The organism is Micromonospora sp. NPDC048909, assembly GCF_040649635.1.
Lineage (GTDB): Bacteria > Actinomycetota > Actinomycetes > Mycobacteriales > Micromonosporaceae > Micromonospora.
Genome location: NZ_JBEZFU010000004.1, coordinates 453,127 through 509,927 on the forward strand (window position 1 = coordinate 453,127; position 56,801 = coordinate 509,927).

At 74.0% G+C, this 56,801-nt stretch carries 51 protein-coding genes (1 of these 51 running past the window's edge); 26 read left to right on the forward strand and 25 right to left on the reverse strand.

From position 1 onward, the window contains the following. Positions 1-30 precede the first annotated feature (30 nt). Positions 31-1,353 (forward strand): PQQ-binding-like beta-propeller repeat protein, encoded by a 1,323-nt coding sequence (locus AB0C04_RS14320; RefSeq protein WP_357053332.1) that lies wholly within the window; start codon positions 31-33, stop codon positions 1,351-1,353. Next, positions 1,350-2,645: a PQQ-binding-like beta-propeller repeat protein gene (locus AB0C04_RS14325; RefSeq protein ID WP_357053336.1), complete on the forward strand. Its 1,296-nt coding sequence runs from the start codon at positions 1,350-1,352 to the stop codon at positions 2,643-2,645. The genes AB0C04_RS14320 and AB0C04_RS14325 overlap by 4 nt, the downstream gene beginning before the upstream one ends. A gap of 51 nt (positions 2,646-2,696) precedes the next feature. Here the strand turns inward: AB0C04_RS14325 and AB0C04_RS14330 are convergent, their stop codons facing one another. Then, the gene (locus AB0C04_RS14330) at positions 2,697-3,965 is read right to left on the reverse strand and encodes a C39 family peptidase (RefSeq protein ID WP_357053339.1); all 1,269 of its coding nucleotides are present in this window, start codon (positions 3,963-3,965) and stop codon (positions 2,697-2,699) included. Between the two features lie 149 nt (positions 3,966-4,114). Here AB0C04_RS14330 and AB0C04_RS14335 point away from each other — a divergent pair, with 149 nt between their 5' ends. From AB0C04_RS14335 to AB0C04_RS14345, 3 genes are all read left to right on the forward strand, one after another. Further along, positions 4,115-4,783 carry a response regulator transcription factor gene (locus AB0C04_RS14335; protein WP_357053343.1) on the forward strand — a complete coding sequence of 223 codons (669 nt, stop codon included), beginning with the start codon at positions 4,115-4,117 and terminating at the stop codon, positions 4,781-4,783. A gap of 108 nt (positions 4,784-4,891) precedes the next feature. Continuing rightward, entirely contained in the window at positions 4,892-6,127 is a 1,236-nt protein-coding gene (locus AB0C04_RS14340) for a HAMP domain-containing sensor histidine kinase (protein WP_357053346.1), read from the forward strand. 206 nt (positions 6,128-6,333) lie between these two features. Continuing rightward, a complete protein-coding gene (locus AB0C04_RS14345; protein WP_357053349.1) occupies positions 6,334-6,762 on the forward strand; it encodes a VOC family protein in 429 nt (142 codons plus the stop codon). A 100-nt stretch (positions 6,763-6,862) separates the two neighbouring features. On the opposite strand, the gene AB0C04_RS14350 is transcribed toward AB0C04_RS14345, so the two are convergent. From AB0C04_RS14350 to AB0C04_RS14365, 4 genes are all read right to left on the reverse strand, one after another. Beyond that, positions 6,863-8,005, reverse strand: coding sequence for a hypothetical protein (locus tag AB0C04_RS14350; protein WP_357053352.1), 1,143 nt, complete (start codon positions 8,003-8,005; stop codon positions 6,863-6,865). A 180-nt stretch (positions 8,006-8,185) separates the two neighbouring features. Beyond that, complete coding sequence (locus AB0C04_RS14355) at positions 8,186-10,255, reverse strand: 3-hydroxyacyl-CoA dehydrogenase NAD-binding domain-containing protein (protein WP_357053355.1); 2,070 nt, start codon at positions 10,253-10,255, stop codon at positions 8,186-8,188. After that, positions 10,252-11,472, reverse strand: a complete 1,221-nt coding sequence (locus AB0C04_RS14360; protein WP_350875191.1) for an acetyl-CoA C-acyltransferase — start codon at positions 11,470-11,472, stop codon at positions 10,252-10,254. The genes AB0C04_RS14355 and AB0C04_RS14360 overlap by 4 nt, the downstream gene beginning before the upstream one ends. A 260-nt stretch (positions 11,473-11,732) precedes the next feature. Further along, a complete protein-coding gene (locus tag AB0C04_RS14365) occupies positions 11,733-13,079 on the reverse strand; it encodes a ribonuclease D (protein WP_357053359.1) in 1,347 nt (448 codons plus the stop codon). 197 nt (positions 13,080-13,276) lie between these two features. On the opposite strand from AB0C04_RS14365, the gene AB0C04_RS14370 reads away from it, so the two are divergent. Then, complete coding sequence (locus tag AB0C04_RS14370; RefSeq protein ID WP_357053362.1) at positions 13,277-14,761, forward strand: trypsin-like peptidase domain-containing protein; 1,485 nt, start codon at positions 13,277-13,279, stop codon at positions 14,759-14,761. Positions 14,762-14,915: 154 nt separating this feature from the next. Beyond that, positions 14,916-15,833, forward strand: a complete 918-nt coding sequence (locus AB0C04_RS14375) for a hypothetical protein (protein ID WP_357053365.1) — start codon at positions 14,916-14,918, stop codon at positions 15,831-15,833. Positions 15,834-15,848: 15 nt separating this feature from the next. Here the strand turns inward: AB0C04_RS14375 and AB0C04_RS14380 are convergent, their stop codons facing one another. Continuing rightward, positions 15,849-16,421 (reverse strand): DUF3000 domain-containing protein, encoded by a 573-nt coding sequence (locus tag AB0C04_RS14380; protein WP_357053368.1) that lies wholly within the window; start codon positions 16,419-16,421, stop codon positions 15,849-15,851. 170 nt (positions 16,422-16,591) lie between these two features. On the opposite strand from AB0C04_RS14380, the gene hemE reads away from it, so the two are divergent. Genes hemE through hemQ form a run of 3 tightly spaced genes read left to right on the forward strand, consistent with a single transcriptional unit; the run spans position 16,592 to position 19,802 of the window. Continuing rightward, a complete protein-coding gene (gene hemE, locus AB0C04_RS14385) occupies positions 16,592-17,689 on the forward strand; it encodes a uroporphyrinogen decarboxylase (protein WP_357053371.1) in 1,098 nt (365 codons plus the stop codon). 5 nt (positions 17,690-17,694) lie between these two features. Then, the gene (gene hemG / locus AB0C04_RS14390) at positions 17,695-19,104 is read left to right on the forward strand and encodes a protoporphyrinogen oxidase (protein ID WP_357053374.1); all 1,410 of its coding nucleotides are present in this window, start codon (positions 17,695-17,697) and stop codon (positions 19,102-19,104) included. Next, positions 19,101-19,802 (forward strand): hydrogen peroxide-dependent heme synthase, encoded by a 702-nt coding sequence (hemQ, locus tag AB0C04_RS14395; protein ID WP_357053377.1) that lies wholly within the window; start codon positions 19,101-19,103, stop codon positions 19,800-19,802. The genes hemG and hemQ overlap by 4 nt, the downstream gene beginning before the upstream one ends. Positions 19,803-20,056: 254 nt before the next feature. Here hemQ and AB0C04_RS14400 read toward each other — a convergent pair whose 3' ends face one another. The 5 genes from AB0C04_RS14400 to AB0C04_RS14420 form a co-directional block, all read right to left on the reverse strand. Then, entirely contained in the window at positions 20,057-20,554 is a 498-nt protein-coding gene (locus tag AB0C04_RS14400) for a GNAT family N-acetyltransferase (protein ID WP_357053380.1), read from the reverse strand. A 118-nt stretch (positions 20,555-20,672) separates the two neighbouring features. Further along, positions 20,673-21,671 (reverse strand): lytic polysaccharide monooxygenase, encoded by a 999-nt coding sequence (locus AB0C04_RS14405; protein ID WP_357053752.1) that lies wholly within the window; start codon positions 21,669-21,671, stop codon positions 20,673-20,675. 187 nt (positions 21,672-21,858) lie between these two features. Further along, a complete protein-coding gene (locus AB0C04_RS14410; protein ID WP_357053383.1) occupies positions 21,859-22,311 on the reverse strand; it encodes a GNAT family N-acetyltransferase in 453 nt (150 codons plus the stop codon). 37 nt (positions 22,312-22,348) lie between these two features. Beyond that, positions 22,349-23,374 (reverse strand): EamA family transporter, encoded by a 1,026-nt coding sequence (locus AB0C04_RS14415; RefSeq protein WP_357053386.1) that lies wholly within the window; start codon positions 23,372-23,374, stop codon positions 22,349-22,351. A 178-nt stretch (positions 23,375-23,552) separates the two neighbouring features. After that, positions 23,553-23,813, reverse strand: coding sequence for a Prokaryotic metallothionein (locus AB0C04_RS14420; protein WP_350875209.1), 261 nt, complete (start codon positions 23,811-23,813; stop codon positions 23,553-23,555). A gap of 160 nt (positions 23,814-23,973) precedes the next feature. Here AB0C04_RS14420 and AB0C04_RS14425 point away from each other — a divergent pair, with 160 nt between their 5' ends. From AB0C04_RS14425 to AB0C04_RS14435, 3 genes are all read left to right on the forward strand, one after another. Then, entirely contained in the window at positions 23,974-24,249 is a 276-nt protein-coding gene (locus AB0C04_RS14425; protein WP_357053389.1) for an isoamylase early set domain-containing protein, read from the forward strand. 105 nt (positions 24,250-24,354) lie between these two features. Next, positions 24,355-25,092 carry a lytic polysaccharide monooxygenase gene (locus AB0C04_RS14430; protein ID WP_357053392.1) on the forward strand — a complete coding sequence of 246 codons (738 nt, stop codon included), beginning with the start codon at positions 24,355-24,357 and terminating at the stop codon, positions 25,090-25,092. A gap of 71 nt (positions 25,093-25,163) precedes the next feature. Further along, entirely contained in the window at positions 25,164-25,745 is a 582-nt protein-coding gene (locus AB0C04_RS14435) for a DUF305 domain-containing protein (protein ID WP_357053395.1), read from the forward strand. Between the two features lie 130 nt (positions 25,746-25,875). On the opposite strand, the gene msrB is transcribed toward AB0C04_RS14435, so the two are convergent. Then, complete coding sequence (msrB, locus tag AB0C04_RS14440) at positions 25,876-26,280, reverse strand: peptide-methionine (R)-S-oxide reductase MsrB (protein ID WP_350875217.1); 405 nt, start codon at positions 26,278-26,280, stop codon at positions 25,876-25,878. A gap of 47 nt (positions 26,281-26,327) precedes the next feature. Here msrB and ligD point away from each other — a divergent pair, with 47 nt between their 5' ends. The 5 genes from ligD (at position 26,328) to AB0C04_RS14465 (ending at position 35,364) form a co-directional block, all read left to right on the forward strand. Then, on the forward strand, positions 26,328-27,356 hold the full coding sequence (gene ligD, locus AB0C04_RS14445; RefSeq protein WP_357053398.1) for a non-homologous end-joining DNA ligase: 1,029 nt from the start codon (positions 26,328-26,330) through the stop codon (positions 27,354-27,356). A 208-nt stretch (positions 27,357-27,564) separates the two neighbouring features. Next, positions 27,565-30,759, forward strand: coding sequence for an ABC transporter permease (locus AB0C04_RS14450; protein WP_357053401.1), 3,195 nt, complete (start codon positions 27,565-27,567; stop codon positions 30,757-30,759). Between the two features lie 40 nt (positions 30,760-30,799). Then, positions 30,800-33,505 (forward strand): FtsX-like permease family protein, encoded by a 2,706-nt coding sequence (locus tag AB0C04_RS14455; protein WP_357053404.1) that lies wholly within the window; start codon positions 30,800-30,802, stop codon positions 33,503-33,505. Position 33,506: 1 nt separating this feature from the next. Then, positions 33,507-34,502, forward strand: coding sequence for an ABC transporter ATP-binding protein (locus tag AB0C04_RS14460; protein ID WP_350875225.1), 996 nt, complete (start codon positions 33,507-33,509; stop codon positions 34,500-34,502). Between the two features lie 76 nt (positions 34,503-34,578). Further along, the gene (locus AB0C04_RS14465; protein ID WP_357053408.1) at positions 34,579-35,364 is read left to right on the forward strand and encodes an ABC transporter ATP-binding protein; all 786 of its coding nucleotides are present in this window, start codon (positions 34,579-34,581) and stop codon (positions 35,362-35,364) included. A 91-nt stretch (positions 35,365-35,455) separates the two neighbouring features. Here the strand turns inward: AB0C04_RS14465 and AB0C04_RS14470 are convergent, their stop codons facing one another. After that, a complete protein-coding gene (locus tag AB0C04_RS14470) occupies positions 35,456-35,908 on the reverse strand; it encodes a GNAT family N-acetyltransferase (protein ID WP_357053411.1) in 453 nt (150 codons plus the stop codon). Positions 35,909-35,980: 72 nt separating this feature from the next. Here AB0C04_RS14470 and AB0C04_RS14475 point away from each other — a divergent pair, with 72 nt between their 5' ends. Continuing rightward, complete coding sequence (locus AB0C04_RS14475; protein ID WP_357053414.1) at positions 35,981-36,484, forward strand: potassium channel family protein; 504 nt, start codon at positions 35,981-35,983, stop codon at positions 36,482-36,484. Here the strand turns inward: AB0C04_RS14475 and AB0C04_RS14480 are convergent. Both AB0C04_RS14480 and AB0C04_RS14485 read right to left on the reverse strand, forming a co-directional pair. After that, positions 36,411-37,973: an alpha/beta hydrolase gene (locus tag AB0C04_RS14480; protein WP_357053755.1), complete on the reverse strand. Its 1,563-nt coding sequence runs from the start codon at positions 37,971-37,973 to the stop codon at positions 36,411-36,413. The genes AB0C04_RS14475 and AB0C04_RS14480 overlap by 74 nt on opposite strands. Before the next feature lie 51 nt (positions 37,974-38,024). After that, positions 38,025-39,140 (reverse strand): ATP-dependent DNA ligase, encoded by a 1,116-nt coding sequence (locus AB0C04_RS14485; protein WP_357053417.1) that lies wholly within the window; start codon positions 39,138-39,140, stop codon positions 38,025-38,027. Between the two features lie 136 nt (positions 39,141-39,276). On the opposite strand from AB0C04_RS14485, the gene AB0C04_RS14490 reads away from it, so the two are divergent. Both AB0C04_RS14490 and AB0C04_RS14495 read left to right on the forward strand, forming a co-directional pair. Then, a complete protein-coding gene (locus AB0C04_RS14490) occupies positions 39,277-39,492 on the forward strand; it encodes a hypothetical protein (RefSeq protein WP_350875235.1) in 216 nt (71 codons plus the stop codon). Positions 39,493-39,556: 64 nt separating this feature from the next. Then, the gene (locus AB0C04_RS14495) at positions 39,557-40,060 is read left to right on the forward strand and encodes a DUF1990 domain-containing protein (RefSeq protein WP_357053421.1); all 504 of its coding nucleotides are present in this window, start codon (positions 39,557-39,559) and stop codon (positions 40,058-40,060) included. A 12-nt stretch (positions 40,061-40,072) separates the two neighbouring features. On the opposite strand, the gene AB0C04_RS14500 is transcribed toward AB0C04_RS14495, so the two are convergent. From AB0C04_RS14500 to AB0C04_RS14545, 10 genes are all read right to left on the reverse strand, one after another. Further along, positions 40,073-40,993 (reverse strand): DNA-3-methyladenine glycosylase 2 family protein, encoded by a 921-nt coding sequence (locus AB0C04_RS14500; protein ID WP_357053424.1) that lies wholly within the window; start codon positions 40,991-40,993, stop codon positions 40,073-40,075. A 127-nt stretch (positions 40,994-41,120) separates the two neighbouring features. Next, positions 41,121-41,768, reverse strand: coding sequence for a hypothetical protein (locus tag AB0C04_RS14505; protein ID WP_357053427.1), 648 nt, complete (start codon positions 41,766-41,768; stop codon positions 41,121-41,123). Positions 41,769-41,970: 202 nt separating this feature from the next. Then, positions 41,971-42,759 carry a zf-HC2 domain-containing protein gene (locus AB0C04_RS14510; protein ID WP_357053430.1) on the reverse strand — a complete coding sequence of 263 codons (789 nt, stop codon included), beginning with the start codon at positions 42,757-42,759 and terminating at the stop codon, positions 41,971-41,973. Continuing rightward, the gene (locus tag AB0C04_RS14515) at positions 42,756-43,442 is read right to left on the reverse strand and encodes a sigma-70 family RNA polymerase sigma factor (RefSeq protein ID WP_350875244.1); all 687 of its coding nucleotides are present in this window, start codon (positions 43,440-43,442) and stop codon (positions 42,756-42,758) included. Before AB0C04_RS14515 ends, AB0C04_RS14510 begins: the two co-directional genes overlap by 4 nt. Positions 43,443-43,611: 169 nt before the next feature. Further along, positions 43,612-44,469: a fused MFS/spermidine synthase gene (locus AB0C04_RS14520; RefSeq protein WP_357053434.1), complete on the reverse strand. Its 858-nt coding sequence runs from the start codon at positions 44,467-44,469 to the stop codon at positions 43,612-43,614. A 188-nt stretch (positions 44,470-44,657) separates the two neighbouring features. Beyond that, entirely contained in the window at positions 44,658-45,632 is a 975-nt protein-coding gene (locus AB0C04_RS14525) for a hypothetical protein (protein WP_357053437.1), read from the reverse strand. Next, on the reverse strand, positions 45,629-48,103 hold the full coding sequence (locus AB0C04_RS14530; RefSeq protein ID WP_357053440.1) for an SMC family ATPase: 2,475 nt from the start codon (positions 48,101-48,103) through the stop codon (positions 45,629-45,631). Before AB0C04_RS14530 ends, AB0C04_RS14525 begins: the two co-directional genes overlap by 4 nt. After that, the gene (locus tag AB0C04_RS14535) at positions 48,103-49,251 is read right to left on the reverse strand and encodes an exonuclease SbcCD subunit D (RefSeq protein WP_357053443.1); all 1,149 of its coding nucleotides are present in this window, start codon (positions 49,249-49,251) and stop codon (positions 48,103-48,105) included. Before AB0C04_RS14535 ends, AB0C04_RS14530 begins: the two co-directional genes overlap by 1 nt. 53 nt (positions 49,252-49,304) lie before the next feature. Further along, positions 49,305-51,056: an ATP-binding protein gene (locus tag AB0C04_RS14540; RefSeq protein ID WP_357053446.1), complete on the reverse strand. Its 1,752-nt coding sequence runs from the start codon at positions 51,054-51,056 to the stop codon at positions 49,305-49,307. Between the two features lie 177 nt (positions 51,057-51,233). Further along, complete coding sequence (locus AB0C04_RS14545; RefSeq protein ID WP_357053449.1) at positions 51,234-51,980, reverse strand: pyrimidine reductase family protein; 747 nt, start codon at positions 51,978-51,980, stop codon at positions 51,234-51,236. Between the two features lie 148 nt (positions 51,981-52,128). Here AB0C04_RS14545 and AB0C04_RS14550 point away from each other — a divergent pair, with 148 nt between their 5' ends. The 5 genes from AB0C04_RS14550 to AB0C04_RS14570 all read left to right on the forward strand — a co-directional run. Beyond that, complete coding sequence (locus AB0C04_RS14550; RefSeq protein ID WP_357053452.1) at positions 52,129-52,674, forward strand: plasmid pRiA4b ORF-3 family protein; 546 nt, start codon at positions 52,129-52,131, stop codon at positions 52,672-52,674. A gap of 290 nt (positions 52,675-52,964) precedes the next feature. Then, a complete protein-coding gene (locus AB0C04_RS14555) occupies positions 52,965-54,275 on the forward strand; it encodes an extracellular solute-binding protein (RefSeq protein ID WP_357053455.1) in 1,311 nt (436 codons plus the stop codon). Positions 54,276-54,392: 117 nt separating this feature from the next. After that, positions 54,393-55,376 carry a sugar ABC transporter permease gene (locus AB0C04_RS14560; protein WP_357053458.1) on the forward strand — a complete coding sequence of 328 codons (984 nt, stop codon included), beginning with the start codon at positions 54,393-54,395 and terminating at the stop codon, positions 55,374-55,376. 104 nt (positions 55,377-55,480) lie between these two features. Next, entirely contained in the window at positions 55,481-56,281 is an 801-nt protein-coding gene (locus AB0C04_RS14565; RefSeq protein WP_357053758.1) for a carbohydrate ABC transporter permease, read from the forward strand. Continuing rightward, positions 56,278-56,801 carry the 5' end (the start) of a beta-glucosidase gene (locus AB0C04_RS14570; protein WP_357053461.1) on the forward strand. The gene runs 940 nt beyond the window's last position, so the window shows 524 of its 1,464 coding nt (coding positions 1-524); the start codon lies at positions 56,278-56,280; the stop codon falls past the right edge of the window. Before AB0C04_RS14565 ends, AB0C04_RS14570 begins: the two co-directional genes overlap by 4 nt.

The window sequence follows — 56,801 nt, forward strand, 5'->3', positions numbered from 1 at the left end:
CGGTTGCGGTAGGTGACGGAGGGACGGCGGATGGCGGTCATCGACCTGGGCGAACTGCGCGACGGCCCGGCCACGGACGCACCCGAGCGCCGCCTTCCGCCCGTCGGCCGTCCACTGCGGATCGTCCTGGTGCTGCTGCTCGTGCTGGCGACCGTGGCCGGGGCCGAGTCCGTCGCGGGCCGCGTCAGCGCGGTCGTGCCGGGGTCCCCGACCGCCGAGGCGTTCCTCGCCGGCGACCAGCTGCTCATCTCGCAGCCGATCCAGGGGGTGACCGACCGCAACCGCGAACTGCTCGCCTACCCGCTGCCCGACCGGGCGACCCGCGAGGCGCAGCGACCCGCGCCCCTGTGGCGGATCCCGGTGCCGTTCACCGGTGAGCTCGGGCGGGTCCAGGCCGGCAGTGGCGCGCTGCTCCTCTACGTCGGCGGCCAGGACGGCGAGCCCGAGACGATCGCGCTGGACGCGCAGACCGGTCAAGTCCGGTGGCGGCAGCCCGGGTTCGGCTGGCTCGACGCGGCCGGGCGGGTCTTCCTGGAGACGCCCCCCGGCCCCGCTTCGGCGACCGTCCAGATGGTGGACGTCCGCTCGGGTCGTCCGTTCTGGTCGGCGCCCAGTACGCCGCCGGGAAGTCAGTTCCGGATCCGGAACGGCGTGATCGACCGGGTCGTGCTGGTCCGGCCGGGAAGCGAGGTGGAGGTGCGCGACGCTGCGACCGGCGACCTGCTGCGCCGTACCGACCTCGGCCTCCCCGTGTCGCCGGAGGAACAGCCGATCCAGGTGATCGGTGACCTGCTGCTGTCCGGCCGCGACCAGGGGGCCCGGCCGGCCCCCGGAGACCGGCGGCCGTCACTGGCCGGGTACGACCTGGACCGGCTCGAGCAGCGCTGGGCGGTCGAGCTGGCCACGACGTCATACCTGATGGACTGCGGGGAAGTGCTCTGCGCCTACCTGCGGGCCGGCGGGATCCAGGCTCTCGACCCGGCGACGGGCACGCTGCGATGGAGCTCAACGGAGTGGGCGTTCGTCCTCGCCGCCGAAGCGGACCGGCTGCTCGTCCTGCGCGAGCAGGAGATCAGCGGCAGGTTCGCGGTGCTGGACGCCGGCACCGGGCGGTTGGTCGCCGACCTGGGTACGTGGCAGCTGGCGTCGTCGAACGACCCGGACGCGCCGATGCTCGGCATCCGGCTCGTCGGGGACGGCCGGCTGGTCGTCGCCGAGCTGGACGTCACCGCCGGGCGCGCCCAGCTCCTCGACGTGCTCACCGGCGCTGCCGGCAACTGCCAGGCCGGCCCGGGCACTCTGGTGTGCCGACGGTTGGACGGCTCCTTCGGCGCGTGGCGGTGGCGGGAATGAGCAGTGGGCCGACGATCGAGCTGGGCGAGCTGCGCCACGAGCCGGAATCGGAGGCGCTGCCCCGGCCGCCCCGGGGCGCCGGCCGGCCGCTGCGCTGCGCGCTGGTGCTGCTGCTCGTGCTCGCCGGCCTCGCAGCCAGCACCCCGGTGCAGCGCCGCAGCGCGGTGGTGGTGGTGTCGGCCCGGCTCGGTGCGGAGGCGTTCGTCGCCGGGGACCTCTTCGTGCTCGTCGAGCCGACCGTCGAGCAGGGGCGGCAGCGGCGGCTGGCCGCCTACCGGCTGCCCGGCGGGGAGCCGGCCTGGCAGGCGCCGCTGCCGGTGAACGGCCGGTTCTGGACGGTCACCGCCATGGCCGGGACGCTGCTGGTCACCGGCTACGACGCCACGTCGGACGGCGCGGCCAACGTGACCATGGTGGTGGACCGGGCGACCGGCGCGCTTCGGTGGCAGCAGCCGGGCGCCGCGGTGGAGCTGGCCGACGGCAACCTGCTGCTCGCTTCGGGCGACTGGGACCGGGCCGGCACGCTGCGCGCCGTCGACAGGTGCTGCGGCACGTTGCGCTGGCGCGCCGACGTCGCACCGGGGGAGGTGAACCTGCGGTTCACCGAGGCGAGGGCGGACCGCATCGTCCACAACGATGCGGCCGGCCGGGTCGAGGTGCGCGACGCCAGCACCGGGGAGGTGCTCGTCACGAAGGACCTGTGGGGTCCGGCGGACGGGCGGCCGCAGAGCGTGCAGGTGGTCGGTGACCTGCTGCTCACGATCGGCGGCACGCCGCCGGTGGTCAGCGCGTACGGGCTGGACCGGCTGGACCGGCGCTGGCGGACGCCGGTCGACCAGGCTCTCTACGCGATGGACTGCGGCCGGGTGGTCTGCCTGCAGACCCGCTCCGGCGGGCTACGGACGCTGGACGCGGCATCCGGGCGGCCGGGCTGGACGGACGACCGGTGGGCATCGGTGACGCCGAGTCACGGCCAACTGATAGCCAGCGCGCAGAGCAGCGCCGGACCAGGCACCGAGGACCTCAGCCTGCTCGACCCGGCGACCGGTCGGGTGATCGGTGAGCTGGGGCGGTGGGATCTGGTCCGGCCGGCCCGCCTGGACGATCCGGTGATCGGGCTGCGCCGGCACCCGGACGGGGGCCTGCTCGTCGCCGAACTGGACCTCTCCACCGGTACGGTCCGGCCGCTGGACGTGCTCACCGACGCCGCCGGGGACTGTCAGACCGGCGGCGACCGGCTGATCTGCCGGCGGCGCGACGGGTCGTACGGACTGTGGCAGCTGCGCCGATAGATCGCGGTCCGGCCGGCTGCGAGGTCGGCGGATCAGCCGGCGCGGGGGCGGTCACCAGTTGGGCTGCACGGGCGCCGGAGGCAGCGGCACCCCGGGCGGGCGGATGACGTACGTCACCCCGCCGCTGCCGTGCTGCCAGACCGCCTCGAACCGGCCCCGGTCCACCGTCCGCCGCACCGCCTCGTCGTCCGGCGCGTACGGGTCGTTGAGCACCGGGTCCCCGCTCGGGGAGAAGCCGACCAGCACCATCAGGTGTCCCCGGGTGTCGTAGTCGAGCCCGGGCACGTCGCCGGCGGTGAACGCGGCGGAGACCACCAGCGGGATGCCGGCCGCGATGAACGCCTCCGCCTCGGCCAGCGAGCGCAGCCGGGTGACGAACGCGTCGACCCCGTGCAGCCCGGCGTACGCCGTGTTGAACGGCCAGTTGCCGGCGCCGGCGTAGGCGTGGTCGAAGCAGTGCCGGGCGGCGTGCACCACCAGTGGCCGGGGACCGGGCGGATCGACCCAGGCGTAGCGCTCGGCGGGCGGCGCGGCGTCCCAGTAGGCGAGCACCATCGAGGTGCAGGTGGGGCTGCACCACGAGTCGCCCCCGCCGCCCCACTGCGGGTACGTCCCGGCGTGCAGGCGCTGGGAGTACCGGGGCACCGCCAGCACGACCCCGTGAGCGGTGCGCCGCGCGGGGTCCACGGCGGTCGTCGTGTCGCGCCGGTCGGGTACGCCGTCCGGACCGGCCACCGTGTCCGGGCCGGCCGTCACGTCCGGGCTGGCGGCCGTCTCCGGGCCGGAGGCGACCGCGCCCACGGTGCGCAGCACCGGGGTCAGCGTGCTGCCGGCCGGCCGGAGCAGGGTCACCCGCACCTGCCAGCCGGTGACCGTGGCCCCGGTGACGACCAGCGTGTCGGTGGCCACCCGGGCGGCCCCGTCGCGCTGCCCGGGCACCGACGTCGGCCGTAACGCCTGGTCGTCGGCCGCCCAGCGGCCCAGCACGTACCACACGGTGGCCGGGGCGTCGTCGTGCCAGCCGCGCAGCTCGACCTCGATCCAGCAGCCCGCGGGGGTGAGCGCGGTCCAGGACGGAACCACCTCGCCGACAGCGAAGCCGACCGGCACCGGTGGCGCGGTCCAGCGGCCCCACTCGTACCGCCGGTCGTCGTCGTCCGGCCCGGGTCGGGTCGTTGGGGCACCGTCCGGCTCGGCCAGCAGCAGCCCGCCCGCTTCGCCACGCAGCCCCTCGGTGGTGGTGCCGGACGCCAGGTCGGCCGGGAAGCGGAACCCGCGGTAGACGATGTCCCGGGTCCGGGGCGGGGCTGCTGCGGTCATCTGCGCGTCCGTCCGTCGAGGTGGCTGGCCGCCGGACAGCATCGCGTAAGCCGGCGGGCTTCGGCAACGGCGGGTGGAGCTGCGCGGCGAGGGACGCTGGTTTGGTGGCCGGCACTAGGTTGTCGGGGGTCAGTAGCGAGGAGGCCGGCATGCGGGTACTGGTGGTGGAGGACGAGCGCAACCTCGCCGACGCGATCGCGCGGGGGTTGCGCAAGCGCGGCATGGCGGTCGACGTCGCCTACGACGGCGATGCCGGGCACGAACTGGCCTTCGTCACCCGGTACGACGTGGTGGTGCTGGACCGGGACCTGCCCGGTGTGCACGGCGACCAGATCTGCGCCGACCTGGCCGCCTCGGGCGCGTTGACCCGGGTGTTGATGCTCACCGCCAGCGGCACGGTGGCGGACCGGGTCGAGGGGTTGCAGCTGGGCGCGGACGACTACCTGCCCAAGCCGTTCGCCTTCGACGAGTTGGTCGCCCGGGTGCAGGCGCTGGGGCGGCGGGCCACGCCGGCCGCGCCGCCGGTGCTCTCGGTGGCCGACCTGGTGCTGGATCCCGCCCGGCGGGTGGCCACCCGGGGCGGCGTGCCGGTCGAGCTGACCAACAAGGAGTTCGGGGTGCTCGCCGAGCTGCTCAAGGCACGCGGCGCGGTGGTCTCCAGCGAGGAGCTGCTGGAGCGGGTCTGGGACGCCAACACCGATCCGTTCACCACCATCGTCCGGGTCACCGTGATGACGCTGCGCAAGAAGCTCGGCGATCCGCCGCTGATCGAGACGGTGGTGGGCGCCGGCTACCGCACGGCCGAGGTGGCCCCGTGAGCGCGAGGAGTGAGCTTGCGAGCCCCGCAGTCGCGAACGAAAGGCAGGCCCCGTGAGCGCGAGGAGTGAGCTTGCGAGCCCCGCAGTCGCGAACGAAAGGCAGGCCCCGTGAACGCCTCCGCGCCCGGCAACGGATCGAGCCGGCGGCCCCGGCTGCGGCCGACCCTGCGGCTGCGGCTCACCCTGCTCAACGGGGTGCTGCTGGTCGGTGCCGGCGCGATCCTGGTGCTGCTCGCCTGGCTGCTGGTCCGCGACGCGTTGCGCCCGACCGACGAGCTGCTGCCGGGCACCACCGTGGTGCTCGCCGACGGCCGCGCGCTGGACGCCGCCGAGTGGCAGCGGCAGCTGGTCGACGCGGCCTCCGGCGAGCTGCTGGCCAAGGGCCTGGTGGCGCTGCTGGCGATCAGCGTGGTCGGGGTGGCCGGCGCGTACGCGGTGGCCGGGCGGGCGCTGCGCCCGCTGCACCAGGTCACCGCCACCGCCCAGCGGCTGGGGGAGGCCACCCTGGACCAGCGGATCGGCTACTCGGGGGCGGACGACGAGGTGGCCGAGCTGGCGAAGACCTTCGACGCGATGCTGGACCGGATCGCCGCCGCGTTCGAGGCGCAGAAGCGGTTCGTGGCCAACGCCTCGCATGAGCTACGCACTCCGCTCGCGGTGATGCGGACCGAGATCGACGTGACGCTCAGCGACGACGAGGCGGACATCGCGGAGTACCGCCGGATGGCCACCGTGGTCCGGGACGCCTCGGAGCGGGCCAACGGGCTGGTCGACGCGCTGCTGGTGCTGGCCCGCAGCGAGGCGCAGGCCGGTCGCCGGCTCGGCCGGCGTACCGAGTGCGACCTGGCCACCGGCACCGCGAACGCGCTCTCGGCGATGCGCCGGGAGGTGGAGCGGATCGGGCTGCGGGTGCAGACGTCGCTGGAGTCCGCCCCGGTGGTCGGCGACCCGGGCCTGCTGGACCGGCTGGCCGGCAACCTGATCGAGAACGCGGTCCGCTACAACCACCTGCACGGGCGGCTCTGGGTGCGGACGGGCTCGGACGGCGAGCGCTCCTGGCTGGTGGTCGGGAACACCGGCTTCGAGGTCGATCCGGCGGACGTGCCGGGGCTCTTCGAGCCGTTCCGGCGCGGCGGGCGGGAGCGTACCGGCGCCCGCGGCTCCGGCCTGGGGCTCTCCATCGTCCGGGCGGTCTGCGACGCGCACGGCGGCACCGTGCAGGCGGTCGCCCAGCCCGGTGGCGGCCTCGAGGTGACGGTCACCCTGCCGTCGGCCGACGTGGTTGCGGCGGTCGCCGTGCCGGTCGAGGGGCGGGGCGGGTCGGAGCCGGCCACCGGGCGCTGACCCAGCCAACAGGGGTTGCGGGCTGCCGGCGGTTGCTGGCCACGGGGGTTGCGGGCCGCCGGCACGGCTGCGAAGATCGTCCGCGTCAGCCTGACGACCGAGAGGGGGTGTGGTGATGTCCACCATGACCAGTCCCGCGCCCCGCGCCGGCCACCGCTGACCTGCCGGCACTGCGGAGCGCGGTCATCCAGCTCGAAGGAGCGACCGTGAGCGCACGGATCCACAACATCGGCATCGACTGCCACGACACCTACGCCCTGGCCGGGTTCTGGGCCCAGGTCTTCGAATGCCCCCGCCAGCCCGACGACTTCCCCGGCGACCCGGAGGCCATGCTGCTGCCGCCCGGCGGTCCGGAGGTGCTCTTCCTCGCCGTACCCGAGGACAAGGTGGTGAAGAACCGGCTGCACCTGGACCTGGAACCGACCGACCGGACCCGGGACGAGGAGGTCGAGCGGCTGCTCGCCATCGGCGCCACGCAGGTCGCCGACCACCGCCGGTCCGACGGCTCGGGGTGGGTCCTCCTGGCCGACCCGGAGGGCAACGAGTTCTGCGTGCTGCGCAGCGCCGGCGAGCGGGCGGCGACGCCGGCTGCCACGGCGACGCCGGCTGCCACGGCGGCGCCGGCGGCCGAGTGACGCCGGCCCCGTGACCGGCTCGACCCACGAGCGCGGGACGGCCTGACGCGGCGGGGCCCCTGCCACCGGGTGGTGGCAGGGGCCCCGTGTCGGCTCCGGCTCAGCCGCGCTTCTCGATCTCGCCGCGCATCGTGACGAAATCGGCCTTGGCCTTCTCGGCGGAGCTGAAGAACACCACGACCGCGCCGACGCTGCCCTTGTCGGCCCAGACGCAGACGCCCAGCGGCGCGCTCTCGGCCTTGCCGTCGCCACAGCGGGCCTCGCCGCCCAGCGGACCGGCCTCCACCGGGGTCATCTCCTTGACACCGAGCTCGGTGCCCAGGCCGGTGACCACGTCGTCGAGTTCCTTCTTCGGATCGGCCATCAGCCCGGAGACACCGATGACCATCACCAGGTCCTGCTTGGCCGGGTCGCCGTAGAACGCGCCGACCGCGCTCGTCTCGTTCTGCGCCGTCTTCTTCATCTCGGCGACCATCTGGTCGGAGAGCGACTTCAGCTCGGGGTCGGTGATCTTCGGTCGCCCGGCGAGCGTGGCCGGGGCCTCCACCCGCGTCCGGCTCGCCTCGACGCCCTCACTCACCTCGTCCTTCAGGCCGAACCAGGCGACGGCGGTACCGCCCAGGCAGAGCACCAGCACCACGGCGACCGCGATCAGGATGATCCGGCCGGTGCGGGACTTCTTCGGCGGCGGCGGGAGGACCGAGCCGGCCTGGTCGCCGCCGTACGTCTGGCCGGGCTGGGGTCCGAAGCCGTCCTGCTGCGGCGGCGGGTAGCCACCGGGCTGCTGGGCGGGCGGGTAGGCGTCCGGCTGCCGCTGCGCCGGCGGGTAGCCGCCCGGCTGCTGTGACCCCGGGTAGCCCCCCTGCTCGGCGGGGTACCCGCCCTGCTGCGGCCCCGGGTATCCGCCCTGCTGGGGACCGGGGTAACCGCCGCGCTGCGGTTCCGGGTAGCCGTGCTGCTGCGGCTCCGGGTAGCCGCCCTGCCCGGGGTAGCCGCCCTGCTGTGCTCCGGGGTGGCCGCCCTGTCCGGGGTAGCCGCCCTGCTGCGGCCCGGGATAGCCGCTCTGCCCGGGGTAGCCGCCCTGCTGTGGTCCGGGGTGGCCGCTCTGTCCGGGGTAGCCCCCTTGCTGCGCCGCGGGGTAGCCGCCCTGCTGGGGCGGGGGGTAACCGCCCGGCTGGCGGGGCGGTGGGTACGAACCCTGCCCGGAGGGCGGGGGGTAGGAGTCGTCGGGCGGGTAGGACATGGGTCAGCTCCTGGTCAGAAAAGCAGAACGGGTGATGTTAGCCAGCCGGGTGCCCGTGCCGCTGTCCCTGAACGGCCGGTCGTCCGCCAAATCCGCCGCCGAGCGCAGAAACGATCGCGGTGGCCGGCGACGTCCGTGGGACGTTGCCGGCCACCGCGATGCCGGGGGAGCGGGGTGGGATCAGGCGCGCAGGCTCGCCGCCCCGCGGGGCAGGAACCGCTGGCCGGTGACCCGCTCGGCGGTGCCGGTCCGGTCCAGGTACGGCGTGACGCCGCCCAGGTGGAACGGCCAGCCGGCACCGAGGATCATGCACAGGTCGATGTCCTGCGCCTCGGCGACGACGCCCTCGTCGAGCATCAACCGGATCTCCTGGGCCAGCGCGTCGAGCGCGTTCTGCCGTACCTGCTCGGCGGTGAGTGGCTGGTCACCGACCACGAGCAGCTTGGCCACCTCCTCGTTGATCCGGTCCTCGACCACGATCGGCTGGCCGGAGTCCGCGATCCGCTTGAGGTTCTCGCTCACCCCGAACCGGTCCGGGAACGCGGCGTGCAGGGTCCCGCCCACGTGGTACGCGACCGCCGGGCCGACGAGCTGGAGCAGGGCGAGGGGGCGCATCGGCAGACCCAGCGGGTCCAGCGCGCTGTTCGCCACGTCGAGCGGAGTGCCGGCGTCGACGGCGGCGAACACCGTGCCGAGGAAGCGGGTGAGCAGCCGGTTGACCACGAACGCCGGGGCGTCGGAGACCAGCACCGAGGACTTCTTCAGCTGCTTGCCGACCGCGAACGCGGTGGCCAGCGTGGCGTCGTCGGTCCGCTCGCCCCGGACGATCTCCAGCAGCGGCAGCACCGCGACCGGGTTGAAGAAGTGGAAGCCGACCACCCGCTCGGGGTGCTCCAGCTCCTCGGCCATGGCGGTGACCGAGAGCGAGCTGGTGTTGGTGGCGAGCACCGCCTCCGGCTTGACGATCTTCTCCAGCTCGGCCCAGACCTGCTTCTTGACGGCCAGGTCCTCGAAGACCGCCTCGATGACGAAGTCCGCGTCGGCGAAGACTCCCTTGTCGACCGATCCGCTGACCAGCCCGTACAGCTTGGCGGCGGTGCCCTTGTCCATCCGGCCCTTGCTGACGGCCTTCTCGATCTGGGTGTGCACGTAGCCGACGCCGTTGTCCACCCGGGACTGGTCCAGGTCGGTCATCACGACCGGCACCTGGAGACGGCGGGCGAAGAGCAGCGCGAGCTGGCTGGCCATCAGACCCGCGCCGACGATGCCGACCTTGGTGACCGGGCGGGCCAGGCTCTTGTCCGGCGCGCCGGCCGGCCGCTTGGCCCGCCGCTGCACCAGGTCGAAGGCGTACAGGCCGCTGCGCAGCTCCTCGGAGAAGACCAGGTCGGCGAGGGCCTCGTCCTCGGCGGCGGTGCCGGCGGCGAAGTCCCCGTCCTTCGCCGTCTCCAGCAGGTCCAGCGCCTTGTACGCTGCCGGAACCGCGCCGTGCAGCCGCTGGTCCAGGGTCTGCCGGGCGAAGTAGAGCACGCCCGCCCACATGTCCTTGTCGACCTCGGGCCGGGTCACGGTGACCTCACCGCGCACCACCCCGGCGGCCCACTCCAGCGAGCGCTCCAGGAAGTCGGCCGGCTCCAGCAGCACGTCGGCGATGCCCAGCTCGGCGGCCTGCTTCGGCTTGAGCATCTTGTTCTGCATCAGCGGGTTCTGGATGATCACCTGGGTCGCCGCCGGGATGCCGATCAGGTTCGGGAGCAGCTGGGTACCGCCCCAACCGGGGATCAGGCCGAGGGAGACCTCGGGCAGCGCGAGGGCCGCAGCGCCCCCGGAGAGCGTCCGGTAGTGGCAGTGCAGCGCCAGCTCCAGGCCACCGCCCATCGCGGCGCCGTTGACGAACGCGAAGGTCGGCACGGCGCTGTCCTTGAGCCGGGCGAAGACCCGGTGGCCGAGCCGGCCGATCTCCAGCGCCTGCGCGCGGTCCGCCAGCAGCGGCAGGCCGGTGATGTCCGCGCCGACGCAGAAGATGTACGGCTTGCCGGTGACCGCGATGAAGGCCGGGTCCGCCGCGAGGGCCGCGGTGATCGCCTCGTCCAGGCTGGTCAGCCCGGCCGGGCCGAAGGTGTTCGGCTTGGTGTGGTCGAAGCCGTTGTCCAGGGTGATCAGGGCGGCGGGGCGGTCCAGCCCCGGCACGGCCACCTGGCGCAGCAGGGCCCTGGTGACGACCTCGTTCGGTGCGGCGAGCGCGCTCACTTGTTGCCCTCCCCCTGAGCCGGCTTGCCGGACTCCGTCCAGTGCGGGTTCTCCCAGATCACGGTGCCGCCCATGCCGATGCCGATGCACATGGCGGTGAGGCCGTAGCGGACCTCGGGCTGCTCGGCGAACTGCCGGGCGAGCTGGGTCATCAGCCGCACCCCGGACGAGGCGAGCGGGTGCCCGATGGCGATCGCGCCGCCCCACTGGTTGACCCGCGGGTCGTCGTCGGCGATGCCGAAGTGATCCAGGAACGCGAGCACCTGCACGGCGAACGCCTCGTTCAGCTCGAAGAGGCCGATGTCGTCGATGCTCAGCCCGGCGATGCGCAGCGCCTTCTCGGTCGACGGGATCGGGCCGACGCCCATCACCTCCGGCTCCACCCCGACGAAGCCGTACGAGACCAGCCGCATGGCGACCGGCAGGCCCAGCTCGCGGGCGGTCGCCTCGTCGGCGAGCAGGCTCGCGGTGGCACCGTCGTTCAGGCCGGCCGCGTTGCCCGCGGTGACCTTGCCGTGCGGGCGGAACGGGGTCTTGAGGGTGGCGAGCTTCTCCATCGAGGTGTCCCGGGGCGCCTCGTCCACCGTGGCCAGACCCCAGGCGCCCTCGGCGTCGCGGATCGAGACCGGCACCAGGTCGTCCTGGAGCTTGCCGTTGGCGTACGCCTTCGCGGTCTTCTGCTGCGAGGCGAGCGCGAACGCGTCGGTGCGCGCCTTGGTGATGTGCGGGACCAGGTCGTGCAGGTTCTCCGCGGTGGCGCCCATGACCAGTGCGGACGGGTCGACCAGCTTCTCGGCGATGATGCGCGGGTTCGGGTCGACGCCCTCACCCATCGGGTGGCGGCCCATGTGCTCGACGCCGCCGGCGATGGCGATGTCGTACGCGCCCATCGCGATGCCACCGGCCACAGTGGTCACCGCGGTCATCGCGCCGGCGCACATCCGGTCGATGGCGAAGCCGGGCACCGTCTTGGGCAGACCGGCCAGCAGGGCGGCGGTCCGGCCGATGGTGAGGCCCTGGTCGCCGATCTGGGTGGTGGCGGCGATCGCGACCTCCTCGACGCGCTCCGGGGGCAGCTGCGGGTTACGGCGCAGCAGCTCGCGGATGCAGCGGATGACCAGGTCGTCGGCACGGGTGTTGGCGTACATGCCACCCGCCTTGCCGAACGGGGTACGGACGCCGTCGACGAACACGACATCCCGGACTTCACGGGGCACTTGAGCCTCCTCTTCGACCACGTGTCGGCCGTGGTGCCGGCAGGCGGCATCACGAACCGAACGAAGGTCGCGGCACTGGCGTTTCCCCCGGATGCTACTCGCCAGTAACCAACCCCGACACCACCCCCCGTGTGGCCCACCCCACACCAACCCCCGACCCCGGGCCCGGGCCCGGGCCCGGGCCCGGGCCCGGCCGTGCGGTCTGCCGATCATGAGGTGGGCGGCGACTTCGATCTACAGAATCGCCGCCCACCTCATGATCACGCGCTGGGTTCGGATGGTGGGGGTGGTCCGGGGTCGGTCAGGGCGGTGGCCAGGTCGGGGTTGAGCAGGCCGATCTGCCATTCGCGGGCGCCGAAGCCGCGCAGCGTCTCGGCCACCGTCTCCTCGGTGATCTCCTCTGGCGGCACCCAGGCGAGCCGGCGCACCGAATCGGGGGCGATCAGGTTCTCGGCGGGCAGGTTGTGCGCGCCGGCGATTCGCAGCACCACCTCCCGGCACCGGGCCAGCCGGGCCGCGGCAACCGGGTCCCGCTCCGCCCACCGGTGCGGCGGCGGTGGACCCTCGACCACCGGGGCGACCGGCAGCGCGTCCTCCGGCAACTGCCGCGCGTCGTCCAGCGCGGAAAGCCAGGTACGTGCCAGTCGACGTACCGAGCGGCCGCCGAAGCCGGGGAGGGTGAGCAGGCTCTGCTCGTCCTTCGGATCAAGCTCCGCCGCGGCGATGATCGCCGAGTCGGGCAGCACCCGGCCCGGGGCGGCATCCCGTCGGGCGGCGATCTGGTCGCGGGCGTACCACATCGAGCGGACCCGGGCCTGCGCCCGCGCCCCGCGTACCCGGTGGATGCCGGAGGTGCGCCGCCACGGCTCCGCGCGGACCCGTGGCGGACGGGCGCCGGTGCGGACCAGCGCGGCGAACTCCTCCGCCGCCCACGCCGACTTGCCCTGCCGGGTCAGCTCCTCGTCGAGCGCGTCGCGCAGGTCGGTGAGCAGCTCCACGTCGAGCGCGGCGTAGGTCAGCCAGGACTCGGGCAGCGGTCGGTTCGACCAGTCGGCAGCCGAGTGGTGCTTCTCCAGGGTGAACCCGAGCAGCTGCTCGGTCAGTGCGGCCAGGCCGACCCGCTCGAATCCGGCCAGCCGAGCGGCCAGTTCCGTATCGAACAGTCGGCGCGGTCGTAGCCCCACCTCGGCCAGGCAGGGCAGGTCCTGGCTGGCGGCGTGGAGCACCCACTCGGCCTCGCCGATCGCCTCGTCGAGCGTGGTCAGGTCAGCCAGCGGCAGCGGGTCGATCAGCGCGGTGCCGGCGCCGGCGCGGCGCAGCTGCACGAGGTAGGCGCGCTGGCTGTAGCGATAGCCGGAGGCCCGTTCGGCGTCCAGCGCCACCGGCCCGCTGCCTGCGGCGAAACGGGCTACGACCTCGGCGAGTTCCTCCGGTGTGGCCACCGGTTGCGGGGTCCCCTCGCGGGGAGCGGTCAGCGGCACGGGCCCGCCGGAAGTCGGGTCGGTCGCCGCGTCCGCCGGCTCCGGCGGGGCCGACGGCGGGTGGTGCGGTTCGTTTCCCGTTCGGCTTTCGGCGGCCCGACGGCGCAGGGGTGGTTCGTCGGTCACCTGACAACCCTAGTGCGCGACACGATCCGGCGGGTGCAGCCGGTCCGGAGTGTGTCGGTCGGGTGGCGGAAGATGGCTGTTCCGGAGCGGACATCGGGGAAGACAAAGCCCGTTCACGCCGGTACGGTCCATCGAGCCGCCGGCCAGGGTCCAGGTGACGCGGCGGCACAGGCGTCAACGGGGAGGACGTGGCGATCATGACGGCTGGCTACGGTTCGGCTGGCTACGGTTCGGCGGACGGGGCACCGGCGGAGGCCGGAGCCGGCGACGCCGGCACGGCGGGTCCGCCGGCCGGCCGCCCGGGGCCGCTGCCGCCACGGATCGAGCCGGTGGCCGCCGGCGTACCCTGGCCGGCCCAGCCGGCACCCGGCGCGCCGTCCCCGGCCTCGGGTCAGCCCGGCGCGCCCTCCCCGGGCTTCGGGCAGCCCGGTGCGTCCCCGATCGCCGGTCAGCCGGGCGTACCCGCGCAACCGACCCCGCCCGGGGCCGTTCCGCCAGCATCCGCCCCGGCCCCGTCCGGCTGGTCGACCACCGGTCAGCCGGCGCCGTCCGTCGCCGGCGCGCACCCACCGGTCGTGCCGGCCGCCCGGGGCGGCTGGTCGTCCCCGCCGAACACCGGGCCGTGGGGCGGCGCCGCACCGGCCTCCGCCCCGCCGGGCTTCGCCGCACCGGGCTTCGCCGGGCCGACCTCCGCCGCGCCGGGGTTCGCCCCGGCGCCCGGCTCGGCCCCGCCCGGCGGCCCCGCCACCGCGCCAGCGGTAGGCCCCGGTGCTCCCGCGCCGTTCGGAGCGCCGCAGCCGACCACCCCGTTGGCCGACTCCGGCTACCCGGCCGGTCCCGGCTGGCCGGCAGGTGGTCCCGCCTACCCGATGCCGCCGGGCGCGGTGCCGCCGGTCCGCCCCCGCCGGCGGCGCTGGCTCACCCTGACCGCCGTGCTGGTCGTGCTGGTGCTGGCCGGGCTGGCCGGCTTCCAGGCCTATCAGATCGACCGGCTCACCGGCCGGCTCGCCGACACCGACCGCCAGCTGGCGCAGGCCCAGGGCGACGACGGCGCCCGCTTCGACGGCCTGGAGCAGCGCACTGAGGCGCTGGAGAAGCAGGCCGGGGCGACGTTCAACCCGGAGGCGGTGGCCAGCGCCGCGCTGCCCAGCGTGTTCCGGGTCCGGGCCGGTCAGTTCACCGGCACCGCCTTCGCGATCGGGAAACCGGCCGCCGGCGGCGGGACGAACCTGTTCACCAACTTCCACGTGGTGGAGGCGGTCTGGGAGAGCGGCGGCCGGCAGGTCTTCCTGGAGCGCACCGACCAGCGCTTTCCGGCCACCATCGTCAAGGTGGACGAGACCAACGACATCGCCCACCTGCGGACCACCGGCAAGTTCACCGGACTCGTCGCCGCGTCGACCGCGGTGAAGTCCGGCCAGCAGATCGTGGTGGTCGGTGCGCCGCTCGGGCTGGAGGACAGCGTCACCACCGGCGTGGTGAGCGCGTTCCGCAAGGCCGAGCCCGGTGGCCCACCGGCGATCCAGTTCGACGCGCCGATCAACCCCGGCAACTCGGGCGGCCCCGTGATCAACGGCAGCAAGCAGGTGGTCGGCATCGCCACCGCCAAGGCACGTGACGCCGAGGGCATCGGCCTCGCTGTTCCCATCAAGACCGCCTGCGACGGCTTCAAGATCTGCTGATCGGCGCCGCGCGCGACAGCCACCCCCACCGCGGCCGTCTCCGGTCGCGACACCGACACCCGCCCGGGTCGTACCACCCGGGCGGTACCTGGCCGTACCACGTCCGGTCCGTCGCGCCTGCCCGGCGTCGGGCCAGCTCACCTGGAGGAAAGAGATGTCCCAGCCACCGACCGGGCCGCAGGGCTTCCCGTCGGCGTACCCGGCGCAGCCGCCGGCCGCGCCCGGTCAGCCGGCGCAGCCGCCGGCCGCGCCCGGTCAGCCGGCGCAGCCGCCGGCCGCGCCCGGTCAGCCGGCGCCCGCCGGCACCCCCTATCCGCCGCAGCAGCCGGACCCGCAGTACGGCACCGGCCAGCCGGCGCCGCAGCAGCCCGGCGGCTACGGCTTCGCCCACCCGGAGCCGCCCACCGCGCCGACCGTCCCGTTCTCGGCCCCGCCCGCGGACCCGTACGCGGCGCCGACCACCGCGTTCCCGACGGTCGCCGCGCCGGGCGGGTACCCCGCGCCCGCCAGTGCCCAACCGATGTCGGCGCCGCCGGTCTCCGGTCCGGCCTACGGGCAGCCGATGTCGGCGCCGCCGGTTTCCGGTCCGGCCTACGGGCAGCCGATGTCGGCGCCGCCCGGCGCTGTCCCGCCGTACGGGCCCACCGCCCCGACCGCCGGCAAGACCCGCCCGGTGCTGATCCTGGCCCTCGTGGCCGGTCTGCTCTTCGTCCTCGGCGGCGTGATGACCGGCCTGTACGTGACCAAGAGCGGCGAGCTGGAGCGGACCGAGCAGCGCCTCTCCGGTCAGGTCAGTGAGCGGGACGGCACGATCGCGGCGAACACCAAGGAGCTCGAGAAGGTCCGGGTCGACCTGCAGGGCATGCAGGACAAGCTGGCCGACACCGAGCAGGACCTCACCGGTACCCGCAACGACCGCGACGAGCAGGCCCGGCAGAAGAAGGTCATCGCCAGCTGCCTGGACAAGCTGACCACCGCGCTCGCCGCGGCGTCCGCCGGCAATCGCAGCGAGTACGAGAAGGCCACGAAGGGCCTGAACAAGGTCTGCGACGAGGCCGAGAACTACCTCTGAGCGGCCGACCCGGGGTCAGGCCGCGCCGGCGGGGCGACGCTCCGGCAGCGCGGTCACCCCGGGCGGTGGCAGGCCGGCCGTCGAGGCCAGCAGCGCGCACCAGGCCATCAGGTGCGGGGCCAGGTCGTCGTCGACCGGCGTCCAGGAGGCGCGGATCTCGACGTCCCCCGCGGCTGGCGGGCCGGCCAGATCGCCGAACCGGGTCGACATCGTCTGGGTGACCGTCCCGCCGATGGCCCGGTGGCCGGCGTCCTGGGCGTCCAGCGCGTCGGTCAGCCACGTCCAGCCCACGCCCGGCAGCAGCGGGTCGGCGGCCAGGTCGGCCTCCAGTTCGGCGGTCACGTAGGTGACCAGCCGCAGGGTGCCCTGCCACGCCTCGTGCCCGGCCGGGTCGTGCAGCAGGATCAGCCGTCCGGTGGAGACCTCTTCCCCGTCGCGCAGAACGCTGGCGGAGAGCGCGAAGGCGTAAGGGGCGAGCCGCTGCGGCGCACCGACCTCCTCCAGCACGATCTCCGGTCGGGGCGCCGCGGATCGGAGCCCGGAGACCGCGCGGGCGAAGGTCTCCGGGAGCGCGATCGGGGGGGCCATGCCGGCAGCCTATGCCGCGCCCTCGCCACCGCCGGGACGGCGCGCCGACGCGGGCGGCGTGGCCCGTGCCACCACGGCGGGCGGTCGCCGTCGAGCGCGCCGGGCGGGACGGGTCACAAAGCGGGGCGGCGGCCGTTGGGGGCGCCCCCGCACGTGGCACGATTGCCGCGATGAGCACGGACACCACGGGCACTGCCGCCCGAGACGGAGAATCCGCCCCCGCCGGACCGGGCGACTCGCCCTTCGTCCGGGCCTGCCGGCGTCAGCCGACCCCGCACACCCCGGTCTGGTTCATGCGTCAGGCCGGTCGCTCCCTGCCGGAGTACCGGCAGATCCGGGCGAACGTGCCGATGCTGGAGTCCTGCCGTCGCCCCGAGCTGGTCACCGAGATCACCCTCCAGCCGGTGCGCCGGCACGGCGTGGACGCGGCGATCCTGTTCAGCGACATCGTGGTGCCGGTCGCCGCGGCCGGGGTCGACCTGGACATCGTGCCCGGCACCGGTCCGGTGGTGGCCGAGCCGGTGCGCGACGCCGAGGACGTCGAGCGGATCCGCTCGATCACCCGCGACGACGTGCCGTACGTCGACGAGGCGGTCCGGTTGCTCGTCGCCGAGCTGGGCGACACCCCGCTGATCGGCTTCGCCGGCGCGCCGTTCACCCTGGCCAGCTACCTGGTCGAGGGCGGGCCGTCGCGGACCCACGCGAAGACCAAGGCGCTGATGTACGGCGATCCGCAGCTGTGGCACGCGCTCTGCGCCCGGTTGGCCGAGGTCACGCTGGAGTTCCTCCGGGTCCAGGTGTCGGCCGGGGTCTCCGCGGTGCAGCTCTTCGACTCCTGGGCCGGCGCGCTGTCGGAGGCGGACTACCGCCGCTACGTGCTGCCGCACTCGGTGACCGTGCTCTCCGGGCTCGCCGACGCGGGCGTGCCCCGGATCCATTTCGGGGTGGGCACCGCCGAGCTGCTCGGCGCGATGGGCGAGGCCGGCGCGGACGTGGTCGGCGTCGACTGGCGTACCCCGCTCGACGTGGCCACCCGCCGGATCGGCCCCGACAAAACCGTGCAGGGCAATCTCGACCCGGCCGTGCTGCTCGCCCCCTGGCCGGTTGTCGAGGCCGAGGTACGCCGGATCCTGACCGAAGGGCGGGCCGCGCCGGGACACGTGTTCAACCTCGGCCACGGCGTGCTGCCGGAGACCGACCCGGAGGTGTTGACCCGGGTGGTCGCGCTGGTGCACGAGCTGACCGCCGGCCAGGCCGACCGGGGCTGAGCGACATGCGGCGGCCCTGGCGGGTGGCGGTGGTCGGCGGCGGGATCGCCGGGCTGGCCGCGGCCGTCCGGCTGCGCGACCGCGCCCCGGCCGGCACCGAGGTCACGGTGTACGAGCAGTCCGGCGCCCTCGGCGGCAAGCTGCGCACCGGCGAGCTGGCCGGTCAGCCGGTGGAGTTCGGCGCGGAGTCCTTCCTGATGCGCGACCCGGCCGGCGGCGAGTCGGCCGCGGTGGCGTTGGCCCGCCGGCTCGGGCTGGCGGACCGGATCGTCCACCCCACCGTCGGGCAGGCCGCGCTCGCCGTCGACGGCGGGCTGCGGCCGATCCCGGGCGGCACCCTGGTCGGCGTACCCGGTGACCTGGCCAAGGTGACCACAGTGGCGACGCCGGACGCGGACGCCGACCGGGACGACGGCCGCCCGCTGCTCGGCCCGGACGAGGACGTGTCGGTCGGCGCCCTGGTCCGGTCCCGGTTCGGCGACGAGGTGGTGGAGCGGCTGGTCGACCCGATGCTGGGCGGGGTGTACGCCGGCCGTGCCGACGATCTCTCCCTGGTCACCACGATGCCGGCGCTGGCCCGGGCGGGTCGGGTGGAGCACACCCTCGTCGGCGCGGTCCGCGCCGCGCAGGCCGCCGCGCCCCGCGCCCCGGGCGCCCCGGTCTTCGGCACCCTGGTCGGCGGGCTCGGCACCCTGGTCGAGGCGGCGGAGCGGGAGAGCGGCGCGACGATCCGCCGGGACGCGGCGGTCCGCGAGCTGCGCCCGACGCCGACCGGTTGGCGGCTCACCGTCGGCCCGACCCGGGATCCGGAGCACGTCGAGGTCGACGCCGTGGTGCTCGCCGTGCCGGCCCGGCCGGCCGCCCGGCTGCTCGCCGGGCCGGCCCCGGAGCTGTCCGGCGCCGTGGGCAGGCTGGACTACGCCAGCGTCGCGCTGGTGACCCTGGCACTGCCCGCGCCGGAGCTGCCCGCGCTCTCGGGTTTCCTGGTGCCGGGCACCGAGGGCCTGCTGATCAAGGCGGCTACCTTCTTCACCACCAAGTGGGGGCATCTGCGCCGCCCCGACGGGCTGGCCCTGGTGCGCGCCTCGGTCGGCCGGTACGGCGAGGAGGCGCAGCTGCAACGCCCGGACGAGGACCTGGCGGCCACCGTGCACCGCGAGCTGTCGGCGGTGCTCGGCGCTCCGCTGCCCGCACCGGTCGACGGGCACGTGCAGCGTTGGGGCGGGGCGCTGCCGCAGTACCCGCCCGGGCACACCGACCGGGTGGCCGGCGTCCGGGCCGCGCTGCGGGCCGGCCACCCGACCCTGGCCCTGGCCGGCGCGGGCTACGACGGCGTCGGCATTCCGGTCTGCGTCCGCTCGGGCGAGACGGCGGCCGACGAGATCATCACTGCACTGGGAGGATCGGCGACATGACGGAGCAGAGCAACGCGGCCCGGCTGCGGGAGCTGAACGAGAGCATCCGCTACACCATGTGGTCGGTGTTCCGGGCCAGCAGCCCGCTGCCGTCGCTGCGGGACAACGTGACGGACGAGGTCGAGGGGCTGTTCGCCGAGCTGGCCGGCAAGGACGTGGTGGTCCGCGGCACGTACGACCTGGCCGGCCTGCGCGCCGACGCGGACCTGATGATCTGGTGGCACTCGCCGTCCAGCGACGCCCTGCAGGACGCGTACCTGCGGTTCCGCCGCACCACGCTGGGCCGGGCGTTGACCCCGGTCTGGTCGCAGATGGCCCTGCACCGGCCGGCCGAGTTCAACAAGAGCCACATCCCGGCGTTCCTCGCCGGCGAGGAGGCCCGCCACTACATCTGCGTCTACCCGTTCGTCCGCTCCTACGAGTGGTACCTGCTGCCCGACGCGGAGCGGCGCGAGATGCTCGCCGAGCACGGCAGGATGGCCCGCGGTTACCCGGACGTGCGCGCCAACACGGTCGCCTCGTTCGCGCTCGGCGACTACGAGTGGATGCTCGCCTTCGAGGGCGACGAGCTGCACCGGATCGTCGACCTGATGCGTGACCTGCGGGCCTCGGCTGCTCGCCGGCACGTACGCGAGGAGGTCCCGTTCTACACCGGCCGCCGCCGCTCGGTCGCCGACATCGTCAACTGCCTGGTCTGACGGCCAAGCCGGTCCGGCCCCGTCGGGTGGCCGCCGGTCTACCTACGCAGGCTGTCGAACTGCTCCAGATATGAACCGCCCGGTGCCGGCCGGACAGCTCCGGGTCCGCTGACCGGGGCGCTCTGGACCGCCAGGAGCACACCGATCGGCACGTTCAGCGTGCCCCCGGTTCACATATGGAGCAGTTCGACACCGACGGGAGGACGTCCGCTCGGGCGGGGGAGCCGGTCGTCGCCGTCAAGCCGCCCCTCGCGTCATGACCGGTCGAGGTTCCGGACCATCACTTGTTCCCGGTGGACGCCGTCGGGCATGAGGTCGCCGAGCTCTCCCGTGGTCACGAATCCGTGGCGCCGGTAGAGCCCGACCGCCGCCTCGTTTCCGTGCGTCACGGCGAGCCGCAACTGGTCGCCGCCGCTCTTCTGGGCCCACCGGACGACGCTGCTCACCAGCGTGTCCCCGACGCCTCGGCCCCGGGCGGCCGGGTGCACCCACATCGAGATCAACTCCAGCGTGCCGGCTGTCGGGGTGGGGACGCCGCTGACCATGCCCGCGGGCCGCCCGTCGAACTCCGCGATCAGGTTGTGGGAGCCGGGGATCGCCAGGCGGTTTCGCCACCGCTCCTCCCGGTCCCCGTTGCCCTGCCAGTCGGACAGGCGCGCGCCGAAGGCGTACGGGGCCTCCGCCAGCGCGCCGAGGCGTACCTCGCGCCAGGCCTTCCAGTCGTCCGGGGTGAGCACTCTGATCTCCGCCACGGGAGACATGGTGCCGACCGGCGACCCGACCGGCAATCCGTTTCGCGCCGGCACCGGGCCGGCCGGGGCCGCGCCCGGAGGGAGTGGGACGCGACCCCGGCCGGGGATCCGATGGAGATCAGCCGGTTCCGGTGCAGGTGAGCGCGGGCGCCGGGTTGCTGCCGTTCCACGAGCCGAGGAAGCCGAAGGTGGTGCTCGCCCCGGCCCCGAGGCTGCCGTTGTGGCCGACGTTGCGCGCGGTGACCAGTGACCCCGTGGTCGAGACGGTCGCGTTCCACGCCGAGCTGATCTGCTGGCCGTTGCCGTAGGTCCAGCTCACCGACCAGCCGCGCAGCGCCGAGCCGCCGGCGGTCACCTGGACCTCACCCTGGAAGCCGCCCGTCCACTGCCCGGTGACCCGGTACGTCGCCGTGCAGGCCCCCGCCGGCGGCGGCGGGGTGGGCGGGGGCGTGGTCGGTGGGGGAGTGGTCGGCGGCGGGGTGGTCGGTCCGCCGGAGAAGTCGACGTCGCTGCACAGGTAGTAGGACTGGTCCAGGTGGCTGGCCTGCCAGATGGTGTAGACGATGTGCCGGCCGGTACGACCCGGCGCGCTGGCCGGGATCTCGATCGACACCCCGCCCGTCTCCGGCTTCCACTGGGACGCCGGGGTGTTGCCGATCTGGCCGGCCAGTTCCAGGTCGTCCCAGCCCAGTGGCTCGGTGAGCGGGTTGAAGCCCTGCCGGGTCACGTACAACCGGATGTAGTCGGCGCCGTGGCTGGCCTGGTCGAAGAAGCGGACCCGGAAGTTGCTGGCGACCGGTGTGGTCTTCCAGGCGCCGACCGTGTCGAGGGCGTTGTAGCGCCCGCTGGCGGTGCGGCCGCCGCTGCACAGCTGGCCGTTCGGGATGGCCGCCTGGTGGTTGCCGGCGACGCCCTCGCGGAACAGGCCGTTCCAGTTCCACATGGCGTTCGGGTCGGCCTGCCAGGCCTGCCAGCACATCGGATCCTCGGTGGCCATCCGGGGATTCTGGAAGTCGCTGCCCCAGCGTTGCCAGCAGCCGTAGTTGCGGGACGCCGGGTCGACCACCGACCCGTGCGCGGAGACGGGTCTGGCCAGGGCGGTGGTCAGCAGCAGGATGGCGGTCGCCGCGACGGCGAGCAGCCAGAGGATGCGGGGTGATCGGAGTGCAGTGGACACGAGGGCCCCCCGGGGGAGAGGTCGGACGACGACGCCCGGACGGCCGGGAGTTGCCCCTCCCGAGCCCGCGCTCACGCGGCTCCCATGCTGGCTCCGCTGGGCAGACTCCCACATCTATCGGCATCGGTCAATGGCTTGGCTCGCGGCGCATCGGAATGTGTGGGATGCCGTCCTCGACGTACTCCGGGCCGGCAACGGTGAAGCCGTGCCGGGCGTAGAAGTCGACCAGGTAGGACTGCGCGTCCAGCACACAGGGGCGATCGCCCACCACGGCCAGCGCCTCGGCCATCAGCCGGCCGGCGTGCCCGCCGCCACGGGCCCGCGGGGCCACCACCACCCGACCGATGCGGGCCACGCCGCCCGGGTCGGCCAGGATGCGCAGGTACGCCAGCGGATCGTCGCCGCCGGTGAGCCAGAGGTGCCGGGTGCCGGGCTCGACGTCCCGCCCGTCGAGTTCCGGGTAGGGGCAGTCCTGCTCGACCACGAACACGTCGATCCGCAGCCTGAGCAGGTCGTGGAAGGTGCGGGTGTCGAGGTCGGCGAAGGCGGCGGTGCGTACCTCGATCGTCTGCGACGGCATCCTGCGATGGTAGGCCGCGGTCGCGGACGGCCCGACGCTACGTCGCGGCGCCCGGGCCCTCGCCGGCCTCGCGCCCCACGGCGGCGAGCCGGCCGGGCGGCGCGACCGGCGACGGCGGTGGCGCGGAGGGTCGCTCCGGCGCCAGGTACGTCGCCGCGACCGCGGCCAGCAGCAGCACCCCGCCGATGATCACCGGGGCCGGCAGTGGCTCGTCCAGCAGGGCGACGGCGAGCGCCGCCGCGGTCAGCGGCTCCACCAGCGTCAGCACCGCGGCGACGCTGCCCTCGGTGGTGCGCAGCCCGGCGTAGAAGAGCGCGTACGCCAGCGCGGTGGTGACCACCCCGAGATAGAGCAGTTGGGCCACGACCTCGGGGCGGGCCGGAACGGTCAGGCCCACGGCCAGGGCGGGTGGTGCCAGGGCCAGCGCGCCGACGGTGGTGGAGATGGTGGTCAACGTCATCGGCGCGGTGTGCTGCGAGACGTGCCGGCTGACCATGGTGGTCGCGGCGTAGCCGAGCCCGGACCCGGCCGCGGCGAGCAGCCCGAGCAGCGGTCGGGGCGCCGCCGCGGTGGGCTGCGCGGCGGCTCCGGTGATCAGGACGAGACCGGCGACCGCGGCCAGCAGCGTGCCCAGCCGGAGCGGCCCGGGCACCCGCCGGGCGCGGACGGACTCCCACGCCGCGGTGAGCACCGGGGCCAGGCCGAGGCTGACCACGGTGGCCACGCCGACCCCGGCCAGCGCCACGGCGGCGAAGTAGAGCGCCTGGTAGAGGCCGAGCCCGACGCCGGTGAAGAGCAGCGGCAGCGGTGCCGCGCGCAGCGCGGCCAGCATCGGCCGCAGCCGGGTGGCGGCGAAGGCCGAGAGTACGAGCGCGGCGATCGCTAGCCGATGGAAGCCGATGGCCACCGGGTTCAGCCCGGTGCCGTGGTGGACGAGGTGCACGACGATCCCGGTGGTGCCCCAGAGCACTCCGGTGACGGTGATCTGGATCAGGCCGGTGCGGACGTGCGCGTCGGGAACGGCCGCCGAGCGGCGGGCGGACGGCGTACGACGAGAGGACATGCGGGCGCTCCGAGAGGGGTGAACCGCGGACTGGGGACCACGTCGGCGGAGCGCGTACGGCAAGGTGACCGAGCCGGGTCAACCGGTCGGTCGGAGGCGCGGCGCTCCGTCAGGAGCGCGGCGGGGGCAGAACGCCCGTGAACGGCCGCATCGGACGACCGTACCCCAGGCTGCCGCCTCAGGCGGGGCGGGCGCCGACCGCGTCGCGGATCTCGGCGCCCTGGGCGCCCTCGACGGCCCTGGCGCAGTGCCCGGAGCAGAAGAACCGGCCGGAGACCTCGACGCCGTGCCCGACGATTTTGATCTCGCAGTGTTCGCAGATCGGCGCCAGCCGGTGGATCGCGCACTCGAAGCTGTCGAACGTGTGCACGTCACCGCTGACGGTCCGCACCTCGAACGACATCCAGTAGTCGTTGCCGCAGCTCTCACAGGTTGCCACGAGAAACCCCCCGAATCAGGACATGTGCCCTCAGCCTGCGCCACTCCTGGTCCCGGAGGGGCGAAATGCCGCAAGCCGGTCCGCCCGGTGCGGCGTGTCGGCTTCGGCGTGTCGGCCGTTAGGCCTGGTGACGGCCCCGAAGCCCGCTGGAGGTCCCCCCGTGATCAAGCGCAACAAGCTCTTCGGCAACCTGACCCGGATCACCTTCTGCCTGCCCCGGGACATCCCGCCCGGCGCGGTCAGCGTGGTCGGCTGCTTCAACGACTGGGAGCCCGGCCGGCACGAGCTGGTGGCCCGCCGGGACGGCACCCGGACGGTGACGGTGCGGCTCCGCCCCGGCGTGTACCGGTTCCGCTACCTGGCCACCGGCGGGGTCTGGCTCGACGACGACACGGCCGACCGGGTCGACGAGCGAGGCTGCACCCTGGTGCTCTGACATCGCATCCGTGATCACCGATGTCTTTTATCGACAGGGGTCTTTACTGTTAATAAAGTTTAATTTATGTTGGAGGCATCGTCACCAGGCAACGGAGGTGCCACCATGCGTCGAAGAATCACCGTCCCGCTCGTGGCGGCGGGTGCCGTCGTGTCCTCACTCGCCATCGCCGCCCCGGCCCAGGCGCACGGCTACGTGTCCTCGCCGGCGAGCCGGCAGGCGCTCTGCGCGCAGAACCGGGTTCCGGACTGCGGCCAGATCAAGTACGAGCCGCAGAGCGTCGAGGGCCCGAAGGGGCTGCGCAACTGCCACGCCAACATCGCCCACTTCGCCGTGCTCAACGACGACAGCCGGGGCTGGCCGGCCACCTCGGTCGGCAGCACCGTGACCTTCACCTGGGTCAACACAGCCCGGCACGCCACCAGCAACTGGGAGTACTACATCGGCAACACCCGCGTCGCCGTCGTCAACGGCGGAGGCCAGCAGCCCGGCGCCACCGTGTCGCACACCGTGAACCTGGGCGGCTACTCCGGCCGGCAGAAGGTCCTCGCGATCTGGAACATCGCGGACACCGCCAACGCGTTCTACTCCTGCATCGACCTGCAGATCGGCGGCGGCGGGTCGACGCCGCCGCCCACCACTCCGCCGCCGCCCCCGCCCACCCCGACGCCGCCGCCCCCGCCGACCAACCCACCGGTCGGCGGCACCTGGACGGCGGGCCGCGCCTACCAGGTCAACGACCAGGTCACCTACGGCGGGCGGAGCTACCGCTGCCGGCAGGCGCACACCGCCATCGCCGGCTGGGAGCCGCCGAACGTGCCGGCGCTCTGGAGCCAGCTCTGACCGTACGGGCGCGGCCCGTCCCGGCACCGGGCCGCGCCCCCGTCCCCTCCCGTCGGAGTTCGGAGGACGGCATGACCCGCCGCTGGGTGCTGCCGCCGCTCGTCGCCCTGCTGCTGTCCGCCGGCTGCGCCGCGGGCCCGGCGTCGCCGTCCGCGGTGTCGCCACCACCGACGTCCGCCCCGTCCGCCCCGGCCGCCGCCGCGACCGCGCCGAGCGGCCTGGACGTGCTCTTCCTGACCATGATGGTGGCGCACACCGAGCAGACCCTGGAGATCGTCCGGCTGGTCCGTGACCGGCTCACCGACGCGCAGCTGCGGACCCTGGTCGCCGCGATCGACGCGACCGAGGCGGACGAACTGGCCACCATGCGGGCGTGGCTCGCCGCCGCCAGCCCGCCGGCCGGCTCCGGGCGGCACGTGCACGACGGGCACGGGGTCTCCGCCGACGAGTTCGCCCAGCTGCGGACGGCCACCGGCGCCGACGTCGACCGGGTGCTGCGTGAGGTGCTCACCGCCCACCAGCGGGCGGCGGCCGACCTGGCCCGGGCGCACCTGGCCGCCGGCACCGATCCTCGGATCCGCGACCTCGCCCAGCGCATCGAGCAGTCCCGTAGCGCCGAGGTGCGGCTGATGGCGGCGCCGGCCGCCGGCTGACCGGCGGAGAGTCGCCGGTCGGCGGCGGCCGGTCAAGCAGCCGGTGTCAGCGGCGGCCGGCCAGCGGCGGCCGGTCTGCCGCACGGCGAGGACGACGCCAACGGATGGCCGACCCCGGCAAGTCCTACTCTCAGCGCGGCTCCAGCCGGATGGAGACCGAGTTCACGCAGTGCCGGGTGTCCTTCGGAGTGAAGCCCTCACCGTGGAATACGTGGCCCAGGTGGCTGTCGCACCGGGCGCAGCGGATCTCGGTGCGGGCCATACCGAGGCTGCGGTCCTCGATCTCCTTGACCCGCCCCGGGATGGCGTCGTCGAAGCTCGGCCAGCCGCAGTGCGAGTCGAACTTGGTGTCGCTGGAGAACAGTTCCAGCCCGCAGGCCCGGCAGTGGTAGACCCCCGGCGTCTTCGTGTCCACGTACTCGCCGGTCCACGGGCGCTCGGTGCCGGCCTCGCGCAGCACCCGGAACTCCTCCGGGGTCAGCCGGACCCGCCACTCTTCCTCGGTGCGGGGCAGTTCAGTGTCGTCAAGACTCACCCGCCAACGGTACGCCCGACGTCGCACCTGTCGCATATGGTCGCCAGATGGGCGGCACCACAAAGGCAATCGTCACCGAGATCGAGGTAGCCGGGCGCACCGTCCGGCTGACCAGCCCGGACCGGGTGATCTTCCCGCAGCGGGGCTTCACCAAGGCCGACGTCTTCCACTACTACCTCGCCGTGGGCGACGGGATCATGCGCGCCCTGGGCGAGCGACCCACCACCCTGCAGCGGTTCCCCGAGGGCATCGAGGGCGAGATGTTCTTCCAGAAGCGGGTGCCCACCCGGGGCACGCCCCCGTGGCTGGCGACCGCCGAGATCAGCTTTCCCAGCGGCCGGAAGGCGGCCGAGCTCTGCCCGGCCGACCTGGCACACGTGGCCTGGGCCGCGCAGATGGGCACCGTCGTGTTCCACCCGTGGCCGGTCCGCGCGGCCGACGTCGACCGCCCCGACGAACTGCGCATCGACCTCGACCCGCAGCCCGGCACCGACTTCGCCGACGCGGCACAGGCCGCCGGTGAGCTGCGCGCCCTGCTCGACGAGCTGGGCGCCACCGGCTGGCCGAAGACCTCCGGCGGTCGGGGCGTGCACGTCTACCTGCGCATCCACCCCCGCTGGACGTTCGTCGAGGTGCGCCGGGCCACCATCGCGCTGGCCCGCGAGCTCGAACGGCGCCGGCCCGAGCTGGTCACCACCGCCTGGTGGAAGGAAGAGCGCGGCAGCCGGGTCTTCGTCGACTACAACCAGATGGCCCGCGACCGGACCATCGCCTGCGCCTACTCGCTGCGCGCCAACGCCCGGGCAACCGTCTCCACCCCGGTCAGTTGGGACGAGCTGCCCGACGTCGACCCGGACGACTTCGACCTGGCCAGCGTCCCCGGCCGGCTGGCCGAGCGGGGCGACCCGCACGCCGACATCGACGAAACCCCGTGGGACATCACCCCGCTGCTCGAGTGGGCCGAACGCGATGCCGCCGCCGGCCAGGGCGACCTGCCCTACCCACCGGATCACCCCAAGATGCCCGGCGAACCGAAGCGCGTCCAGCCCTCCCGGGACCGCGACCGCCCCCGCTGACACCCCGTCCGCTGACCAGGCCGGCTGCCGGTTCCCGGTCGTTCGGCCGACCGCCGCGCCGACGCCGCGCGGCCGGTGACGCCGGTCACGCACGGCTGCCCGCCGGCTCCACAACGGAATAACGATCAAGTAACGGGCGCGAACCTTTCCGGGCGCGTGACCGCTCTCCCTGATCGTCGGCCCGACCGGGGCCAGGGGAGGGCGTCGGATGAAGCTGGTGTGGAGGCGGGCCCGCGAGGCACGGGGGTTGCTGGCAGCGGCAGTGGTTGCCGCGTTGGTCGCGGTCGCGTTGGTCACCGGACTCGCCGACTACAGCCGCCGCTCGGTGGCGGCCGGTCAGAAGGCGTTGCTCGCCGGTGCCCCGGTCGAGGAGCGCAGCCTGCTGGTGAGCGGCTCCGGCGGTCAGGACGCGGCCGAGTTCGCCCGTCGTGACCAGACCGTCCGGGACGGCTTCACCGCCAGCTTCGGCGGCGCGCCGGTCGCCGTGGACGGCGCCCGCTACGGCAGCGGCCGGGAACTCACCGGCCCGCTGGGCTCGGTGAGCCGGAGCGGTGACGACCCGATCTTCGCGAACCTGGCCACCCTGGACGACCTGCCGGCGCACGCCGAGCTGACCGCCGGCGCCTGGCCCAGTCCGAAGGCGACCCCGCTGCAGGTCACCCTGCCGGAGAAGGTCGCCGGCGCGCTCGGGCTGACCGCCGGCGACCGGGTGCCGATGCTCGACCGCCGCTCCGGTCGGCCCAGCCAACTGCTGCTCGCCGGCACCTGGCGGCCGCGCGACGCCGCCGACCCGTACTGGCGGCTGGCACCCGGCGTGGGCGCCGGCAGTGCCGCCGAGTCCACCACGTCGTACGGACCGTTCGTGCTGGACCCGGCCGACTTCGCGGCGACCTTCCCGGGTTCGGTTTCCGCGGCCTGGGTCGTCGAGCCGGACCTCACGGCCGTGCCGGCCGACCGACTGCCCGACCTCTGGGCGACGGTCAACACCGCGATCGCCGACGTGCCGGAAACGGCCGGTCTGGGCTCCTCGGCGCAGGCGGTCACGGCGATGAACCGGCTGTTCGACCGGACCGCCCGGGCCGACCTGGTGGGACGCTCGTCCCTGGCCACCCCGCTGCTGCTGATCGTGGTGCTCGGCGGGTACGCCCTGGTGCTGGTCGCGGCGCTGCTGCACGAGGACCGGCGCAGCCAGACCGCGCTGCTGCGGGCCCGGGGCGCGGCGCGCCGGCAGTTGGCCGGACTCACCGCCCGGGAGGCCACCCTCGTCGTGCTGCCGGCCGCCCTGCTCGGGCCGCTGCTGGCCGGCGAGGCGCTGCGGCACGTCGACGCCGGATCGACCGCGGGCCCGACCCTCGCCGGTGGTGACCCGACCCTGCTCTGGGCGGTGGCCGTGGCCACCGCGGCGGGCTGCCTGGTCGCGATGGTCGCACCCACCCTTCGAGGGGCGGGAACCTACGTGGCCGACATGGCGGCCCGGTCCCGGCCCAACCGCGCGGCAGCCGCCCAGCGGGCCAGCTTCGATCTGGCGCTGGTCGCGCTCGCGGTGCTGGCCTGGGTGCAGCTGCGCCAGTACGACTCGCCGCTGGCCGGCGCGGGGGAACGCCTCGGCCTCGACCCGCTGCTCGTCGCCGCGCCCACGCTCGGCGTGCTGGCCGGCGCGGCGGTGGCGCTGCGGCTGCTCCCGCCGGCCACCCGTTTCGCCGAGCGGTTCGTCAACCGTCGGCTCTGGACGGCGACCATGTTCGGCATGTGGCAGGCCGGCCGGCGCCCGCACGCCGGGCCGGTGCTGCTGCTCGCCCTCGCCGTGGGCGGCAGCACCCTCGCCTGGTCGCTGGTGAGCACCGGGGAGCGGTCCCAGGTCGAGCAGGCCAGCCACAGCGTCGGCGCCGACCTGCGGCTGACCGAACGCGCCGGGGTCGCGCCGCTCGGCCGGGCCGGCGAGCTGGCCGCGCTGCCCGGCGTGCAGCAGGTGCTGCCGGCCTGGCGCGACGAGATCCGCCTCGGCCGTGACAGCCTGCCCACGACGGTGGTCAGCCTGGACACCGCGAACGCGGCCGGGCTGGTGCGGCTCAGCGACCGGCTGGCCGATGAGCCGGTGTCGGCGCTGTACCAGCGGCTGGCCCGAGAGCGCGGCGCCCTCGCCGGGGTCGAACTGCCGGCCGGCACCCGGGCGTTGACCGGCACCGTGCGTACCCCTGTGCGGGACGCGGTGCAGCCGCAGCAGATCGCCGTCTCGATGCTGTTGACCCGGGCGGACGGCCTGGCCTTCCGACTCCCGGCGGTCACCGCCCCGGGCAGCGGCCGGGCCGTCCCGTTCCGGGTCACGCTGCCCGAGGTCGGTGGCGAGCTGCGGCTGGCCGGGTTCGAGGCGGACGGCGGTGTCGCGGCCGGCACCGCGTACCGGCTCGACGTGACCGACCTGAAGCGGGTCGGCGCCGACGGCGCGGCACAGCCGCTCCAGCTCGGTGACGGGTGGAAGGCCACTGACGGCGACCCCCGTAGCGTCACGAAGCTGTCCGCCACGCCCACCGGGCTGAGCGCCGAGTACCAGGTCAACCTGATGGAGGGCGGCCGGTTCGCGTTCCAGCCGCCGTCCCGGTTCGCCGTCGTGCCCACCGGCGAGAGCCCGCCGGTGCCGGCGCTGATGACCCCGGCGGTCCGCGATGCGCTGAGCCTGCGCACCGGAGACACCGTCAACCTCGCCCTCTCCGGCGCGTCGGTGCCGGTGAAGCTGGTCGGGGAGATCGAGTCGGTGCCGACCACCGCCGGCTACGGCATCCTGCTCGACCTGCCCGCCGCGGTGGACTGGCTGATCCGGGCCGAGGGCACCGTCCGGCCGGTGCCGGAGTGGTGGCTGGGCACCGACGACGGCGGGCACGCCGCGGCGCTGCGCGCCGTGGCCGAGCTGCCGCAGACGACCGTCGTCGACCGGCACGAGGTGGCCGAGGCGTCCGCCCGGGACCCGTACTGGCGGGGGGCGCGGACCGCGCTGCTCGCCGCCGCGCTCGGATCGGTGCTGTTGGCCCTGGTCGGGCTGATGGTGGACGTGTGGGCCACCGCCCGGCACCGGCTGAGCGAGTTCGCCGTGCTGCACACGCTCGGCGCGACCCCGCGGCTGCTGGCCCGGGCGCTGCTGGCCGAGCAGACCTTCCTGGCCGGTATCGGGGTCGGCGTCGGGCTGCTGCTGGGTGCGGGGGTGGGCGCGACCATGGCGCCGCTGGTCATCCTCACGCCGGCCGCCGGCCGGCCGGTGCCCGAGGCGGCCTTCACGCTGCCCTGGACGCCGATCGGGCTGACCGCCCTCGGCCTGCTGCTGGCGGCGCTCGCCTGCAGCGCGTTCATCGCAGTCGGCATCCGGCACCGGGTGGCGGCGGCACAGCTTCGGATCGGGGGAGATCGGTGACCGGGTGCAGCGGACGGACCGGACGCGCGGGGGTGGCGCGATGAGCATCGGCGCGGTCGCCCGCCGGGTCCGGGCGTACGGCGGGCAGTTCCTGCTCCTGGCGGTGCTGACGGCAGTCGTCACGCTGCTGATCAGCGGCGTGCCCCGGGCGGTGAACCGGCTCGCCGAGCAGGGCCTACGTGAACAGTTGGCCGCCGCGCCGCCGGCGCAGCGTGACCTGACCTACTCGACCGAACCTCTCACCGCGGCGAACAACGGCACCTCCCTCGTCGAGGCTCAGCAGCGGGAACTCGCAACGCTGCAGTCCCGGATGCCGCCGATCGTGGGGGATCTTATCGACCAACGGTGGTACGTCGCCGACGGCGAGCCTGGCCGGCTGACCGGCCCGGACCTGGCGGCCCAGAATCTCCTGGTCGACCTGGTCCCGCGCGCGATGCCGGGGGTCGAGGAGGCCGGCACGCTCCTCGACGGTCGATGGCCGCAGGGTGGGGCGGCCGGGCAGCCGGTGCAGATGGCGCTGGCCGACGATGTCGCCCGCAAACTCAACCTGCGGGTCGGCAGCCGACTGCGCCTGGCCTCCCTGCGACGCCTGGCCGGCGGCCCGCCCACCGCGATCACGGTGGTGGGCGTGTTCCAGCCCCGCGACCATGCCGCCGGCATCTGGGACACCCTGCCGCAGACGCTGCGGGTCACCGAGCCGCGGGGCGACGGGGAGCCGTTCGACGCCGTCGGGGTCGTCCACCCCGCCGCGCTGGACCGGCAGGCCGCCGCCGGATGGCCCACCCAGTTCAGCTGGCGCTACCGGCTGGGGGTGGACGGCGTCGACGCGCGGCGACTGGACCAACTGATCGACGGCATCGGGGAGATGTCCCGGACCGCCCCGGAGGGGCGGAACCTGGTGCAGGGCGTGGACGTGCCGCTGCGGGCGTTCGCCGCCGCGCTCGCCTCCGCCCGTACCATCCTCGCGATCGTCGGGGTCGGCGTCCTGGCGACCCTGGCCGGGCTGGTCGTGCTCGCGGCCACGCTGGCCGTGCGCCGCCGACGCCACGAGTTCGTCCTGCTGCGGGCCCGTGGCGGGGCGGCCGGCGCCGGTGTGCGCCGGAGCCTGGCCGAGTCGCTGCTGGTCGTCCTGCCCGCCGCCGCGATCGGGTGGCTGCTCGGCGGGCTGGTACCGGGCCCGTCCGGCGACACCCTGCCGGTCGCGGTGGCCGCGACCGTGCTGCTCACGTCGGCCCTGCCGGTGGCCGCCCTGGCCGTCGGGACCGGGGCCACCGGGCGGCGCGACCTGATCCGGCTCCGCCCCTCCGCGCGTCGGGTGCTGGTGGAGGTGTGCCTGCTCCTGCTGGCCGGACTGGCGGTCGTCCTGCTGCGCCGCCGGGGCCTCACCCTCGGCGAGCTCGATCCGCTGCTGCTCTCGCTGCCGGTGCTGCTGGCGGTCGCGGCGGCGGTGGTGGCGCTGCGGGCGTACCCGTGGCCGCTGCGGCTGGCCAGTCGGCTCGCCGCCCGGACCCGCGGCAGCGTCGCCTTCCTCGGCACCGCCCGGGCGGGCCGGTCGGTCGCGGCCACCCCGCTGGTCGTGGTGGTCCTGGCGATCGCCACCGCGGCGTTCTGCGCGGTGGTGGCGGCCGGCGTCGAGACGAGCCGGGACCGGGCCGCGACCCGGTCGGTGCCCGCGGACGCCCTGATCCAGGGCGACCGGCTCGCCGCGGACACCGGTGCCCAACTGGAGGAGCTGCCCGGAGTGAGCGCCGCAGCGGCGGTCGCCTACCAGCCGGGACAGCGCCTGCTGACGGACGCGAGCGGCACGGACGCTCAGCTCGGCGTGGCCACCGTGCTGCTGGTCGACGGTCCGGCGCTGCAGCGGCTGGCCCGCCAGAGCGGCACCGATGTGTCGGTCCCCGAGGCGCTGCTGACCCCGCGCGGTTCGGGCGGCCCGGTGCCCGCGCTGGTCTCTCCGGCGCTCGCCGCCGACCTGGCCCACGAGGGTCTGGACGGTTCCGCCTTCATCGGCATACAGAGTCTGCGATACGAGTTCCGGGTGGCCGAAGCGGTGGCGGACTTCCCGCTGCTCGGACCGGAGACCAACCGCTTCGTCATCCTGCCCTGGCAGGCGTTGCCCGAGCGGAGCAACGCCCCGGCGCCGACCGGCTTCCTGGTCGCCGGCGACGACCTCGACACCGAGACGTTGCGGCGGGTCGGCGACGAGGGCCAGTCCCGGTTCCAGAACAGCGGGACCGTCACCGGCGGCGAGCGGCCGCTCGGCGTGGAGGTGCTCACCTGGGAGCAGGCGCGGCGGCAGGTGGGCGGGGGCGGCGTGAACGGTCTGCTGGTCTTCGCCTTCGTCGCCGGGGCGGCCGGCGGAACCGTGCTCGGCCTGCTCGCCATCGCGTTCACCGTGCTGGCCGGGGCGCGAGCCCGCGGGCAGGTGCTGTCCCGGCTGCGTACCCTCGGCCTGTCCCGCCGGCAGTGGCGGGGCCTGCTGCTGGTCGAGCTGGCCCCGCTGGTCGGTGTCGCGGTGCTCACCGGCGCGGTGGTGGGTGCGCTGCTCCCGCTGCTGCTCACCCCGCTGCTCGGCCTGTCCGCCTTCACCAGCGGCATCCCGGTCCGGGTGGCGTTCGAGCCTGGTCTGGTGGCCGCGGTGGTCGTGCTCGGGGCCGTCGCCCTCGGCTTCGCGATCGCCGTCGAGGCCCTGAACAACCGCCGGCTGCGCCTCGGTGAGGTGCTCCGGCTCGGAGAGGAGACCTGAGATGACCGCTACCGCCGAGACAACGGCCGTACCGGACCTGGCGGCCCTGCAACAGCGGGCCGCGCAGCGCGCGGCCGAGCGGGCCGGCGGCCGGGACCGGCTGCGCGGCCACATCGTCTGTGACGGGTTGGTCCGCATCTTCAAGACCGAGGGGGTGGAGGTTGTCGCCCTGCAGGGACTCGACCTGGTCATCGACCGGGGTGAGCTCGTGGCGATCGTCGGCGCCTCCGGGTCCGGCAAGTCCACCCTGCTCAACATCCTCTCCGGGCTGGACACCCCGACCGCCGGCATCGCCCGGGTGGCCGACTACGACCTGCTGAACCTCTCCGCCCGCCGGCGGCTGAGCTACCGGCGGCAGAAGGTCGGCTTCGTCTGGCAGCAGACCGGTCGCAACCTGTTGCCGTACCTGACCGCGTTGGAGAACGTGGAGCTGCCGATGCAGTTGGCCGGCCGGCGCGGTGGTCGGGCCCGGCGGCAGCGGGCCCGGGAGCTGCTCGACATGGTCGGGGTGGGCTACTGCGCCGACCGGCGGCCGGGGCAGCTCAGCGGTGGCGAGCAGCAGCGTTGCGCGGTGGCGGTCGCGGTCGCCAACGACCCGGAGGTGCTCTTCGCCGACGAGCCGACCGGCGAGCTCGACGAGGCCACCGGCGCGGAGGTCTTCACCGCGCTGCGCACCATCAACGCCGAACTGGGCGTCACCATCGTCGTGGTCACCCACGACCAGGCGGTGGCCGGCCAGGTCCGGCGGACCGTCGCGATTCGCGACGGCCGGACCGCCTCGGAGGTACGCCGGACCGCGCGGATCGGCGCGGACGGCAACACCGAGCTGGTCAGCGAGGAGTACGCGGTGCTCGACCGGACCGGACGGATGCAGCTGCCGGCCGCCTTCGTCGAGGCGCTGGCGATGCGAGACCGGGTTCGGCTCAACCTGGAGCCGGACCACGTCGAGGTGCGGCCCGGTGACCAGGCCCGCGCCGAACGGGAGGCGGAAGCATGAGCGAGCGTAGCGAGCGAATCATCAGGCGCAGTGCGGTCGAACCTCTTGCCGGCGCCGACCGAAGGGAGGTGTCGGCATGAGCGCACGGCACGTGGCGGCGACCGGGCAGGCGCACGCCGGGATCGGCACGGCGACGACCGGGGCGGCGGAGCCGTCGACCGGTTTCGTCGGCGAGGCCGGGCAGCACGACGAGGTGCTCCGGGTCGAGGGGTTGAACCGGACCTTCGGTCGGGGCGAACGCGCCGTGCACGCGGTGCGGGACGTGTCGTTCGTCGCCCGGCGGGGCGAGCTGCTCGCCGTCCGGGGCCGCTCGGGCGCGGGCAAGACCACCCTGCTGAACCTGGTCGGTGGGCTGGACCGGCCGGACAGCGGCCGGGTGGTGGTGGCCGGGCACGACCTGAGCGGCGCGGGCGAGCAGGAGCTGCTCGAGCTGCGCCGCGGCACCGTCGGCTTCATCTTCCAGACCTTCGGCCTGGTACCGATCCTCTCCGCCGCGGAGAACGTCGGGGTGCCGCTGCGGCTGGCCCGGGTGCCGGCGGCGGAGCGGGAGGAGCGGGTGGCGATGCTGCTCGAACTGGTCGGGCTCGGCCGGCACGCGGCGCAGCGGCCGTACGAGCTCTCCGGCGGGCAGCAGCAGCGGGTGGCCGTGGCCCGGGCCCTGGCCAACGAGCCGGACCTGCTGATCGCCGACGAGCCGACCGGTCAGCTCGACTCGGAGACCGGCCGGTCGATCATGGACCTGCTCCGGGCGGTGGTACGCGCCCGGGGCACGACCGTCCTGGTCGCCACGCACGACCCGGCTCTGATCGAGCTGGCCGACCGCACCCTCACCCTCCGCGACGGCCGTCTGGTCGACGCCTGACCGCTCCCGTTGTCGATCATGCAGTTGTGGTGGGCGTTGCGCACCCTTTTACGGCTTGTGCGTGGCACCACAACTGCATGATCGGCCCGGTTCAGAGCGGGAGCTTCATGCCTTCGTGGCTGGCGACGAAGCCGAGGCCCAGATAGAAGCGGTGCGCGTCGTGGCGGGACTTGTCGGTGGTGAGCTGGACCAGGCCGCAGCCGCGCTCCCGGGCCTGGTCGATGGCCCAGGTCATCATCTGCCGGCCGAGGCCGGCCCCGCGCAGGTCGGAGCGGACCCGGACCGACTCGATCAGCGACCGCTCGGCGCCGTGCCGGCCGAGGCCGGGGATGTAGGTGATCTGCAGGCAGCCGACCAGCTCACCGCCCGCCTCGGCCACGATCAGGTGGTTGCGCGGGTCGGCGGTGACGTCCGCGAACGCCCGCTCGTACGCGGCGTCGACCTCGGTGACGTCGCGGGTCCTGCCGAGCACGTCGTCGGCGAGCAGGGCGAGCACGGCGGGCAGGTCGGCCCGGACGGCCGCCCGGAAGATCACGTCAGCCATCCGCTGAGCCTGGCACAGCGACCAGGGCCGATGGGTACGCGCCGGTTGCCCTGACCGGGCAGCATGACCGGCATGGACGTCCTGCTGCTGCCGTTCCGGTGGGTCTACCGGGCGCTGGTCTGGTTCGCCAACTCCCCCCGGACGCTGATCACCTCGTATCTGCTGATGATCGCGGTGGCCGGGGTGATCTACGGCGAGGTGGAGGCGCGCAGCCCGGCCGACGCGGTCTGGTGGGCGGTGGTCACCGCCTCCACCGTCGGCTACGGCGACATCTCACCGACCACCTGGCAGGGGCGTACCCTCGCCGCCCTGCTCATCTCGACCATGGTGCTGCTGGTCATCCCGCTGATCACCGCGCACTTCGCCAGCCGGCTGATCGTCGACGACGACGCCTTCGAGCACGAGGAGCAGGAGCAGCTCAAGGCCGACGTGCGCCGGATGCGCGCCCTGCTGGAACAGTTGGCCAGCAAGCACGGCATCGAGCTGCCGCCGGAGCCGCCGGTCAGCGGGCCGGGCAGCGCAGCCCCTGTCTGGGAACGGTCAGCTCGATCACGTAGGCGTCGACCGCGTCGGTGATGCACGCGGTCTGCGGATAGGCGGTGTGCCCCTCACCCTCCCAGGTGAGCACCCGGCCGACGCCGAGCATCGAGGCGAGCGCCCCGGTCTGCTCGTAGGGAGTGGCCGGGTCGCCAGTGGTGCCGACCACCACGACCGGCGGCGCGCCGGCCGCCGCGCCGGTCGGGTAGGGGTCGCGCCCGCCGGGCCACTCGACGCAGCTGAGCATCCCGACCGCCAGGGCCGGCCCGAAGAGCGGATATTTCTCCCGCCACTCGGACTGCAACTGGCGGATCCGCTGCAGGCTCGGCTTCTCGTCCTCGTCCGCGCAGTTCACCGCGAGGTTGGCGTCGAACAGGTTGGAGTAACGGCCGTCGTCCTCGCGGCCGGCGTACGCGTCGGCGAGCCGGAACACCTCCACCGGGTCGCCGCCCTCGAGCCGGTCGATCGCGCGGGCCAGCTCCTGCCAGCCGGTTTCGGTGTAGAGCGAGGAGATGATGGCGTAGAAGACCCAACCCGAGGTGGCCTCCCGCCCGTTCGCGCCCCGGACCGGTGAGACCCGGGCCTTGTCGATCGCGGAGGTCACCGCGGCCCGGGCGTCGGGGGCGATCGGGCAGCGCCCGGCGTTCGCCGCGCACCAGCGACTGAAGTTGCCGAATGCCCGCTCGAAGCCCTTGGCCTGGCTCTCCGAGCCGGCCACCAGCCCCTGCCGCGGGTCGACCGCGCCGTCGAGCACCAGCGCCCGGATGCGCTGGGGGTAGAGCTGGGCGTAGGTGGCGCCGAGCAGGGTGCCGTAGGAGTAGCCGAGGTAGGTGAGCTTGTCGTCGCCGACCGCGGCGCGGACCGCGTCGATGTCGCGGGCGGCCTGCTCGGTCGCGTAGAGCGGAAGCTGGTCGCCGTAGCGGTCGCCGCAGCCCTGGCCGATGCGGCGGTTGAGCGCGACGAAGTCGTCGAAGGTCGACTGACTGCGTGGATCGGGGTCGGAGCCGAAGCTGGCGTCGAGGTCGGCGTCGGGGATGCACTTCACCGGGCTGGACCGGGCCACCCCGCGCGGGTCGAAGCCGACAATGTCGAACCGGTCGGTCACGGCGGCCGGCAGCCCGCCGAACGCCGGCCCGAACGAGAGGTAGACGGCGGTGTCCACGCCGGACCCGCCGGGACCCCCCGGGTTGATCACCAACGAGCCGATCCGGTCGCGCTGCTTCGTCGAGCGGGCCCGCAGCAGGGCGATCTCGAACGTCTCACCGGCGCCCGGGCCGGTGGTGGCGCCGGCGCCGGCGCCCCAGTTGCGCGGCACCGCGATCCGGGCGCACTCGTAGCGCATGTCTGGCGCGCCCCGCCCGACCAGGTCGTTGGCGACCTCCGGGCAGGCCTTCCAGGTCGGCGCGGTGCCCGGGGCGGCCGCCGCGCCGTCGGGCTCGGTGCGCGGCGCGAAGGTGGGCAGCGTGCAGCCGGCGGTGAGCAGGAGCACGACGGCGAGGCCGGCGATGGTGCGGCGGACCCGGCGGATCCGGTCGGCGGTGCGGGACACGTGGGCCTCCGTGATCGTCTCGCCGACAGGCTACGCGGGGCCGGCGGTGGCCGGTGCCACGGTCGCCGTCGGGTCGCCGCGCAGCACCTGGTCGACGTCGAACCGGACCGGGCGGTCGAGCTGGTCGTAGCCGCAGGAGCGGGGATCGCGGTCGGGCCGCCAGCGCACGAACTGGGCGGTGTGCCGGAATCGCTCACCCTCCATCGCGTCGTAGCCGACCTCGAGCACCAGCTCGGGGCGGATCGGCTCCCACTCGAGGTTCTTGGTGCCCGTCCACCGGCTCACCCCGCCGGGGATGCGCTGGCCCCGCTCGTGGTCGCCGTGCACCCACGGGTGCTCCCCGCCGGTGTCCCGGTAGGGGGCCAGCTCGTCGAGCAGCTCCGCCCGGCGGGCCATGCTGAACGACGCGCTCACCCCGACGTGGTGCAGCAGGCCGTCGGCGTCGTAGAGGCCGAGCAGCAGCGAGCCGACCACCGGGCCGGACTTGTGCCAGCGGAAGCCGGCGACCACCACGTCGGCGGTGCGGGCGTGCTTGACCTTGAACATCAGCCGCTTGCCCGGCTCGTAGGGCAGGTCGGCCGGCTTGACGATCAGGCCGTCGAGGCCGGCGCCCTCGAAGACGTCGAACCAGCGGTGCGCGGTCTCCGGGTCGGTGGTGACCTGGGTGACGTGCATCGGCGGACGGAGGCCGGCCAGCGCCGCCTCGAGCCGGGCCCGGCGCTGCGGGTAGGGCTGGTCGATCAGCGTCTCGTCGTCGATCGTCAGCAGGTCGAAGGCCACGAAGTCGGCCGGGGTGGTCTCGGCCAGCAGCTTCACCCGCGACGCGGCCGGGTGGATGCGCTGACCCAGCAGCTCGAAGTCGAGCCGTGGCTGCCCGCCCGGACCGTCGCGGCGGATCACGATCAGCTCGCCGTCGACGGCACAGCGCGCCGGCAGCTGCCGGCGGGCCTGCTCGACGACCTCGGGAAAGTAGCGGGTCATCATCTTGCCGCCGCGGCTGGACAGCTCCACCTCGTCGCCGTCGCGGAAGATGATGCAGCGGAAGCCGTCCCACTTCGGCTCGTAGGTCATTCCGGGTGCGGTGGGGATCCGCGGGACGCTCTTGGCCAGCATCGGCTCGACCGGCGGGTTGATCGGCAGCTCCACGGCGACCAGTCAACCAGACGGTACCGACAACCGTGAGGCAGATCACCGCCCGGCGCGGGGCGCGGTGTCCGCCGCCGTCCCGCCTCGTCACTGCCGGGCGAATCAGGAAACCGCAGGTCAGAGCTATTTTCGCGGAGTGTCGGAGTGGACTTGCGGCTGCTGCGGGCGCTACCGGGTCAGCGTGGAGTTGATCCGGGGCCGGTACCGCTACCGGCTGGTGCACCGGTATCCCCGACACTTCGGCGGCGGCAAGAACGTCCTCGGCGAGGTCGGCTCGATCGCCGAGCTGGCGGAGCTGCTGCGCCGTCGTACCCCGCTCACCCTCGCCGACCTGCGGGAGGCGGCCGCCTGACCCCGCACGGGCCGCGACCCGGCGGCCGTACGCTGGCCGGCAGGCGAGCGCGGAGGTAACCGGTATGCCGGCACTGACCTATCCGAACGTCGGGGCCACCCGCACCGGTGCGCTGCCGAGCGGCTGGCGGCACGTCCGCCACCGGACCCGGCTGCCGGACGGGTGCTTTCCGGTCGCGGCCGCGGCGGTGCTGGGCTGGCGGATGCACCGGGCGGCCGGGATCCGGATCGAGGCGGACGCGCCCCGCGCGGCCCCCGGCGTGCGGGTCGTCTCCAGGCTGGGCCTCGGTCCGCTGCGCCTGCCCGCCCCCTGCGAGGTGGTCTGGGCCGTCGACGACGGGCAGCGGGCCGGCTTCGGGTACGGCACGCTGCCGGGGCACCCGGCGCGCGGTGAGGAGGCCTTCGTGGTCAGCCGCGACGACGCCGGCCGGATCTGGTTCGAGGTGATCGCGTTCAGCCGTCCCGCCGGGTGGCTGATGCGGGCGGCCGGGCCGCTCGGCCGGGCCTTCCAGCACGGCTACGCCTGGTGGCTCGGCCGGACCCTGCGCCGGCTCTGCGCCGGCGGCTGATCCTGCGCGGGGTCAGAACCGGGCGAAGGAGCGGATCGGGGCGCGCGGCCCGTACTTCGGCGCCTGGATGCCGGCGGCCTCCAACAGCACGCAGACCCGCCCGCGGTGACCCCGGAACGGCTCCAGCAGCGCCAGCATCCGGGCGTCGTCGCCGCGCGGCTCGCCGGCGAGGGCCCAGGCCACCGTGTTCGGGACGTGGTAGTCGCCGACGCTGACCGCGTCCGGGTCGCCGTACGCCACCCGGACCACCTCGGCGGCGGTCCACGCGCCGATGCCCGGCACGGCGGTCAGCCGGCGGGTCGCCTCGGCCGAGTCCGCGCAGCGCTCCAGCCGGTCCGCGACGGCGGCGGCCCGGCGCAGCGTGTCGGCCCGGCGCTGCTCCACCCCGAACGGGTGGAAGACCCAGTAGGGCGCGGCGGCGATCGCGGCCGGCTCCGGCGGAAGCAGCAGCGGCTGCAGGGGCCCCGGTGCCTGCTCGGCGAAGTGCCGCACCGTCGCCGCGTACGCGCGGTACGCCTCCTTGCCGGTGACCTTCTGCTCGAAGACCGCCCGGAGCACCCGGGGAAAGACCAGCCCGGTGGCCGGCATCCGCAGCCCGTGGTGCTCACGGGCCAGCCGGGCGACCAGCGGGTGCGTCGCGGCGAGGTCGGCGAAGCCGGTCAGGTCGTCGCGGAGCCCGGCCACCGCGTCGGCCTGCGCCACCACCCACTCGGCGCCCGGGCCGTACCCCTCGGCCAGCAGATCACCGGCCACCGGCCGCAGGCTGAGCGTGGCCGGGCCGTCCGGAGTGCGGGTGGCCCACCAGAACGTGCCGTCCGCGATCCGCGCGCACGGGTCGTACGGGCTGAAGGTCAGGGCGCGGACCGAGCCGGCGAGGCGGTAGCCGGCGGGCGGGTGCAGCACCCGGCGGGCGGTGGGCTCGGTCCCGGTCATCCCGCAACTGTGCCAGAGCGACGACCGGGGCGGACCCCACGGGCCGCCCCGGTGTGTCCGGCATCCCGGCATGACGATGGCCGGCCGCGCCCTCCCCGGCTACGACCGGCCACCGTGTCCGGCGGGATCAGTACGAGTAGTCGGAGCTGCCCGCGTCCGAGTCGGCCTCGCTGTCCGACGGCGGGGCGACCGGCTTCGGGGTGCCCTTCGGCAGGCAGGACAGGTTCTTCTTGCCGTCCGGCGCGACCACGAACCAGGTGCCGCCGACGCCCTGGCCCTTCCACTGACCGGGCTTCTTGTCGCCGATGTAGCGGTACAGCGGCCAGCCGGCGAGGGTGAGCTGCCGGGTGCCGTCCTGCCGGGTGACCGTGCCGACCTTGTCGTCGGAGACTCCACTCAGCTGCGGATCGCCGTCGGTCAGCGCCGGCGGCCACACCTCGGCGCACTTGTCCACGCAGTTCGACGACGGCGGGTCGGCGGTGTCCTTGTCGAACCGGTACAGGACCCAGCCGTCCTGGTCGGTCACCACCTTGCCCATCCGGGCCACGCTCTTGCCGACGAGCTTCTCGGTCAGGTCCACGTCGGCCGGCGGGGCGTCGGCGACGGGGGCCTCCGCGGAGGCCTCGGGTTCGGCCGACGCGGTGGGCTCGGCCGCGGCGACGGCGACCGGCTCCGCCGCGCTCTGGTTCGCTGGGTCATAACCCGCGGGAGCGCAGGCCGTCAGGGCGACCATCGCGCCCGCGACGACAATGACCGTCCGCTTCATCTGTGCCACGTGCCCTCCTCGTTTCTCGGCAGTTCGCCCATGAGTACGGAAGGGAGGGTGTCAAGGTTGAACCACTAACAGTGGTCAATTTCATAAGATTTCGTTGAACCGTTTCGGGGGCCGCTGCGTGGGCTCTTTCGGAGCTATCCGTCGGGAACGAGTTATCGGCGCCGGTCTTTGTCGATGACCGGCGCCGATGCTACGGAGAGCGCTACGTCAACTTCACCGTGACCAGTGGGCTCGCCACCCCGTTCGCGTCCACCGACTCCACCTGGAACTGCTTGATGTCGGCCAGCCGGGCGGAGGTCGAGGCGCTCAGTTCGAGCCCCTGCGATCGGGCGTTGGTGCCGTATCCCTCGTCCGGGACGGACCAGGTGGAAATCACCTCGGTGGTGGCGTTCTTGCGTACCACCACGAGCCGGCAGATGCGTGGGCCGGGCAGTTTCCGGAGACTGAAGTTGACTTTGGTGCCGAAGTCCTTGGTGGCCAGGAACATCGTGGTCTGCACGCCGGTGGTCGGGTCGGTGGCGTCGAACTGGTCGCCCTCCTCCTCGTTGCCGCCGACTCCCGGCCCGGTCGCCGGGGCCGTGGGCGCGCCGGTGGGCGGCTGGTCGATGGGCGCGTCGCGCGTCGGCTCGGCGACCACGTCGGTCGGGCCGGCGTCGCTGATCACGTTGCTGAAGCCGATCCCGGTCAGACCACCCAGCACCACCACCGCGGCCGCCGCGGCCAGCAGCTGCCGGAACCGGGTACGTCGCCGGTCGGCGCGGACCGCGACCAGCGTGCGGTCCAGCAGTCCCGGGTCGGTCGCCGTCTGCTCCAGCGCGGTCATCGTCTCGCCGTCGATGCCGGAGAGCAGCCCGACCACCGGCACCATCGTCTCCAGCTCGGCCGCGCACGCCCAGCAGGTGGCGAGGTGCTCCTCGAAGCGCTCGGTGTCCTGCTCGTCGAGCACGCCGAGCGCGTACGCGGCGACGTCCATGTGGTCCGGCCGGCTCATTCCGTCACCCCCCGTTCCTGCAGAGCCGTGCGCAGCGCGCGCAGTGCGTAGTAGACCCGCGACTTGGCGGTGCCGAGCGGGAGGCCCAGCTCCTCGGCCGCCTCGGGCACGGTCCGCCCCCGGAAGTACGTCGCGATCAGGATCTCGCGGTGCGACTGGCTCAGCGTACGTAGCGCGTCGGCCACCGTCATCGTGCGTAGTACCTGGTCGGTGCTGTCCGACTGGGCGAACGCGGTCAGGTCCCGGTCGTACGTCTCCGCCGGCCGGGCCTGCTCGCTACGGTGCTCGTCGATGGCGATCCGGCGGGCCACGGTGACCAGCCAGGGCCGCAGCGACCCCTGACCCTGGGTCCCCAGCCGGTGGGCGTTGCGCCAGGCCCGCAGCAGCGTCTCCTGGACGATGTCCTCCGCGCGCTGCCGGTCCCCCCCGGTGAGCCGCATGACGAACATCAGCAGTGGCCCGGCATGCTCGGCGTAGAGCTGCCGGACCAACTGGTCGGAGTGGCTCGCCTCGGTGGACGTCGCCTGGTGGCGTCCGGGCGCCGGTCGCGGCGTCACCGGACCATTCTGGCGAGGCGCCGGGCGGCCGTCGACCCCCCGTGAAGTTGGCCGCGACTGGGATCGCGCGGACATCCAGTCCGCCCGCACCACATCGCCGTGCCAACCGGCCGCCACCGCATGCATGCAGACCTCCGGGTTGTCCTGTGACCACAACGGCCCACCCAGGCGGGCCGCCCGGTGGTACGCACCGTCGGCGCGAGCGGATCAACAACGAGCGAAGAAATTTCGGCGGCCGGCGCGACGAAGGCGTGCCGCCCGCCGCCGGGCCGGCCGTGCCGTTCGTCCGGCGGCGTCAGTGGCCGGTGGAGAAGAGGCCCGGCGGCGGCGGGGCGGAGCCCGTGGCGTCCGCGTCCCGGACGATGCTCGCGCCGCCGGCGAACCGGTCCAGGTCCGCCCCCGCGACCACCCGCCCGGGGAACCAGTCACCGGCGGCCCGCCGGGTCAGCTCCGGCACCGGCGGCTCGACCCGCCCGGCCATGAGTACCAGGTTGCCGTACCGGCGTCCGCGCAGCACCGCGGCGTCGCCGACCATGGCGGCGCGGGGAAGCACCGAACGGACCGTGGCCACCTGCCCGCGGGCGTGCCGCAGCGGTGGGCCGTCGGCCAGGTTGGCCAGGTACCAGCCGGTGGGGTGGAGCACCCGGGCCACCTCGGCGGCGTACTCGACCGAGGTCAGGTGTGCCGGAGTGCGGGCACCGGCGAAGACGTCGGCGACCACCACGTCGTAGCTGGCGTCCCGGCTGCCGGTGAGCACGGCGCGCGCGTCGGCCACCCGTACCCGCAGCCGGGGGTCGGCCGGCCAGGGCAGCACCCGGCGGACCAGCTCCACCAGCGCGCCGTCCACCTCGGCCACCCGCTGGGTGGAGCCGGGTCGGGTGGCTGAGACGTACCGGGGCAGGGTGAGCGCGCCCCCGCCGAGGTGCAGCACCCGCAGCGGGGCGCCGGCCGGGGCGATCAGGTCGACCGCGGCGGCCAGCCGCCGGACGTACTCGAACTCCAGGTGGGTGGGGTCGGTCAGGTCGACGTGCGACTGCGGCGCGCCGTCCAGCAGCAGGGTCCACGAGCCCGGCCGGTCCCGGTCCGGCACCAGCTCGGCCCGCCCGGTCTCCACCTGCTCGGCCACCCGGTCGGCGGCCCGCTTCCGTCCCACCCGCCCAGTATCCCGGGCCGCCCGAGCTGCCCGCCCGCGCCTCCACCTGGCCGCACGTCGCACTCGGCGCAAGATCACACAACGTCAGGGATGTAGTGGTCTCCCTCGCTACGAGCGGCCACTACATCCAGGAAGTGGCGCGATCATGCGGGATGAGCCGCGCGGGCGGGCGGCGCGGGTGGTGGGGGTCAGCTGCGCAGGGTGCCGGCGCGGGCGGCGGCGGTGAGCGCCCGGTGCAGCAGCCGGGAATCGCCGAGCAGCGCCCGCAGTCGGCGCTCCAACCCGGCGATCGGGATCAGGTTCTGCGGGGCGCGCGGATCCTTGTAGGGCGTGGAGGCGAACCGGGGCAGCGTCACCAGGGACAGGTCGGCCAGCTCGACCGCCTCGGCGATGTCGAGCTCGGCGGAGCACTCCAGCCGGACGATGCCCGCCCACGGCGCGCCGGCCGCCACCGGCAGCCGCAGATACCAGGACCAGCCGCCCCAGGCGGTGCCGACCCGGAACACCGGGCAGCGCTGGCCGACGGCCAGGCCGGTCACCACCGCGGTCAGCCGGGCGTCCAGGTACTGGCTGTGCTGGGTCTTGATGTAGCCCAGGGTGCGCGGCAGCTGCCGGCGGCTACGCAGCGGACCGTCCACCACCAGCAGGTCCCCGTCGGTGCGGGCGGCGTCGGAGACCGCCACCTCCAACGCGGTCAGCGGCCCCTGCACCGCCGCCGGCAGCTTGGCCAGCTCGCCGGTGCCGCCCACCCGGTGCACCGGGTAGCGGATCGTCCCGGCGACCACCTCCTCGGCCGTCGGGCTGGCGGTGAAGAGGCCCCGGCCCACCCGGGTGCCGGCCAGCTGCGCCGCGCCCCGCTCGAGGTCGCAGCGGACCACTCCGGCGGCGTAGGAGGCGGCCAGGCCCGGAAAGGAACCGCCGTCAGCCTCGGCCGTCCAGATGCTGGCGTCGATCCGGCGGACCCCGTCGACCAGCAGCACCACGTCGGGCGCCCGCACCCCGGCCCGTACGTCGATCGCCCGCCACTGCGCCGCCGGCAGCTCGGCGTCCGTCTCCACCTGCGCGCTGCTCGGCGCGGCCGGACCGGTGGCGGACGCCTCGAACGAGGCACCGTAGGACGGGTCCCAGGCGTCGACGAAGAACCGCCCGCCTGGCGTGCTCACCGACCGGTCCGTTCGACGCGGGCCGAGCGGGCGTCCTTGCGGACCTCGAACCGGACCGGGATGCGTTCCGCCAGCGCCGGTACGTGGGTGACCACGCCCACCATCCGGTCACCCCGGGCGGCGAGGTTCTCCAGGGTGGCGGCGACCGTGTCCAGAGTGGCCGCGTCGAGCGTGCCGAAGCCCTCGTCCAGGACGATCGACTCCAGGCTCGCCGCCGTGGTGGACATCCCGGCGAGCTGCTCGGAGAGCGCCAGCGCCAGGGCCAGCGACGCCTGGAACGTCTCGCCGCCGGAGAGGGTGCGCACAGCCCGGCGCAACCCGGCGTCATGGTGGTCGACGACGAAGAACTCACCCTTGTCGTGCATCAGGTCGTACTGGCCGCCGGAGAGTTCCCGCAGGATCCGGGACGCCCCGTCGACGAGCAGATCCAACGCCTCGGCCAGCAGCCACCGCTCGAAGTTGTTGGCCCGCAGGTGGCTGGCGAGCGCCCGGGCCACCTGCGCCCGGCGCTCGTGTCCGGCCCGCTGTTCGCGCAGCTCGGCGGCCTGTTCGCGGCGCTCGACCAGCCGGCGCCGGTCGGCCTCGGCCCGCTCGAGCGCGACCGCGGCGGCACGCACCGGGTCGTCCGGGGCGGGCAGCCCGGCGTCGGCGAAGATGCCGCCGATCCGCTGCGCCACGGTCGTGGCCGCGCCGTCGGCCTCGGCGACCGCCGCCGCCAGCCCGTCCCGCTCCGACCGGCGGCGCTGCGCCTGCGCGTCGGCCCAGTCGGCCAGGGTGCGCCACGCGCCGGCGACGTCGTCCCGGTCGGCGGCCGGCGGCCCGAACCGGGCCAGCCCGTCCCGGACGGAGTCGAAGCGCCGCCACGCCGCCCGTAGCCGCTCCTCGGCGGCGTCCACCGCGCCGCGGGCCCGCCGCGCGGCGTCCCGACCGGCCCGGACCGCCGCGGCCGCCTCGTCCAGCGCCCGCCGGAGCCGGGCGTGCTCGGCCAGCTGGTCACGCAACGCCTCGGCGGTGGCCGCCCCGGCGAGCTGCCCGTCCAGCTCGGCGAGCCGGGCGTCCAACTGCTCCTGCCGGGTCCGGGCCTGCACCAGCACCCGCTCCAGTTCGCGGGCGGCGGTGTCGCGCTCCTGCAGCACCCGCTTGGCCGCCTCGCTGGCCACCCGGGCGGCCTTGCCGGCCTCGACCGCCCCGGCCACCGCCGAACCGGCCGGCACCGCCGGCACCCGGGGAACGACCTGCTCGCAGACCGGGCAGGGCCCGCCGTCGACCAGGTGCGCCCGCAGCGCCACCGCCTGATCGGTGGCCTTCGCCTCCTCGTGGGCCCGGAACGCCGCCGTCAGCTCCTCCTCAGCCCGCTCGGCCGCGGCCCGCGCCTCGGTCAGCGCCCGGACGGCCGCGTCGTGCTCGGTGGCGGCCGCGCCCATCGCCGCCCGTACCACCTCCGCCTCGCCGGCCAGTTTCTCCCGGTCGGCGTACCCGCGCAGCTGCAGCCGCAGGGCGCTCTCGTCACCGGCGGCGGCCAGCTCGCCGCGGAGCTTCTCCTCGCGCTCCTCGGCCAGCGACACCGCGTTCGCCGCCGCGTCGGCCTCGGCGCGCGCGTCGGTCACCGCCCGGGCCACCTCGGCGACCCCGGTCGGCGCCCGGACCGCGCCCAGCACGGTCAGCTCGGCGTCGAGGGCGGTCAGGGCCGCCGTCGCCTCCCGCGCCGCCGCCCGCGCCGCCTCCAGCTCGGGTACGGCGGCGGTCACCGCCGCGGCCAGCTCGCCCATCCGGTCGACCTGACCGGTGGCCCGCTCAAGCGCCTCGTCGTCGACGTCGGTGAGCCCGGCCAGCAGTTGGTCGACCCCCTCCAGCTTCGCCTCGGCCTGCGCCGCGCGGGCGGTGGCCTGCTTCTGCACCTCCTCGTAGACGCCGAGGCCGAGCAGGTTGACCAGGATCTGCTGCCGGGTGGCCGGCTTGGCGTGCAGGAAGTCGGCGAACTGGCCCTGCGGCAGCACCACGCAGCTGGTGAACTGCTCGTAGGGCAGCCCCACCGCCTCCAGCACCGCCTCGTCCATCTCGGCCGGGGTGCCCGCCACCACCTCGCCGAGGTCCTCCGGGCTCAACCCGGTCTCCAGCTTGGTGACGTCGAAGCCGGGCGGCATCAGCTGCAACCCGGCGTTCGCGGTCTTCACGTTGCCCCGGCTGTCCCGCCGGACCACCCGGGTGGCCACGTAGCGGGCCCCGCCGGACTCGAAGACCAGCCGCACCCGGGCCTCGGCCGTCGACGGCGCGAGCGCGTTGCCCAGACCCCGGGTGCCACCCCAGCGGGGCACCGTGCCGTAGAGGGCGAAGCAGATCGCGTCCAGCACCGTCGACTTGCCCGAGCCGGTCGGGCCGACCAGCGCGAAGAAGTCGGCGTCGGTGAAGTCGACGGTGGTCTCCTCGCGGAAGACGGTGAAGCCGGCCATGTCCAGCCGTATCGGTCGCATCAGCGGTCGACCTCCTCGAAGAGCTCGTCGAAGAGTTCCTGGACGCCGTCGTCGGCGTGGCCCCGGCTCTCCAGGTAGTCGGCGAAGAGCTCGCGCGGTGAGCGCCCGGAGCGTTGCGCGACGCGGGTGCCACTGCCCGGCGCGGGCACCAGCTCGGGATCGATCCGGATCTCCAGCGCCCGGGGCAGCAGCTCCTGCACCTCCTCGCGCAGGCCCGCCCGGGGCTGCTCTCGGACGAAGACCCGCAGCCAGGCGTCCGGCTGCTCCACCTCGGCGAGCTGGGCGAGTGTGCCGCGGACGGTGCGCAGGGTGGCCGCCGCGCTCACCGGCACCTCCCGCACCCGGGCGGCGGTGCTCGCGGTGACCTCGACGAGGGTCACCGAGGGAACGTTCTCCTGCTCGCCGAAGTCGACCGCGAGCGGGCTGCCGCTGTAGCGCACCGGGCAGGGGCCCTCGACCCGCTGCGCGCGGTGCAGGTGGCCCAGCGCGACGTAGTGCGCGGTGGCCGGAAAGACCGTCGCGGGCACCGCGTAGCCGAGCACGGTGTGCGCGTCCCGCTCGCCGCCGCCGGCCGCCGCACCGGTCACCGTCAGGTGCGCGGTGACCAGGTGCACCCGGTCCGGCTCGTGAAAGCCCTCGGTGAGCCGGCCGAGCACCCGGCCCAGGTGGTCGGCGTACGTCTGGTTCGCCTCGGCGGCGGTCAGCTCGTACATCTCCACCGCGCGGACGGCGTAGCGCTGGGAGAGGAACGGCAGCGCGGCCAACCGCCAGCGCTCGCCACCGGCGGTGCTGCCGTCGATCACGTGCTCGTCGGGGCTCTCCCGGACGCTGCCGCGCAGGGTGATCCCGGCGGCCTCGGCCCAGGGGCGCAGCGCGTCGAGCGCGGCTCCGTTGTCGTGGTTGCCGCCGATCGCGACCACGTCCGCGCCGGTGCGGCGCAACGCGGTCAGCGCCCGGGTCACCAGCCGGGTCGCCTCCGGCGTCGGCGCGGCGGTGTCGTAGAGGTCACCGGCGACGATGACCAGGTCGGGCCGTTCGGCACGGGCGATCTCGATCACGCCGGCCAGCACCGCCTTGTGCTCCTCGGCCCGGGACTGGCCCTTGAGGACCTTGCCGACGTGCCAGTCCGAGGTGTGCAGGATCTTCACCGTGCCCGCCCTTCGTTCGCGCTCACCGGTGCCCGCCCTCCGCTGATGCTCACCTAGAACGGGATGTCGTCGTCGCTGCCGCCGCCGGTGCCCACCACCGCGAACGGGTCCGCGGACTGGGTGATCGAGCGGAGGGTCTGCGACGGTGCCCGGCCCGCCTCGCTGACCCGGGTCGCCCAGGCCGGGAACGGGAACTCGAGGCAGAGCGGCACCGGGATGTCCGGTTGGTTGACGAACATGGTGCCCGGCTTGGCCAGCAGCGCCCGCTGGCGCTGGGCCGGCGGCAGGAAGCCGTACTCCGGTCGGGACGCCTCGGCCGGGTCGAGCCGGCCGACCACCCGGATCGCCGAGTTGGTCACGATGCGCCGCTCGACCTCGCTCGCCGTCTGCTGCGCGCCGACGAGGATCACGCCCAGCGAGCGGCCCCGCTCGGCGATGTCGAGCAGCACCTCCTTGATGGGGGAGGAGCCCTCGCGCGGGGCGTACTTGTTCAGCTCGTCGAGGACGACGAAGAGCAGCGGCTTGGCGGTGCCTGCCTTCTCCTTGCGCTCGAACTCGCTCTTCAGCGTCACGCCGACCACGAACCGCTGGGCGCGGTCGGGCAGGTTGTGCAGGTCGACCACGGTGACCTGGGCGCTCTCGGTGGTGTTGATGCTGTGCGGGCGGCGGGTGGCCAGATCGCCCCGGATCAGCCGGCCGAGGTCCTTCTTGCTGCCGATCAGCCGCCGGGCGAACGCGTTGACCGTGCCGAGCCCGACCGCGCTGCCGGCCCAGTCGGACCGGGTCTCGTCGTCGTTGAGCTGCTCGACGACGTGGTCGACCAGGTCGGCGTAGGTGCCGAGGCGGACCCCGTCGATGCTCACCCCGCCGTCGGCGGGCTGGGCGTAGCGGGCCAGGTGGGCGGCGACCGAGTGGACCACCATCGTGTACTGCTGGCGTTCGTCGTCGGCGTCGGCGAAGACGTAGGGCAGCAGCCGGTCGGCGCAGAACTCGCTGAGCGTCCAGTAGAAGCTGTCGACGCCGGTGAGCCGGCTGCTCACGTCGGGGGTGCCCGACGAGTCGCCGACCCGGGGCGGGGCGTAGACCCGGACGTCGGGGAACGCGCCGGCGTCGAGGCCGAGCTTGGCGTAGCCGGCGCGGGTGGCGTCGTCGAGCCGGGTGTTGGGGTGGTCGAGGAAGAGCAGGTCCTCGCCCTTGACGTTGAAGATGAGCGCCTTGGCGTTGACCGCGTCGCCGCCGAGCACGCCCGAGCGGAAGACCGAGTAGAGCAGGAAGGTGGCGAAGCTGGTCTTGGTGGCCACGCCGGAGATGCCGGAGATGGAGACGTGCGCGCCGCGGCTGCCGTCGAGGAAGTCGGCGTTGAGGTAGACCGGCACCCCGTCGCGACCCATCCCCATCGGGATCCGCCGCTCCATCCGGTCGAAGTGCAGCGCCCGGGCCCGGGCGTCGCCCTCGGCGCGGTGCACCACCGCACCCGGCGTCGGCGGTACGTAGAGCTCCGGGTCGACCCGGGTGGTGGTCACCTCGGCCGCCTCCTGCACCTGGGCGGGCAGGGTGCCGTCGGCGATGGCGAAGACGTCGGAGTCGAACTGGGCGCCCTCGTGCCGGGCCCGCACCTGGGTGACCACTCCGGCGATGGTCACCGGCTCCCGGTCGGGCAGCTCGCGCCGGGTGACCACCACGTCGTCGAGCTGGAGGTAGCTGCCGGGTGCCACGGCCGTCCAGAACTGCAGCGGGGTGGCGTCGGCGGTGCCGAGCACGCGGCCCACCACCTCGCCCGGACCGTCGAACCCGTCATCGGTCATCAGGCAACTCCGGTCGGCTGGTCATCGCGGTCGGGGCACACGTCCTGCATCCTGCCCGAGTAGTACGACAGGTTGCCACGCGACGCGGCGGACGCCACGCCGGTGCGCGGCCCCGCCGGTCGCAGCGTCACGAGGCCGGCACCGTGCGTGCCGATCCGGGTACGACCACCGCCGCCGTCAGTCTCGGGCGTAGCGCAGCATCAGCACCCCGTCGCCGGCGGCCAGGACGTGCCGCAGCGCGAGGCTGCGCGGCGGGGAGGTCTCGCCCGCGGTGATCCGGCCCGGGCCGGGGCCGGCGAGCAGCGGCGCGACGGTGAGGCACAGCTCGTCCACCAGGTCGGCGCCGGTGAGGGCGCCGAAGAGCTGCGGCCCGCCCTCGCAGAGCAGTTGGTCGAGGCCGCGCCGGCGCAGCTCGGCGAGGCCGGCGGCGAGGTCCACCCGGTCGGCGCCGCAGCGCACCAGGTCGGCCACCTCGGCGAGCCCGGCCGGGGGTACGGCGTCGGCGCGGGTGAGCACCACCGGCCGCACCGGCGCGTCGGCGAAGACGGGCTGGGTCGGGTCGAGGTCGAGCCCGCCGGAGACCACCACCAGCGTCGGATACTCGGGCAGGCCTTGCTCGCGACGCCAGGCCCGGCGCCGCTCGTCCAGCCGCAGCGCGCGGTAACCCTCGTGGCGCAGCGTCCCGGCGGCCACCACCAGCGCGTCGCAGAGCATCCGCAGCAGGCCGAAGACGCGCTTGTCCGGCTCGCCGGAGAGCCCCGCGGAGTAGCCGCCCAGGGCCACCGCGCCGTCGAGGCTGGACACGAAGTTCACCCGAAGGTGTGGCTGCTCGGCCCGGCCGTAGAGGGCGGTCAGCGCCGCGTCGTCGAGCGGCTCCGAGGTGGCCGCCGGCCAGATCCGGTCGATCGGGATTCCGACGCTCATTCGCTGGCCGGACCGGTGACCGGAGGGGTCGGTCGGGGGGTACGGTGCTGGCAGTCGCACCAGTTCCGACCCCGACAGTCGCCGTGCCGCTTCGCCCGGCACGCTCCGCAGATCATGCTCGCAGCTTAGCGAGGGGGGATGAGACAGCATGCCGCGTCAGATCTTCCAGCTGAGGATCTCCCTGGCCGGGGTCCGTCCGCCGGTGTGGCGTCGGGTGCTGGTGCCGGCCGGCTACACCCTCGACCGGCTGCACCGGGTGATCCAGCACGCGATGGGTTGGCGCGACTGCCACCTGCACTCGTTCGAGATCGACGGGCTCCAGTACGGCGAGCCCGACCCGGACGGCGAGCTGGCGCTGCACGACGAGCTCGACGTCCGGCTCGACGCGGTGCTCGGCAAGGGCAGCCGGTTCCAGTACACCTACGACTTCGGTGACTGGTGGGAGCACGACCTGGTGGTCGAGGACGCGGTGACCGCCGACCCGGACGAGCGCTATCCGACCTGTCTGGACGGTGAGCGGGCCGGCCCGCCGGAGGACGTCGGTGGCGCGCCCGGCTACCAGGGGCTGCTCGTCGCGCTGGCCGACCCGGAGCACCCGGAGCACTGGGCGATGCGCGACTGGGCGGGTGACCACTTCGACCCGGCCGCCTTCGACGCCGGGCGTGCCGGCACCCTGCTGCGCCGCTTCTGCTGATCCGCTGAGCACGGCCGCCCCGGTGGGCGGCCGGTCCCGCGTGCCCTCGGCCGCTCACCGCGCGCGGCGGGTGCCGGTAACAAATTGGGAACGCTCCCAAGCGTCTATTGACACTCCCGACACGCGCCCGCAATCTCATGGGAGCGCTCCCGATGCGTGGGCGTCAGCACTGCCCGGTGCGCAACTTCGGGGGCGGGCAGGTAGCCGCCACGAGGGTTCAGCGACCGGAGAGCCCGCATCGCCAGGCACCGGAACCACCACACGAATCACCCACCTGAGAGGGGTCAGGGATGAGCGTCATCAGGCGCCGGCTCCGCACTGCCGCGGTCGCCGCGATCGCCGTGGGCGTGGCCCTCGGCAGCACCGCGTGCAGCAAGAAGAACGACGACGAGGCAGGCGGTGAGAACGGGCAGGTCAAGCTCGTCCTCCAGACCTTCTCCAACTTCGGGTACGACAAGGCCATCAAGGACTTCGAGGCGGCCAACCCGAACATCAAGGTCGAGCACCAGAAGATGGGCGAGCTGCGGGACTTCCAGCCGAAGCTGGTGCAGTGGCTCGCGGCGGGCAGCGGCGCCGGTGACGTGGTCGGTCTGGAAGAGGGCGTGCTGCTCCAGTACGTGCAGAACCACGACAAGTTCAGCAACCTGCTCGACCTCGGCGCCAGCGAGGTGAAGTCCAACTTCCCGGAGTGGAAGTGGAACAACGCCATGACGCCGGACGGCAAGAAGCTGATCGGGCTCGGCACCGACGTCGGCGGCCTCGCCATGTGCTACCGCAAGGACCTGTTCCAGCAGGCGGGCCTGCCCACCGAGCGGGACGCGGTCTCCCAGAAGATCAGCACCTGGGACGACTACGTCGCGCTGGGCCGTCAGTTCAAGAACAGCGGCAAGGTCAAGGCGGCGTGGCTGGACAGCGCCACCAGCCTGATGCAGCCGTACGTCATGCAGAACTCCGAGACGTTCTTCTTCGACAAGGAGAACAAGTTCATCGGTGACACCAACCCGGTCGTCCGCAGGGCGTGGGACCTGGGTCTGCAGATGGCCGCCGACGGCCTGACCGCCAAGGCGCAGCGCTGGAGCGCCGACTGGGACGCCGCGTTCAAGAACAACGCCTTCGCCACGATCCCCTGCCCGGCCTGGATGACCGAGGGCATCATCGCCCAGCGTTCCGGCCCGACCAACGCCGGCAAGTGGGACATCGCCAAGATCCCGGGCGGCGGCGGCAACTGGGGCGGCTCCTACCTCGCCGTCCCGGCGCAGACCAAGCACCCGAAGGAGGCTTACCTGCTGGCCAAGTACCTGACCAGCAAGGAGGGCCACCTGGCGGCGTTCAACGAGGCCGGCGCGATGCCCTCCAGCATCCCGGGCATCGAGGACCCCGCCTTCAAGGACAAGACGAGCGAGTACTTCAGTGGCGCCCCGATCGGTCAGATCTTCGGTGACAGCGTCAAGAACATGAAGCCGGTCTTCCTCGGCGCCAAGCACCAGCAGGTCTGGGAGACCATCGTCGAGCCGCAGATGCAGGCGGCCGAGCGCGGCCAGACCAGCTCGGACGCCGCGTGGACCAAGGCGATGAACGAGGCCAAGAAGGCCGTCGCCTGATCCGCCGGTGACCCGCCGGCTCACGGACACGACGTGCCGTGAGCCGGCGGCGGCGCTCGGTCCCGGCAGGGTGTGGGCGCCGCCGAGGCCGCTCCCCTTTTTCCGGAAGGACCTGCCATGAGCTCCACTGTCGGCGAGGTGCCGCCACGGCGGACCGCCACGCCACCCCGCCAGCGACCAGAGCCCCGCCGCTCCTCGTACCGGCTCGGCCGCTGGGACCTCAAGTACTCGCCCTACCTCTACGTCGCACCGTTCTTCGTCCTGTTCGGGATCTTCGGCCTCTTTCCGCTGCTCTACACGGTCTACGTCTCGCTCTTCGACTACGAGCTGCTCAGTGGCACCCGCGAGTACGCGGGGCTGGAGAACTACCGCGAGTTGCTCGTGGACGCGCAGTTCTGGAACGCCGCGTATAACACCGTCGGCATCTTCCTGCTGAGCACGGTGCCGCAGCTCATCGTGGCGCTCCTGCTCGCCAACCTGATGAACCGTCAGATGCGCGGCCGCACGCTGCTGCGGATGGGCATCGTCGTCCCGAACATCACCTCGGTCGCGGCGGTCGGCATCATCTTCGCGCTGATCTTCGCCGACCGGTACGGCCTGGTGAACTGGCTGCTCGGCAGCGTCGGCGTCGACCCTGTCGCCTGGCGCGACAACCGCTACGCCTCCTGGCTGGCGATCGCCTTCATGGTCGACTGGCGCTGGACCGGCTACAACGCCCTGATCTACCTCGGCGCCATGCAGGCCATCCCGAAGGACCTCTACGAGTCGGCCTCGTTGGACGGCGCCTCGGCATGGCGGCAGTTCTGGCAGATCACCGTGCCGCTGATCCGCCCGACCATCGTCTTCACGGTCATCATCTCCACGATCGGTGGCTTCCAGATCTTCACCGAGCCGCTGATGTACGGCCACGGGATGGTTCGCGGCGGCGCGGAGCACGAGTTCCAGACGTTGGCCATGTACATCTACGAGCAGACCTTCACCGGCAACGCCGAGTACGGCTACGGCGCGGCGATGTCCTGGCTGCTCTTCCTGATGATCGTCATCTTCGCGCTGATCAACTTCGCGCTCGTCCGGCGCTCGGTGAAGGGGGAGAAGAAGTGACCACCACCCAGGCACTCCCTCGATCTGTCGCGCCGCCACCGGAGGACCCCAAGCGCCGTCGACGGCGCGGCACGCCGGGCGGCCGGCTCTGGCAGGCCAGCCCGCTGACCTACTTCGCGCTGATCATCGGTTGCGTACTGTCGATCTTTCCGATCGTCTGGTCGTTCATCATCGCCTCGCGGGACAACAGCGCCGTCTACGAGATGCCGCCCACGCCGGGCGGAATGCTCTTCGAGAACATCGAGCGGATGCTCGCCAACGAGGACGCCGCGTTCATCTACGGCCTGGTCAACTCGGCCGTGGTGTCGAGCATCGTCACCGTCTCGGTGATCTTCTTCTCCAGCCTGGCCGGCTTCGCGTTCGCCAAGCTCCGGTTCCGCGGCCGCAACGGTCTGCTCCTGGTGATCGTGCTGACCATGATGGTGCCGACCCAGCTCGGGATCATCCCGCTATACCTGATGATGGTCGAGCTGGAGTGGACCGGCACCCTGCAGGCCGTCATCGTGCCGTTCCTGGTCCAGGGCTTCGGCGTGTTCATGATGCGCCAGTACGCGATGTCCGCGATCAGCGACGAGCTGATCGAGGCGGCCCGCCTCGACGGCTGTTCGACCTGGCGGATCTACTGGAACGTGGTGCTGCCCGCGCTGCGTCCGGCCGCGGCGATCCTCGGACTGCTGACCTTCATGCAGACCTGGAACGAGTTCCTCTGGCCGTTCGTCGTGCTGACCCCGGACACCCCGACGGTGCAGTACTCCCTCAAGATCCTCTCGTCCGGTCTCTACCAGACCGACTACACCGCGCTCTTCGCCGGCACGGCCCTCGCGACCCTGCCGTTGCTGATCGTGTTCGTCCTGTTCGGCCGCCAGATCATCGGCGGGATCATGGAAGGTGCCGTCAAGTCGTGAGCAACCCCGCCAGCCCGCCCGCCGTCGGCGTTCTCGACCACGGGCCGGCGCTGAGGTTCCCGCCCGGCTTCCGGTGGGGCGCGGCGACCGCGGCGTACCAGATCGAGGGGGCGGCCGCCGAGGGCGGTCGCACGCCGTCCATCTGGGACACCTTCAGCCACACCGCCGGCCGGGTGGTCGGCGGGCACACCGGCGACGTGGCCTGCGACCACTACCACCGGCTCGGCGAGGACGTCGCGCTGATGGCCGAGCTGGGCCTCAACGCGTACCGGTTCTCGGTCTCCTGGTCCCGGGTGCAGCCCGGCGGCGCCGGCCCCGCCAACCCGGCCGGGCTCGACTTCTACCGCCGGCTCGTCGACGAGCTGCTGGGGCACGGGATCGAGCCGTGGCTGACCCTCTACCACTGGGACCTGCCCCAGCCGCTGGAGGAGGCCGGGGGATGGCCCGCCCGGGACACCGCCGCCCGGTTCGCCGACTACACCGCGCTGGTCGCGGAGGCGCTCGGCGACCGGGTGCGGCA

Bases quoted from the DNA above. Each gene is read 5' to 3' on its own strand.
- AB0C04_RS14370 (WP_357053362.1), top strand. From the start codon at position 13,277: ATGACGGCTGGCTACGGTTCGGCTGGCTACGGTTCGGCGGACGGGGCA.
- AB0C04_RS14560 (WP_357053458.1), top strand. From the start codon at position 54,393: ATGAGCTCCACTGTCGGCGAGGTGCCGCCACGGCGGACCGCCACGCCA.
- AB0C04_RS14545 (WP_357053449.1), bottom strand. From the start codon at position 51,980: ATGAGCGTCGGAATCCCGATCGACCGGATCTGGCCGGCGGCCACCTCG.
- AB0C04_RS14325 (WP_357053336.1), top strand. From the start codon at position 1,350: ATGAGCAGTGGGCCGACGATCGAGCTGGGCGAGCTGCGCCACGAGCCG.
- AB0C04_RS14515 (WP_350875244.1), bottom strand. From the start codon at position 43,442: ATGCATGCGGTGGCGGCCGGTTGGCACGGCGATGTGGTGCGGGCGGAC.
- AB0C04_RS14380 (WP_357053368.1), bottom strand. From the start codon at position 16,421: ATGGCCCCCCCGATCGCGCTCCCGGAGACCTTCGCCCGCGCGGTCTCC.
- AB0C04_RS14330 (WP_357053339.1), bottom strand. From the start codon at position 3,965: ATGACCGCAGCAGCCCCGCCCCGGACCCGGGACATCGTCTACCGCGGG.
- AB0C04_RS14335 (WP_357053343.1), top strand. From the start codon at position 4,115: ATGCGGGTACTGGTGGTGGAGGACGAGCGCAACCTCGCCGACGCGATC.
- AB0C04_RS14470 (WP_357053411.1), bottom strand. From the start codon at position 35,908: ATGGCTGACGTGATCTTCCGGGCGGCCGTCCGGGCCGACCTGCCCGCC.
- AB0C04_RS14540 (WP_357053446.1), bottom strand. From the start codon at position 51,056: ATGACCGATGACGGGTTCGACGGTCCGGGCGAGGTGGTGGGCCGCGTG.
- AB0C04_RS14430 (WP_357053392.1), top strand. From the start codon at position 24,355: ATGCGTCGAAGAATCACCGTCCCGCTCGTGGCGGCGGGTGCCGTCGTG.
- AB0C04_RS14410 (WP_357053383.1), bottom strand. From the start codon at position 22,311: ATGCCGTCGCAGACGATCGAGGTACGCACCGCCGCCTTCGCCGACCTC.
- AB0C04_RS14435 (WP_357053395.1), top strand. From the start codon at position 25,164: ATGACCCGCCGCTGGGTGCTGCCGCCGCTCGTCGCCCTGCTGCTGTCC.
- AB0C04_RS14320 (WP_357053332.1), top strand. From the start codon at position 31: ATGGCGGTCATCGACCTGGGCGAACTGCGCGACGGCCCGGCCACGGAC.
- AB0C04_RS14555 (WP_357053455.1), top strand. From the start codon at position 52,965: ATGAGCGTCATCAGGCGCCGGCTCCGCACTGCCGCGGTCGCCGCGATC.
- AB0C04_RS14475 (WP_357053414.1), top strand. From the start codon at position 35,981: ATGGACGTCCTGCTGCTGCCGTTCCGGTGGGTCTACCGGGCGCTGGTC.
- AB0C04_RS14460 (WP_350875225.1), top strand. From the start codon at position 33,507: ATGACCGCTACCGCCGAGACAACGGCCGTACCGGACCTGGCGGCCCTG.
- hemE (WP_357053371.1), top strand. From the start codon at position 16,592: ATGAGCACGGACACCACGGGCACTGCCGCCCGAGACGGAGAATCCGCC.
- hemG (WP_357053374.1), top strand. From the start codon at position 17,695: ATGCGGCGGCCCTGGCGGGTGGCGGTGGTCGGCGGCGGGATCGCCGGG.
- AB0C04_RS14455 (WP_357053404.1), top strand. From the start codon at position 30,800: ATGAGCATCGGCGCGGTCGCCCGCCGGGTCCGGGCGTACGGCGGGCAG.
- AB0C04_RS14375 (WP_357053365.1), top strand. From the start codon at position 14,916: ATGTCCCAGCCACCGACCGGGCCGCAGGGCTTCCCGTCGGCGTACCCG.
- AB0C04_RS14350 (WP_357053352.1), bottom strand. From the start codon at position 8,005: ATGTCCTACCCGCCCGACGACTCCTACCCCCCGCCCTCCGGGCAGGGT.
- AB0C04_RS14450 (WP_357053401.1), top strand. From the start codon at position 27,565: ATGAAGCTGGTGTGGAGGCGGGCCCGCGAGGCACGGGGGTTGCTGGCA.
- ligD (WP_357053398.1), top strand. From the start codon at position 26,328: ATGGGCGGCACCACAAAGGCAATCGTCACCGAGATCGAGGTAGCCGGG.
- AB0C04_RS14500 (WP_357053424.1), bottom strand. From the start codon at position 40,993: ATGACCGGGACCGAGCCCACCGCCCGCCGGGTGCTGCACCCGCCCGCC.
- AB0C04_RS14550 (WP_357053452.1), top strand. From the start codon at position 52,129: ATGCCGCGTCAGATCTTCCAGCTGAGGATCTCCCTGGCCGGGGTCCGT.
- AB0C04_RS14530 (WP_357053440.1), bottom strand. From the start codon at position 48,103: ATGCGACCGATACGGCTGGACATGGCCGGCTTCACCGTCTTCCGCGAG.
- AB0C04_RS14510 (WP_357053430.1), bottom strand. From the start codon at position 42,759: ATGAGCCGGCCGGACCACATGGACGTCGCCGCGTACGCGCTCGGCGTG.
- AB0C04_RS14415 (WP_357053386.1), bottom strand. From the start codon at position 23,374: ATGTCCTCTCGTCGTACGCCGTCCGCCCGCCGCTCGGCGGCCGTTCCC.
- AB0C04_RS14465 (WP_357053408.1), top strand. From the start codon at position 34,579: ATGAGCGCACGGCACGTGGCGGCGACCGGGCAGGCGCACGCCGGGATC.
- hemQ (WP_357053377.1), top strand. From the start codon at position 19,101: ATGACGGAGCAGAGCAACGCGGCCCGGCTGCGGGAGCTGAACGAGAGC.
- AB0C04_RS14495 (WP_357053421.1), top strand. From the start codon at position 39,557: ATGCCGGCACTGACCTATCCGAACGTCGGGGCCACCCGCACCGGTGCG.